The sequence below is a fragment of the Autumnicola lenta genome, from assembly GCF_031846515.1.
Classification (GTDB): domain Bacteria; phylum Bacteroidota; class Bacteroidia; order Flavobacteriales; family Flavobacteriaceae; genus Autumnicola; species Autumnicola lenta.
Genome location: NZ_JAVRHO010000002.1, coordinates 230,403 through 271,854, shown reverse-complemented (window position 1 = coordinate 271,854; position 41,452 = coordinate 230,403). Strand labels below are relative to the sequence as shown.

The 41,452-nt window shown below is 39.8% G+C and carries 35 protein-coding genes (1 of these 35 running past the window's edge); 19 read left to right on the top strand and 16 right to left on the bottom strand.

All coding sequences use genetic code 11. The features are described from left to right. Nucleotides 1-175: 175 nt before the first annotated feature. Together RM545_RS02435 and dinB are read right to left on the bottom strand one after the other, a co-directional pair. Nucleotides 176-3,157, bottom strand: coding sequence for a DNA polymerase III subunit alpha (locus RM545_RS02435; RefSeq protein WP_311493729.1), 2,982 nt, complete (start codon nucleotides 3,155-3,157; stop codon nucleotides 176-178). Nucleotides 3,158-3,171: 14 nt separating this feature from the next. Beyond that, nucleotides 3,172-4,389: a DNA polymerase IV gene (gene dinB, locus RM545_RS02430; protein WP_311493722.1), complete on the bottom strand. Its 1,218-nt coding sequence runs from the start codon at nucleotides 4,387-4,389 to the stop codon at nucleotides 3,172-3,174. Nucleotides 4,390-4,608: 219 nt separating this feature from the next. Here dinB and RM545_RS02425 point away from each other — a divergent pair, with 219 nt between their 5' ends. From RM545_RS02425 to RM545_RS02410, 4 genes are all read left to right on the top strand, one after another. Beyond that, a complete protein-coding gene (locus RM545_RS02425) occupies nucleotides 4,609-5,352 on the top strand; it encodes a ferritin-like domain-containing protein (RefSeq protein WP_311493720.1) in 744 nt (247 codons plus the stop codon). A gap of 32 nt (nucleotides 5,353-5,384) precedes the next feature. Next, nucleotides 5,385-6,227 (top strand): ferritin-like domain-containing protein, encoded by an 843-nt coding sequence (locus RM545_RS02420; RefSeq protein ID WP_311493718.1) that lies wholly within the window; start codon nucleotides 5,385-5,387, stop codon nucleotides 6,225-6,227. Nucleotides 6,228-6,427: 200 nt separating this feature from the next. Continuing rightward, the gene (locus RM545_RS02415) at nucleotides 6,428-6,961 is read left to right on the top strand and encodes an RNA polymerase sigma factor (protein ID WP_311483012.1); all 534 of its coding nucleotides are present in this window, start codon (nucleotides 6,428-6,430) and stop codon (nucleotides 6,959-6,961) included. After that, a complete protein-coding gene (locus tag RM545_RS02410; RefSeq protein WP_311493716.1) occupies nucleotides 6,958-7,749 on the top strand; it encodes an anti-sigma factor in 792 nt (263 codons plus the stop codon). The genes RM545_RS02415 and RM545_RS02410 overlap by 4 nt, the downstream gene beginning before the upstream one ends. 397 nt (nucleotides 7,750-8,146) lie before the next feature. On the opposite strand, the gene RM545_RS02405 is transcribed toward RM545_RS02410, so the two are convergent. Next, nucleotides 8,147-8,293: a transposase gene (locus tag RM545_RS02405; RefSeq protein ID WP_311493714.1), complete on the bottom strand. Its 147-nt coding sequence runs from the start codon at nucleotides 8,291-8,293 to the stop codon at nucleotides 8,147-8,149. A gap of 46 nt (nucleotides 8,294-8,339) precedes the next feature. After that, nucleotides 8,340-8,576 carry a hypothetical protein gene (locus RM545_RS02400; protein WP_311493713.1) on the bottom strand — a complete coding sequence of 79 codons (237 nt, stop codon included), beginning with the start codon at nucleotides 8,574-8,576 and terminating at the stop codon, nucleotides 8,340-8,342. A 330-nt stretch (nucleotides 8,577-8,906) separates the two neighbouring features. On the opposite strand from RM545_RS02400, the gene RM545_RS02395 reads away from it, so the two are divergent. Next, on the top strand, nucleotides 8,907-9,962 hold the full coding sequence (locus RM545_RS02395; RefSeq protein ID WP_311493711.1) for an adenylate/guanylate cyclase domain-containing protein: 1,056 nt from the start codon (nucleotides 8,907-8,909) through the stop codon (nucleotides 9,960-9,962). Between the two features lie 10 nt (nucleotides 9,963-9,972). Here the strand turns inward: RM545_RS02395 and RM545_RS02390 are convergent, their stop codons facing one another. The 10 genes from RM545_RS02390 to RM545_RS02345 form a co-directional block, all read right to left on the bottom strand. Further along, entirely contained in the window at nucleotides 9,973-10,803 is an 831-nt protein-coding gene (locus RM545_RS02390; RefSeq protein WP_311493709.1) for a phospholipase A, read from the bottom strand. A gap of 68 nt (nucleotides 10,804-10,871) precedes the next feature. Further along, nucleotides 10,872-11,228 (bottom strand): SpoIIAA family protein, encoded by a 357-nt coding sequence (locus RM545_RS02385; RefSeq protein WP_311493708.1) that lies wholly within the window; start codon nucleotides 11,226-11,228, stop codon nucleotides 10,872-10,874. A gap of 41 nt (nucleotides 11,229-11,269) precedes the next feature. Further along, nucleotides 11,270-12,022 carry a SpoIIAA family protein gene (locus RM545_RS02380; RefSeq protein ID WP_311493707.1) on the bottom strand — a complete coding sequence of 251 codons (753 nt, stop codon included), beginning with the start codon at nucleotides 12,020-12,022 and terminating at the stop codon, nucleotides 11,270-11,272. 31 nt (nucleotides 12,023-12,053) lie between these two features. Continuing rightward, nucleotides 12,054-13,055 (bottom strand): hypothetical protein, encoded by a 1,002-nt coding sequence (locus RM545_RS02375; protein WP_311493706.1) that lies wholly within the window; start codon nucleotides 13,053-13,055, stop codon nucleotides 12,054-12,056. Nucleotides 13,056-13,250: 195 nt separating this feature from the next. Next, nucleotides 13,251-14,372, bottom strand: coding sequence for a mechanosensitive ion channel family protein (locus tag RM545_RS02370; protein ID WP_311493704.1), 1,122 nt, complete (start codon nucleotides 14,370-14,372; stop codon nucleotides 13,251-13,253). 353 nt (nucleotides 14,373-14,725) lie between these two features. Continuing rightward, nucleotides 14,726-14,947, bottom strand: coding sequence for a hypothetical protein (locus RM545_RS02365; RefSeq protein ID WP_311493702.1), 222 nt, complete (start codon nucleotides 14,945-14,947; stop codon nucleotides 14,726-14,728). Between the two features lie 89 nt (nucleotides 14,948-15,036). Continuing rightward, a complete protein-coding gene (locus RM545_RS02360) occupies nucleotides 15,037-18,177 on the bottom strand; it encodes an efflux RND transporter permease subunit (protein ID WP_311493701.1) in 3,141 nt (1,046 codons plus the stop codon). Nucleotides 18,178-18,180: 3 nt separating this feature from the next. Further along, a complete protein-coding gene (locus RM545_RS02355) occupies nucleotides 18,181-19,245 on the bottom strand; it encodes an efflux RND transporter periplasmic adaptor subunit (protein WP_311493699.1) in 1,065 nt (354 codons plus the stop codon). Between the two features lie 3 nt (nucleotides 19,246-19,248). Continuing rightward, nucleotides 19,249-20,589 carry a TolC family protein gene (locus RM545_RS02350; protein WP_311493697.1) on the bottom strand — a complete coding sequence of 447 codons (1,341 nt, stop codon included), beginning with the start codon at nucleotides 20,587-20,589 and terminating at the stop codon, nucleotides 19,249-19,251. A gap of 192 nt (nucleotides 20,590-20,781) precedes the next feature. After that, nucleotides 20,782-21,246, bottom strand: coding sequence for a GbsR/MarR family transcriptional regulator (locus RM545_RS02345; RefSeq protein WP_311485496.1), 465 nt, complete (start codon nucleotides 21,244-21,246; stop codon nucleotides 20,782-20,784). 247 nt (nucleotides 21,247-21,493) lie between these two features. Between RM545_RS02345 and RM545_RS02340 the strand changes: the two genes are divergently transcribed. From RM545_RS02340 to RM545_RS02300, 9 genes are all read left to right on the top strand, one after another. Beyond that, nucleotides 21,494-23,011 carry an FAD/NAD(P)-binding protein gene (locus RM545_RS02340; RefSeq protein ID WP_311493696.1) on the top strand — a complete coding sequence of 506 codons (1,518 nt, stop codon included), beginning with the start codon at nucleotides 21,494-21,496 and terminating at the stop codon, nucleotides 23,009-23,011. After that, nucleotides 22,995-23,906, top strand: a complete 912-nt coding sequence (locus tag RM545_RS02335) for an AEC family transporter (protein ID WP_311493695.1) — start codon at nucleotides 22,995-22,997, stop codon at nucleotides 23,904-23,906. Before RM545_RS02340 ends, RM545_RS02335 begins: the two co-directional genes overlap by 17 nt. An 867-nt stretch (nucleotides 23,907-24,773) precedes the next feature. Then, complete coding sequence (locus RM545_RS02330; RefSeq protein WP_311493694.1) at nucleotides 24,774-25,292, top strand: (2Fe-2S)-binding protein; 519 nt, start codon at nucleotides 24,774-24,776, stop codon at nucleotides 25,290-25,292. Further along, nucleotides 25,289-26,278: an FAD binding domain-containing protein gene (locus RM545_RS02325; RefSeq protein ID WP_311493693.1), complete on the top strand. Its 990-nt coding sequence runs from the start codon at nucleotides 25,289-25,291 to the stop codon at nucleotides 26,276-26,278. Before RM545_RS02330 ends, RM545_RS02325 begins: the two co-directional genes overlap by 4 nt. 1 nt (nucleotide 26,279) lies before the next feature. Then, a complete protein-coding gene (locus tag RM545_RS02320; RefSeq protein WP_311493692.1) occupies nucleotides 26,280-28,520 on the top strand; it encodes a xanthine dehydrogenase family protein molybdopterin-binding subunit in 2,241 nt (746 codons plus the stop codon). Between the two features lie 11 nt (nucleotides 28,521-28,531). Beyond that, entirely contained in the window at nucleotides 28,532-28,996 is a 465-nt protein-coding gene (locus RM545_RS02315; protein WP_311493691.1) for a (2Fe-2S)-binding protein, read from the top strand. 10 nt (nucleotides 28,997-29,006) lie between these two features. Further along, complete coding sequence (locus RM545_RS02310) at nucleotides 29,007-31,190, top strand: xanthine dehydrogenase family protein molybdopterin-binding subunit (RefSeq protein WP_311493690.1); 2,184 nt, start codon at nucleotides 29,007-29,009, stop codon at nucleotides 31,188-31,190. Between the two features lie 214 nt (nucleotides 31,191-31,404). Then, entirely contained in the window at nucleotides 31,405-31,770 is a 366-nt protein-coding gene (locus tag RM545_RS02305) for a hypothetical protein (protein WP_311493689.1), read from the top strand. A gap of 306 nt (nucleotides 31,771-32,076) precedes the next feature. Then, nucleotides 32,077-33,171 (top strand): transporter substrate-binding domain-containing protein, encoded by a 1,095-nt coding sequence (locus RM545_RS02300; RefSeq protein ID WP_311493688.1) that lies wholly within the window; start codon nucleotides 32,077-32,079, stop codon nucleotides 33,169-33,171. Nucleotides 33,172-33,205: 34 nt separating this feature from the next. Here the strand turns inward: RM545_RS02300 and RM545_RS02295 are convergent, their stop codons facing one another. Beyond that, nucleotides 33,206-34,492, bottom strand: coding sequence for a UDP-N-acetylmuramoyl-tripeptide--D-alanyl-D-alanine ligase (locus tag RM545_RS02295; RefSeq protein ID WP_311493687.1), 1,287 nt, complete (start codon nucleotides 34,490-34,492; stop codon nucleotides 33,206-33,208). A gap of 63 nt (nucleotides 34,493-34,555) precedes the next feature. Then, a complete protein-coding gene (gene gldJ, locus RM545_RS02290) occupies nucleotides 34,556-36,238 on the bottom strand; it encodes a gliding motility lipoprotein GldJ (RefSeq protein WP_432264569.1) in 1,683 nt (560 codons plus the stop codon). A 428-nt stretch (nucleotides 36,239-36,666) separates the two neighbouring features. Between gldJ and porV the strand changes: the two genes are divergently transcribed. The 5 genes from porV to RM545_RS02265 form a co-directional block, all read left to right on the top strand. Continuing rightward, nucleotides 36,667-37,818 (top strand): type IX secretion system outer membrane channel protein PorV, encoded by a 1,152-nt coding sequence (gene porV / locus RM545_RS02285; RefSeq protein WP_311493685.1) that lies wholly within the window; start codon nucleotides 36,667-36,669, stop codon nucleotides 37,816-37,818. 91 nt (nucleotides 37,819-37,909) lie between these two features. Further along, nucleotides 37,910-38,392 (top strand): cytidine deaminase, encoded by a 483-nt coding sequence (cdd, locus tag RM545_RS02280; RefSeq protein WP_311493684.1) that lies wholly within the window; start codon nucleotides 37,910-37,912, stop codon nucleotides 38,390-38,392. A gap of 109 nt (nucleotides 38,393-38,501) precedes the next feature. Then, a complete protein-coding gene (gene pdhA, locus RM545_RS02275) occupies nucleotides 38,502-39,503 on the top strand; it encodes a pyruvate dehydrogenase (acetyl-transferring) E1 component subunit alpha (protein WP_311493683.1) in 1,002 nt (333 codons plus the stop codon). Nucleotides 39,504-39,506: 3 nt separating this feature from the next. Then, nucleotides 39,507-41,171 (top strand): pyruvate dehydrogenase complex dihydrolipoamide acetyltransferase, encoded by a 1,665-nt coding sequence (locus RM545_RS02270; protein WP_311493682.1) that lies wholly within the window; start codon nucleotides 39,507-39,509, stop codon nucleotides 41,169-41,171. 148 nt (nucleotides 41,172-41,319) lie between these two features. Continuing rightward, nucleotides 41,320-41,452: the beginning of a M28 family peptidase gene (locus tag RM545_RS02265; RefSeq protein WP_311493681.1), read on the top strand. It continues 854 nt past the right edge of the window; 133 of the gene's 987 nt are visible here — the first part of the coding sequence; the start codon lies at nucleotides 41,320-41,322; its stop codon lies off the right edge, out of view.

Here is a 41,452-nt window from a genome sequence, read left to right as displayed (position 1 = left end):
GAAAATCTTTTCTTCTGAAGAATCTCTTGTAAAATTGTGTGTAGCCAGTAGCTTCCTGATTTTGGTGCGCTTATCTGCAGAATGTTCATTTGCCTGTACTTTAAAAACAAGCTAATAATTTCTCCTGTTACCAAAATACACATTAATAAATTATTAGCATGGTAGAGATGCTTTTTTATGCCAGCTTAAATTTACTGGAATCGGCCAGGCGCGGATCTCCCGTAGTTTCCTGCCGGGAAATCCATTTAAGGTTTAGGGATAGGTAGCCTAATTCCTCTACTACTCGTCCATAACATAAGAAAATTCCTTTGGTGCGTATTGGATATTTTTCAGCTATTGCAGGAAACTGCACAATATCAAAAATATCGCTGTCCATATCATAAAAGGTGCTAAAGCACATAAATTTCCCGTTCACGGTTGGTGTTCTTTTCGCAGTGATAAGGTTACCGTAAATCTGTACATCCCTGCCAATAAAATTCTTCAATTCTTTTGCTTTTATGGAAGCTTGTATGGGATTTCTCAGCAATTTAAAGTGGCTGCAGAGTGGGAATCCCAGGAGTGCCATTTGGTCGTAAGCTTCCACAATTTCAGAAAAAGTGAATTGGGGCAACTCAAAATCTCTTTGCTTTGGCTTGAATAATACTGCCTGATTGGTTTTAGGCTTACTCTTATTTAGTTTAAAATGCGCTTTCCAAAGCAAATGATGTTTGTCCAGTTGAGTAAATCTAAATGCGCCAATTTTTAATAAAATGCTTAATTGATCAATAGAAATTGCTACGCGATCTATAAAATTATCCAGCGATTTGAAGGGTCCAAAAAATTGCCGGTTTTCCAGAATACGCTGTATTACTTTCATCTCCAGTTCTTTTATATTTCCTAAGCCCAGATAAATATCTTTTCCAAAGATCACATTGGGATGGTCACTCTTATTAATGCAAGGCGCATGAACAATTCCGCCACATTTTCGTATTTCCTGAATATAGGTTTCCACGTCATAAAAACCACCTCCGTTATTGAGCGCTGCCACCATAAATTCCAACGGAAAATATTTCTTTAAATAAAGACTTTGATAACTTTCCACCGCATAAGAAGCAGAGTGTCCCTTAGGGAAAGCATATCCTGCAAAGGAGGAAATTTGCTCCCATACTTCCTTGATTAATTGTTCAGGATATGCTTTTTTTCTGCAATTACTCCTGAATTTGGCTTCAATTTTCTCTATTTGTCCTTTGGAAGTTTTCTTACCGCTCATTCCCCGCCTTAATATGTCGGCTTCGTCATAAGACAGTCCTGCAAAATGATGAGCTACTTTAAGAACATCTTCCTGGTAGACCATAACTCCATAAGTTTCAGCTAAAATCTCAAAGAGAACAGGATGTGCTACTTTTCGTTGTTCCGGGTTCTGGTGACGTTGGATATACTCTTCTTTCATCCCGCCATTGGAAATTCCCGGCCTAATGATAGAGCTTGCTGCGACAAGTTCAAGATAACTATTGGTTTGTAATTTGATCATCAATCCGCGCATAGCGGGAGATTCGACATAGAAAACACCCATACAATCTCCCATTTTAAGCAAGTGATTAATTTCAGGATCTTCTTTAAAAACTTTAGTATTCTCTATATCTTCTACTATCGCACCTGGTTGATTTTGCCTGATGATTTCAATAGTATCTGTTATTTTTGAAAGTCCTCTTTGAGCCAGAATATCAAATTTGTGGATCCCGACTTCTTCACTAATGTTCATATCTATCTGGACCGTGCGGAAACCTTTGGGTGGCATAAAAGTACTGGCATAATTGTACACAGAATCGTTTAAAATCAATATCCCTCCTGAATGTACACTTGTATAATTTGGAAAACCTGCTATTAATTTACTGTACCTAAGCACTAATTTTTCCAGGTGGTCCAGCTGATGATAATCGAAATATCCGGCAGAGAGCTTGTCGAGGTTTTCTTTTGGCAGCCCCAACACTTTCCCAAGCTCTCTCACAACCGCCCGCCGCTTAAAAGTCACATAGGTTCCCATAAGAGCGGTGTTTTTATAACGATCAAAGATGTAGGCCGTCACGTCCTGCCGGTGTTTCCAGGAAAAATCTATATCAAAATCTGGTGGAGAGTTGCGATGCGCATTGATAAAACGTTCAAAATAAAGATCCAGCTCAATAGGATCCACATTAGTAATCCCAAGAATGTAAGCCACGATGGAATTGGCACCGCTGCCCCTACCTATGTACGGATAAGCTTTTTCTTTTGCATATTGAATAATATCATAATTGATTAGGAAAAAAGCAACATAGCCAAGGCTGATCACCGCTTTTAGCTCTTTTTCTACCCGCTCGTAAACTTCTTCTGAAGCCTGGGGATAACGCTTCGGCAGATTTTCATAACAGAGTTTTTTTAATTCTTCTTCATCTGCTTTTTTACTCTTCCCGAAAACCTTCAGATTTTGATTCTCCCGCGCTTCCCCAAAATTGAATTTCACTTCACAGGTTTTTGTAAGCTTTTCTGTATTCTGTAGGATGTGTGGATAATCTTGAAATTCAGTTTTAATAATTTCAGGAGAAATCATCTGCTGGGAAAAATTTCCTTCCTCACTTTTCGGCAATTTGCTTAGCAGTGTATTGTTGTCTATTGCCCGTAGCAATCGGTGGGCATTGTGATCTCTTTTGCTTCGGAAGGTGACCGTCTGCAATAGTACCAGTTTTTCTTTGTAGTGGAGGTACTTCGAAAATTTAAGTTTTCGCAGATTTTCCACTGAAACTCCTATAAATTCATTCGCTCTAAAGTTTAATTTTTTATCTGAAGCCACCTTTTCAAAAGGGTAAATAATATAACAATCGGGTAGAAGAGGTGCATCATTGTCAAAATCACTTCCGTTGTGCAGATGACTGGATAAATGCTGGTTTAATTGTTTGAAACCTTTATTATTCCTGGCTATCCCAACGTACTGCTGTTGGACACCATTCCTGAAATCGATTCCTGTCAATGGTTTAATGCCATATTCCGAAGCAATTTTGATGAATTTTAAACATGCAGAAGTATTATTAATATCAGTAACTGCCAGGTTTTTTACGTGTTGACTTTTGGCGAGTTCGCACAACTCTTCCACTGAAAAAGTGCCGTAACGAAGAGAATAATAGGTGTGGCAGTTTAAGAACATCATCTAATCAATTATTATTGCTGTCTATGGGCGTGAAGTATTGGTGGCTCACCATTAAACGGGTTTTCCATTCGGCCAACCCCATTTCCGCCTATCGTAGAAACCCGTACTACCGCATGATCGCCATACCTGTTGCGAATTTTATCCATAGCATTGTACAGGTTCAGCATTTTTTCAGAATCATCAAAAAGATTGATCTGGTAGTTCCCTCCCGTCAAATGAGTGTATTTAACACCAATCAGCCTTATCAGTAACCTGCGATTGTACAGTTGTTTAAATAATTCCTCTATTTTCGGAATCAGAATATGATCGGCACTGGTATAGGGGATTTTAGCCTGTTTTGTATAAGTCTGAAAATCGGAATAACGGATTTTTACGCTAACGCAGGAAGTCAGCTTGTTTCCCCGCCTTAGCTGGTAGGCCAGGTTCTCTGCCATTCCGGCCAGCGTTGCTTCCAGCTTTAGCATATCTGTTGTGTCTTTATTGAAAGTTCGTTCGGCAGAAATAGATTTTCGTTCGTGAAAAGGAACAATAGGAGAATCGTCTATGCCCTGAGCCCTTTTCCAGATGATTCTTCCGTTTTTCCCGAGCACACTTTCCAGCATTTCTACCGGCATGTCCTGAATGGTCCTAATGTCTCTAATCCCAAGGTTAAGTAGCTTCTGAAAGGTTTTACTTCCTATCATGGGGATTCTTCGCACCGAAAGGGGAGCCAGAAAAGATCTTTCTTCTCCGTTATTTATGCATAGCTCATCGTTTGGTTTTGCTTCGCCGGTAGCAATTTTAGAGACAACTTTATTTTGGGATAAGCCGAAGGAAATGGGAAGTCCGCTTTCTTTAATGATGGTCTGTCGCAATTCATGAGCAAATTTCCTGATTCCGAAGAATTTATCCATTCCGGAAAGATCGGCATAGAATTCATCGATACTCGCTTTTTCAAAGGAAGGAACGCTGCTTTTGATAATATCGGTAACTTCATGGGAGTGTTTGGTATAAAGACCGGAATCTCCTTTTATTACTGTAGCGTGAGGGCAGAGCTGCCGGGCTACTTTCATTGCCATTCCCGAATGAACACCAAATTTCCTGGTCTCGTAACTGGCAGCAGCCACCACTCCGCGATCTCCCATTCCGCCCACGATTAACGGCTTATTTTCCAATTCTGAATTAAGCCGGCGCTCTACAGAAACAAAAAAAGTATCAAGGTCCAGATGTATAATTGATCTGTTTTTCATAATTAGGAATAATTCCCTTGTTTAGGATTATTTCCAAAATTATAAAATATATTAAAAGAAAGCTAAGCAGAAATAGTTAAACTTATAATAGACGAGTCCTAAAGGCTGTAAGGGCTGAAAATTGCCATTTTCTTTATTTAACAAAAGCTTAACTGGAAATGAAAAACCGGGGGCGGCTCTGCTTACGTAAGTATTTATGTAATCAACAAAAATGTAATTATGAAAAAACCTATGATTAAAGTGCAGCAAGAATATTCTGCATCAAATGGAAACAACTCTTCCCGAAGAAAATTTTTAAAGATGGGAAGTTTAGCCGTAGTAGGATCAGGATTTTTGCTTTCCTGTAGTGATGACGATGATCTCATGGATCCTGTAGATCGTGGAGATGTCTTCGATTTGGGAAGCGGAGATGTGGGAATCCTTAATTATGCCTATGCCCTGGAGCAATTGGAAGCTGCGTTTTATACAAATGTATTAGACGGATCTTACTGGATGAATGCCAGTGCCGAGGAAAGATTAATCCTGGAAGACCTTTATAAACACGAGGTGATACACCGCGATTTTTTTAAAGCGGCAATCAATCAAGCTGTTGGTGGGGATACCAGTAAGGTTTTACCTGAACTGGAATTTGATTTTGCCTCAGTAGACTTTTCAGACAGGAGTTCAGTCCTTGGTACTGCAAGGGTGTTGGAGGATACTGGAGTAGCTGCTTACAACGGAGCCGGAAGTTTACTGACCACACCTGATTATCTGGTAATTGCCGGAAAAATAGTATCTGTGGAGGCCCGACATGCTGCTGCCATCAGATCCATCTTTATGGACGATCCAAAGGCTTTTGCCGGGGATGATGTAGTAGACGAAAACGGTCTGGATCTGGCCAGATCTCCTTCTCAAATCTTAACAGCAGTGGGAGATACCGGATTTGTAAAAACACAATTTACCGCAAATCAATTGCCAGGATAAACCAATTTTAAAAACTTTAAAATAAAATCATTATGAATATTATAAAATTCTTAGACGAATTCACGTCAGAAAATCTTTCAGCTAAGACTTCTTCAAGGAGAGAAGCTTTTAGCACCCTTGGTTCTTTGGGAAAGAAAGCAGCTTTAACCGCAATCCCTTTTGGATTGGCCACTTCTTCTGGAAAGGCTTTTGCCGCCCAGGATCAAAATGCAGCTATTGGTGCTTTACAGTTAGCCTTAACATTGGAATATCTGGAAGCAGAATTCTATTTAAAAGCATTAAACTCGGGAGTGCTGCCGGGAGGAAGTAAAGCAGAAGCTATCTATGAGCAGATCTCAAAACATGAATCTGCACATGTTGAATTTCTGAAATCTGGATTGGGTGAAAACTCTATAGAATCTCCGGAATTTGATTTTACGGCAGGAGGAGCATTTGATCCATTTAACAATAATGGAGCCGGACAGGAAGTGGCTTATGCGCAGCTTCTGGCCCTTGCTCAGGCTTTTGAAGATACAGGCGTGAGAGCATACAAAGGACAGGCAGGAAATCTTATGGGAACTCAATTCCTTACTCCTGCGTTGCAGATACATTCTGTAGAAGCCCGCCATGCTTCAGAAATAAGAAGACTTAGAGCAGACGTAATGGGAGAAAATCTGGATCAGAATGCTTTGGGATGGATAACCCTGGATAACAGAGGACCTGGTATGCCGGAAGCCACTCAGGCTGTGTATGACGGGGAAGAGAATGTAGTGCAGGGTGGAGTAAACCTTGTTGATGCCACAGCTTTTGGTGATGTTGCGGTATCGCAGGCCTATGATGAGCCCATGGATGGTCAAACCGCTTCTAATATTGCAGGGCTTTTTATTGTTTCATAAATCCGCAACGTAGTTCAGTGAAGTAAAATCGCCTGGAAGGAAATTTTCAGGCGATTTCTTTTTGTTCAGCATTATGTTTGTGATCGTTAAATAAAGCTGGGTGATACAAAAAATGAGTAAGTAGGTTCATTATATATCATTTTTAAGCATTTGTTCCGGTTTTGCCGATAATTGCCTAAATTGACCCATTATTTAAACGAATGCAACAAGATCTATTAATTGCTCAGCTCCAGGAAGGGAATGAGAAGGCTTTTGAACGTATCTATCAGCTATACGCCACAAGTATGTACGGTATCATTTTCAGTATTGTTCGGGATGAGAAAATTTCAGAAGAAATTCTTCAGGATGTATTTCTTAAAATATGGGATAACGCTCCATCCTACGATTCAGATCAGGGCCGGTTCTTTACCTGGATTCTGAATATAGCAAGAAATGCTTCAATTGATAAATTACGATCTAAAGAATTCAAAAATAAAAGGTCAGATCTGAAGGATTATGACTTTACGGAAATTCTGGAGACGAGCAGTAATGCTTCCGGAAAAATAGATGCCATTGGATTGCAAAAATATATAGACCTGCTGGGGCCTGTCTGTAAAAAATTAATAGATCTTCTATTTTTTAAGGGTTTTACACAGAAGGAAAGTGCCGAAGAACTTCAAATTCCCTTAGGAACAGTAAAAACTAAAAACCGGGTATGTATAGATAAATTAAGAGCTAACATTAGCAAGCGATGAATGAAAAGGAATACATATCATCAGGGATTTTAGAACTCTATGTATACGGTGCACTCTCTAAGTCTGAAAGTGCTGAAGTGACCCGTATGCTTAAGAAACATCCTGAAATGAGAGCTGAGGTGGAAGAAATTGAAGAAGCTTTAATGAATTTGTCCGAAGCTGCGGCACCTTCCAATCGGGAATTTTTGTTGGCACCTTTAAAAGAAAAAATATCACAGAGAAGCAGAAATATTCCGGTTAGAAAGAAGCGGACAAACTGGTCTGCACTTCTGGGTTGGGCGGCAAGTATTCTGTTGTTGGTAGGTCTGTTCCTTATGTTTAAAAACAACAGTGAACTAAGGGAATCCCTACAGGCCTTGGAGGCAGAAAACGCGCAGATAGAATCGGAAATCGCAGAAGCAAGAAACGATGCTGCCAAATCCCGTGAACTTCTAAATACTTTAAGGGATAGGAATATATTAAAAGTCCCGCTTGATGGACTGGACATAGCTCCGGAGGCATACGCAACTGCATATTATGATGATGAGAAAGATTTGACCCTAATCGATGCCCAAAATTTGCCCGAGCCGCCAAGAGGAATGGTGTATCAGGTCTGGTCGCTTAAAATGTCCCCCCTTGTTCCCAGCAGCCTTGGCCTTTTAGATGATTTTGTAGAAGATGAAGACAAAATCTTTGTACTGGATAACCCAAACATTTCCGAAGGTTTTGGAATTACCCTGGAGCCGGCAGGAGGAAGTGAGACTCCTACTATGGAAATGCTTTATTCATTAGGCGTAATTACCTCTTAGAAAAAAAGATGAATTGCGGGACCGCGTAAAAGATATTTGTTGATGAGCATACAGGTTATTTTGTCCGCTTAAGGTGGAAAGTAGAAATTATTCTGAAAATTTTGTCTTGACTCTTATGGCTTTATATTTCCACTGTAGAAAAAGCATCTTTTAAATCTATTTCTGAATGGATCTGGTCCAGGTGTAGCTAAACTCAGGAAAAACTTTTCCCGGTCTACAAATTTCTTCCTATTCCCTGAGAATAGATCGATAATTGGCATTTTAGAAGCATCACCTTGCGACAAAGACCTGGATCAATCAGGAGTTTGAAATACGTTTTGATCTACAACATTTTCATCTGTGAATTGGTGGAGGAAGCTTTATAAAATCGATAATTGACATTTTAGAAGCATCATCTCTACAACACAAACCTTTTAACCTGAGTTCGATTAATAATATGGAGTAAAAAAGGAATAAAGGAGAGTTGCTGCACATGGAAGCAATCTGTCACCTTTATAGCCTTAGGGAAGCATTTCCTGGCAAGAGTTTTCATGGAATTAGCCATATTCAAAGTAATTTCCTTGGCCCGTCCACGCTTTGAAGCTGGTATTTTAAGTAGTTGCGCTATGATGGGCTCTACTTAGTTCCCGAGAAAATGGCGACAATACTATTTCCTTATGGAATCCATGAGCTATGACCAGCTTAGAGGAAAACTCTTTAGGAATGGTTGGTTTCTCTTCAAAATGAAGGTGTAGCGTATCTCCCTCTGTTTGATGCCTGGTAAGATCAAAATGGGTTTTTAATAATTCCGGTAACAAAATCTTAAGTAGGTCTATATATGGATCCAATGCTTCCTGTTTAGAAAACAAAAATCAAACTATTATTTCAATCCACACACAACTTTTGAGATTGATCCCTTTTCTTTTTCTATAGGGATAAATACACCAAGACTTGTCTCATTACTAAATGTTGTAAATTTGAAAACGTGTTCCACTAAAATGCTCCGTGGGCTTTACCCGGAGAAATTTACTTCTATTAGTACAGAATTATTTACTTTTTAGTTCAACTCTTTTTTAATACCGAATGAAGTTATTTGCTAGGAATAAATATTATTGAAATAGTTTTATCCTGATTTTGAAAGGAATAAAGGTTAATTTGTGAAAATTAAATCTTATTTAATGTATCAAAAGTATTTGTTAAGAGTTCCTGTTTATATAGTTGTATGGGTTGTTGCAATTGGGGGTTTTACATTCCTGAGAGAATTTGGACAGGTGGTAATTAAAGATTATATCCCTTTCGGAATTTATCAGCAAATAGGTGTTCATTTAATTTTAGGAGTTATAGCGGGAATTATATTTGGCAGCCTTCAGTTCATTTTTGAAAAATTTATATACAAATTTGTGAGTTTAGGAGTTGCTTTATTACTGGGTACGCTGACCTATCTCATAGCTATTTTCTCGCTTTTGAGCTTTGCTATAGTAGTTTTTGCCGGTATTTTAGAAGAAGATCTTCATGTAAAACTCTATATGGAATTGCTCTTTTCAAAAGAAATGCTGCCTATTATGATGTACTGTTTTTTTATAACTTCCTTGATAAACTTTGTTTCTGAGATAGACAAAAAATTTGGTCCCGGTAACTTAAGAAAGATGCTCACTGGAAAGTTTTACTCCCCAAAGGAAGAGGAGCGAATTTTTATGTTTATGGATCTGCGATCCTCCACCAGTATTGCTGAAAAATTGGGGCATATTAAATATAGTGAACTAATCCAGGATTGTTTTAAAGCTATTTCTGTGGTTGAAATTTATAAGGCAGAAGTTTATCAGTATGTGGGAGATGAGGTGGTGCTTACCTGGAAAAAACAAGCAGGCCTGAAGGACAACCGCTGCATAAAAGCATATTTGGCCTTTCAGGAAAAAATTCTTAAGAAAAGAAAATATTACATAGAAATGTATGAAACCTTTCCTGAATTCAAGGCCGGGATGCATATTGGAAAAATAACGGTGGCTGAAGTGGGAGAGATCAAAAGGGAAATTGCCTATCATGGCAACACCATTAATACCGCTTCCAGAATTCAGGAGGAATGCAATGCTATGGGAAAAGATTTTTTAATGTCTGAAGATATTTTAAAAAATATTACGGAGACTGAGGACTTTAAATTTGAATATGAGGGTAATATTCGACTAAAGGGAAAAAATGAAGCTATAAAAATTTATAGTTTAAATCAATCCTGCTAAGGCTTATATTTTACTGCTTTAAAATATCCAGCTCATTAGTTTTTATAACGTATCCCACTCTAATCATATTAACATGTTCGGTATAGTTTACAAGGCTTTCAGAATAACCATTAAACCACTCCAGCATAAAATACTGATTAGACATTTTAAATGGGCGATAAAAAATCCTGACGCGGTAAGCCCCCTTCCAGTTCCATTCGAGTCCTTTTCTCAGCATAAGCTCTGCCATAAACCTCTTCGGAATAATATCGTACTCCAGGTTTGCTTCCGCAAGCCCTACATAATCCAATAGATCGGGATTCCCACTTTTATAGGAAAATGGCACCCATGCTTCGGCGGTTAACTTCAATTTGGGATTAAGCATCAGCGAATACTCAAGGTTTACACTATTCCAACTTCTGGAAAAAATGCTGTCCCGGCCATTAGATTCGTGTTCAAGCATTAGGGAGGCAAGGCCAACAAGCTTTTTCTTCTTATTATATACAGGTTTTCCAAAACCAATGGAAGGATTGAAATTGATCTCCTGAAAAGGACTCGAATTTTCGTAAATATTCCAAAAAGCTTTCTGGGTATAAGTGAGAAAGAGATAGGTATCCCATGGCAACGTATTGCGCGTCATAAGCTGTTTAAAACTTATCTGGTATTTGGCATCGGCAGTGCTTCTGGTAATTTCTTCATTGATAGGGATCCCGGAAATAAAGAAATTATCTTTATGAATGGAAAATGCCGGCGCATTTCCAATTAATGAATCTACAGTCGATCTTGTTATACCTTGCCCTGAGGCATCAAAAGCAACCAAACTGAACCAGAGCAGTAAACTGCTAAACAATAATTTTTTCAAAAAATTTGTATTAAAATTAAAAGCGCACTCCTAACATAAGAGTGCGCCACTAAAAAACCAACAACTAATTAAGCATTTTGCAACCAGTTAATGGCTTGTTTTTTTTCTCCGGGTTCAAAACCTTTCCATTGAAGTTCGCCCGGCATAATGCTCAACACATTATCTGCGGCTTCCCGTAGTAATTTGGTGTTTGAAACAAAAGCTATTTTCTCAAAATCGTAATTGTAATAGGATTTGAGATCTTCTTTTAGGGCCTCTGTAGTAGGCCACTCAAATTCATGGTAAATTACCAGGAGTTTTATCGACCCTTTCTCTTTTTGATGCTCCTCCAGGAGAGGCTTCATTTTATCAAAGTCTTCCTTCTTTAATTTTCCAGACATTTCCAACCCCAATATATCGGCGGGTGTTTCGATTTGTTTTATCATAATTATTAATATTAAAAGTTAAATGAATAAGAGTTTTCTGCTTACTCCTTAAGCCAGCTTAGTGCTTCATCCTCCTGCTCAAGTTTATAAGATCTAATGTCAATTTTTCTGAAAATATTATCTTCCAAGTCTGCTATTTTTGATATCCATTTTTTGTCGGTCACAATAGCGTACTTGCCTACTTTATCAAAGTAGGAGAGATCAAATTTGGAACTGGACGCCAGAACTTCAAAGTCCGGGATCTTGTCGAATTCTTTTATAACTGCCATTAAGTTAACTTTCCCGCTGGTCTCTTCTTCAATAATTTTATAGACAGCTTCAACCCCGGCTTTATCCAGTTTATTATCTACTACAAAGCGGTAGATAGGATAATCGGGAATTTTGTCTATTTGTACATTGGTAAGATATTCAGAAGCAGTGACCGTGGTCTCCTCGTCAGAATTTAACCAGGCTATAGCCTCGTCTTTTTGCTCTAACTTAAAAGCCTTCATGGGCAAGCCCGGTGTCAATGAATTTCCAATGGGAATAAGAGCTTCGATCCAATCCTTATTGCTTAACATAGCATATTTTTCTATACTTTTTATAGCCTTGGCTTTTAGCTTTAGCGTTTCGTTGAAGGCACTAAAGCTTTCAAATCCTGGAAATTCATCATATATTCCCAGAAGCTTAATTTTACTGTCTTTGGTTTCCTCTTCCAGCCGTTCTATAAAATTGTGCATTTCCCGCTCTGTAATATCTCCGGAAACTTCAAAACTGTATATGTTGTGATTTTTAATCTTTTTAAAATTAAGCATGATATTTTTATTTTATAATTGTGAAAATCAGTTACTTCTTTTTCCCTGCAAAAGGATCTATGGAAAACCCTACGTTAAAATACCCGGTTGGATCCTGTTCGTTGCTATAGATATAGTCTCCGGTAGGTTCTCCTTTTTCTGTTAGACGGTTACTTATAAAATTAGTGATACCACCCTTAAAAGTGGTGATAGTATAATCTGAAAGTCGATATTCATAAATTAAACCTGAATTTATCTCCAACTGACTATATTCGAAAACATCCGGGAAATTTGGATCATTCACATTTACATAAAAACCATTGCCGCCAAATGTGCTACCTAAAGAAAGTCTGCTGTCTTCTCCTATGTAACGACGAAACAGCAGGCGTTGGGGCAGGATGAAATCAAATTCCCAGGGTGAATTTTTGAAATTATGCTTGTAAGTAAAAGTTGGGAAAAACGGTATTTGTGTAGTAGGATCTAAAAAAGCAATAGCTCCCAGCGTTATGGTGGTACGCTCTGTTCTTTTCATTATTAAAGAAGCTCCCACGAGGCCTTTCAACCTTTCAAAGCCATTGTCGTTTCCATCAACTATTACGCTGGCATTGTAAATAACCGGCTTGCCGAAGAGCTGCGAAAAGTAGGTTCCGCTTACTGCACCCCGGAAATTATGAAAACCTACAATACCATTTTGCTCAAAAATGGTGGTGGTTGAGGTATTCTTTAGATCCTGGAACTCAAATTCGTTAAAAGCATAATTTGCTGAAGCAGTTAGTACAATTTTCTTAGTATAATAAAAAGGCAAATTCAGGGAAGCATTGAAAGTCTTTTGATTTTTAATTTCACCTTCCTGAAAATCTTCATCGAATAACTCAGATTTAAAATCCCGGGATAAGCTTTGGCCATATTCAAAATTCAGGATTCGGGTTCTGGGAAATTCAGCTTTGATCTGCTTTGTGGCTTCCTGAATGGTTCCGCTATCTTTTTCCTGGGAAAAGATCTGATTTGAAAGAAGCGTAATTGAAAAAATAAATAAGTACTGGGATTTAGTCATTTTATATTAGTTGGTTTATAAATATTGAATTTGTCTTATTTATTAAAGAACAAGATTCATTATGAAAGTGATAACCAGGAAAAGTAAGGAGGTCATTTTTTATTTTTTTTTATTGTTATATAGAGGGTTCTAAGCATTGCCAGTAGTACCAGAATAATGAGGCACAGGGTAATGAGAGAGCCAAATGTTAGAAGATCATTGTTGATTATTATCAACATGAGTTGTTATTTGATTTAGCTGATTTTTTTTAAAGACCAATGTGCGATGCGGGAACGGGATTTCCACGCCTTCGGCATCAAAACGTTTTTTAATGCTTTCATAAAGCTCACATTTCATAACAAAAGCCGAAGCGTAATCCCAGGCCCAGGCCCAGGCCCGAATAGTTACTGATGAATCTCCGAGATTAGTAACTCTAACAATTACCAGGGGCTCACCATTTCTGATATCTTGATTTGTACGTTTATCAAAAATATTGGGATGCGCCTCACACTCTTCTTTCATGATTTTTTTAGCAAGGTCTATATCACTGTCATAAGAAATTCCTATTTCTATCCATTGGCAGATTTTCTTTTCCTCCAGGTCGTAATTAGTTACCTTCTCTTTATTTATAATGGCGTTTGGGATGACGATCATCTTATTCTGGTAATTTTTTAACACGGTGTGCCGCAGCGTAATATCTGTGACTGTACCTACCAGCGTGTCTGTAATTTTAATCACATCTCCTACCCGAAAGGGTTTGAAAGAAATGATAAACACTCCTCCCACCAGGTTAGCAAGTGCTTCCTGGGAGGCTACTCCAATAACAATAGCTAAAATTCCTGCGCCCCCAATTGCGGTTTGGGCAATTCCGCGAAGGGCAGGGAAGGCTAGTGCCGCCAGTATAATTCCGAAGAAATAGACCGCAAACACACTTAAATACCTTAAAAATTTATAACTGGTGGGATCTCCCCCAGATGCGGTAGTTTTTCTAATAGCCCTTGAGAATAAGGTTTCCACGGTGCTGGCGCCAACAATAGTGAATATCAGAACAAATCCCAGGTAGAGGATAATCTCAAAATTTCTTGTGGCAACATCATATTGATCTTTTGATATAAAGATGAAACTTAATGCAGCTATACCCAGTATGATCCATAAGGTATTTAATACTCGCTTTACCAGATTTATAGTGGAAGGCTCCTCGTTGGGATATTTTTCTTTGGCTTTTTTTGCAAGCCAATTGTGTAAGAACTTTGTAAGAGCTAAAAGAATTAAAACGATGCCTATTACTGATACTGCCCATATTATGGCTTCGCGATAAGTGTTCCAGAATTCAGTCATTTTTATTTCTTTTTATAATATTTATATATGGCATAAACTGGAACAAAAATGAGTGCAAATCCACCAATTCCAATAATTAATAAGGTTTGTGCTCCTTGTAAATGAAGCAACTTAAACAAAATAGATAATAGCGCTATGGAACTAAACAAAGCACCAGATATATATACTATTTTCCTCATGCTAATTCACTTTAGTAGTTATTAATTAGTAGTTATTAAAGGTATTGCTTCTTCATTTTAATAGCACATACTCTGTCTTAAGCGCCGAAAGAATTGAATCAACTACCATTACCACAGCTCCGTTACTAAATGTTTCCCAACAGGTATTTCTAATTTTAATAATCCCAAAAGCCCTTAATTAATATTGAATTGATATCTTGGAGTACCTATCGAACTATGTAAACAGGTTAAAAATTCATTTTTAACTGAAGGATGAATTTTAAAACTTACCTTTAAATATGAATTTGCCGTTAACGCATTAATAAACAGTAATAGCCTTTCAACATCTAATTCAGAATAATTTTCAGCAATGCTTACTTCAAGTATTTGATCTTTGGTAGGATCGTAATAAAACATATTATCTTCATTTAATGTTCGCAGACCTTCCAGGGAAAACTAACCATGTTTAACCAAAAATCCTGAAAGGCCCGGAACTATTATATATTTTAATGCGATGCACTGAAATCTACGTCCAGTTCATCTATTTTTCTCGCATCTTGTTTTGCTTTTTTCTTCTCAATTTCTCCCTTCCATACATCAATAACAACATACATTACGGGTACAATAATCACGGTAAAAATGAGCGAGCTCATTAAGCCTCCCATAAGTACCAGGGCCAAACCATTTTTCCAGGCAGAACCTGCTCCTCCGGCAAAGGCGATAGGGATCATCGCAATAACCATTGCAAGGGTGGTCATTAAAATTGGTCTCAATCTTGATAATCCTGCGCGTACAACCGCTTCCACACTATCTATGCCTTCCTCTTTATATTGATTTGCCGCATCTACAATAAGAATGGCATTCTTAATTACCAGTCCTACAAGCATAATAAGTCCCAGGAAAGTAAATACTCCTAAACTTTCTTTAAACAATGCAAGAATGAGAAAAGCTCCAATAAGTGCAGTAGGTACCGAGAACATTACCACCAGGGGATAAGCATAACTCTCATAAAGAGCCACCATGATGAGGTACACTAAAATAATGGACATGAGCAGGGCAAGACCCAGACTTGCAAAAGCCTCTGTCTGGCTCTCAAGATCACCACCCATTTCATAAGTTACACCTTCGGGGAACTCCATTTGTTCAATAGCCGTTTGCACTTCCTGTGAAACTGTTCCAACAGGACGGCCTACTACCTGGGCTCCTACATTAACGCTGGTTCGTTTATTATCACGTTCCAATCTGGAAGGGCCGGTGGTTTGATTAATATCTGCAAATTGCTGAAGCTCTATAAGCTGCCCTTGAGAATTTAAAAATGTAAGCCTTCTAATATCTTCAATATTCCTTCGGTTAAATTGATCTAATTGAATATTTATATCATATTCGTTCTGATCATCGCGGAATTGATAAGTAGTATTCCCTGCAAAAGCTGTTTGCATGGTGCTCCCCACCGTACTCATGGTAAGGTTTAGAAGCGCCATTTGATCACGGTCTACTTCTATAGCCACTTCAGGATTCCCGCCTTCTACCGATAGTTCTACCTCACGGGTACTGTTTACTCCTTCAATGGTGCGCTTTACGTCATTTGCTGCCTGCATTACATTATCCACATCACTTCCGGTTACAACAACCTGAATTGGCCCGGCAGTACTACCTCCTACCATTCCAACCGCAGCTGTTTTAAAACGAACTCCGTCAATTTGTTTGGTAAGCTGAATTTTTATATTCCGGGCAAACTGCTGTGAAGTTATTGTTCGTTGGTCAGAGCTAAGCATTTTGGCGTTCAATTGCGCGATATTTGACGAATTCCCACCACCGCCGGTACCGGTACCTACGGTTGTAAAGACGGAAGTAATTAAATCGTTATCAAGTAATATTTCTTCTGCCTGCAGGGTCGCCAGATTGGTTTCCTCTATGGTAGCATCTTTGGGTAGTTCAAGTTCTACAATAAACTCTCCTGTATCGCCTTCTTTTACGAATTCGCTTCCTATAAAGCCAAATATCAACAGACTAAACGAAGCTATGACCAGGGCGAGAAGGCTAAATGCCGTAATTCTTTTTCGCACCAGCGTATATTGCAAAGCATCACGATAAAATTTGTTTACACTGGTTAAAAAATTATCAAAAGCTATAAGCGGACGGTGCCACCATACCTCTCTTCTTAAGTCTATGGTTTTTGAAAAACGGGAAGCCAGAAGTGGTGTAAGCGTAAATGAAACCACTAATGAAATGGCCGTTGCAAAAGCTACAACTATAGAAAATTGTTTTAAAAGATCCGCAATAATTCCGGTAACAAAAGTAATAGGAATAAAAACCGCGATAAGTACTAAAGTTATAGACATTACAGATAGTCCGATCTTTCTCCAACTGGCAATGGCGGCTTCCATACGGGTCTTTCCTTTATCCATCTCGCTGTGTATCACTTCAAGAACCACGATACTATCATCTACCAAAATTCCTACCACCAGGGATAATCCAAGAAGTGTCATCAAATTCAAGGTGTAGCCTAATACATTCATTGCGATAAAGGTGGCGACAATAGAAGTGGGGATCGAAACCATTACGATGATGGAGTCACGCCAGCTTCTTAAAAAGAAAAGCATAATGATCGCCACCAGTATAACGGCGAGCATCAGGTCAAAAATCACAGCATCAGCCGCTTCAAGAGTAAAGATTGAGGTATCCTGTGCAACAGCTATCTGCACGTCACGGTCGGCATATTCCTCTTCAATTTCTATGACCTCTGCCTTAACATCATCAGCAACCTGTACAGTGTTTCCATCAGATTGTTTGGTGATAGTTAAGCCTATACTGCTTATACCGTTTATTCTGGAAATGGTCTCTATTTCCTTTGTAGTATCATAAACCTCTGCAACATCTTTTATTTTTACTGTTCCACCGTTTTGTCCGGTAGTAATGTCAAGATTGGCAATGTCCTCCACACTTTGAAATTTACCGGCAAGCCGCACCGTCACCTGCTGGTTGTCATCTTTTATATTCCCTGTAGGAAAATCAAGATTTGCTGTCGCTATAGCTTGTGTTATTTGCTCAATGCCCAGGTTATAGGAACGTAATCTGTCTCTGTCTACATTTATGCGTATTTCACGTTCATTACCTCCAATAACTTCAACCCGTGCTACGCCTTCAACCCGGGACAGCCGTTCTTTTATTTCATTCTCCACCAAATCATTAAAATCTGTTGGATCCATTGTAGATGAAACCCCTAATCGCATAATTGGTAAATCGTCAAACGAGAATTGATCTACACTGGGTTGATTTACCTGGTCCGGCAGTTCGCCAACAATATTATTTACCTTACGCTGTGCATCCTGCAAAGCCTGGTCAACATCTGCATTATATTGTAATTCTACATTAACTATAGAAATACCTTCCTGGGAAATAGAAGTTATGTTTTTAACTCCTTCAAGTGCACTAACGGCATCTTCTATATCTGTAGTAACAGAATTTTCTACCTCACTGGGGGAAGCGCCCGGGTAAACCGTGCTTATAGAAATTTGTGGTGAGGTAATCTTTGGTAAAAGTTCATAACCAAGACTGGTATAACTAATGATACCAACCAAAGCTATTATTGTATATACCACCACGGCAAGCGTAGGCCTCTTTACGGATAATTCAGTAATACTCATAGTTTACTTATTTGTAATTTTCACCTTGGTCCCGTCGGTGAGATTGATGATTCCTTTAGTTACCACTTGTGTGCCCTCTTCCAGGCCACCCAGCACCACTACTTTATTATTAATAACTGCCCCTGTTTGTATTTCTCTAAGCCTTGCTACACTATCGCTAACAATAAAAACCTGTGGGGTTTGTAAACTTCCAACTATGGCGTTACGGGGAATTGTGGTTGCTGTCTCCTGGCTGCTGGCGAGTTCTTCAAAAATAACTGTAGCAAACATGCCTGCTCTTAATGACGTACCATCAGGATTTTCAACAGCTATAGTTACTTTAAACTTTTGGGATTCATCAGCCTTAACGCTTATATTCTGAACAGTACCTTCAAAGGTTTTAAGCGGAAAAACATCCGTTTTAATAGTAACTTTTTGTTCTTCTGAAATTTGTGCTAAATTGGTTTCTGAAATTTGAAGCTCCACCTTTAACCGGTCAATTTGGACAATCTGGGCTATTTCATTCCCGGGCAGTACAAAACTTGTTTCTTCTACCATTAGTGAATTTACTACACCATCTATAGGTGATTTAACCGTGGTAAAACCCAATTGTTGCTGAATTTGTGCAATATTAGAGCGGGCATTTTCTCTTTGAATGCGGGCTTCTTCTAACTGACTTTGGCTTACAGCTCCCACCTGCTCCAACCTTTCATAACGTTCTACATCTTTTTCTGCTTTAGAGAAAGCAGAACGTGCACTGGCCAGTTGTGAGTTAAGCGAAACCGCCTCAATTCTGGCGATAATTTCCCCTTTTCTGATTTTCTGCCCTTCCTCAACATTGAGGGATTGTATGCTTCCCTGGGATTCTGCTACTAAAGTTACCTCTTCCCAGCCTTTAAACTCACCGGTAGCTGTTAACGCTGTAGAAAGCGTTTCCTGTTTTACCTGTGCCACCTGTACGGGAATGGCGAATTCTTCCGGTTCTGTACTGGCCTCGATGTTCATTTCCTGTTTGTTCTGGAACAATACATAAGCAATAATTCCTACGAGGATTATGGTAACGATGATTACGATATTCTTAGTTTTCATTTTCTAGTTTGGATTTGTAATAAGTTGAGATAATTGACCGCTTGTTCTAAGTAAGTTAACTTCAGCTACTCTGCTTTGAAGCAAAGCATTCAGATAATTAGATTGTGCCTGGCGCAGAGCAAATTCTGCATCTAATAATTCCGTTAGATCGGCGACACCTTCGTTGTATGATAATTTGATCCCATCATAGTTTTCCTGGGCCAGCTCCATATTCTCATTTTGGTTTTCAATTTGAACCTGACTCAATAAAATTTGCTCTTTGGAATCCAGGTAGTTCTTCTCGATATTTTTTATCAGACTTTCTTGATCTTCCTGAAGTTTTTTAGTCTCCAGTTCTCTTTGTTGCAGCCTGTTCCTGCGTTGAAAACCATCAAAAATTGGAATGGAAGCTGAAATCCCCCAGGTACCATTGAATTGATCTACATATGGGGCTCCTGAAAATTGAAATTCATTGGTATTCCCAAGATAGTTGTAATTAAAGAATGCGCTTAATGAAGGCAGGTACTCAGCTTTTACCTGGTATTCATCAATTTCAGCTAATTCTAATTGCTGTTGAAGTTGTTGATACTGGATATTTGAAGAAAGAATCAATTCATTCATAATGGGATAAGGATCCCTTTCTTCCAGTTTTTCAGAAAGTACTAATTCTGTTTCCATCGGAAGATTCAAATAAATTTTTAATAAACGTAACTGTTCATTCCGGTTATACTTTGCATCCTCTATTTGAGTTTCCAAATTGGTAAGGTTAACTCTAAGCTGGTTAACATCCAGTTTTTTTATAATACCTTCTTCATATTTTAAATCTGAAAGATCTACCAGGCTTTTAGTACGGTTAAAGTTCTCCTGAAGCAACTCAACCTGCTTTTCGGTAATTTGAACCTGGACATAGATTTGCACCGTATTTATAATTAGATCTTCAGTAGATTGAAGGGTTTGCAAACTCCTTAGTTCTTCTAAGGCTTTAGCGGCCCTTACCGAATTAAATAGCTGGAAATTCAGCAATTCCTGTTGTACATTTACCCCGGCAGTCACAGCATAGCGGTTTCCAAAGGCCACACCAATGGTGGTACCCGGTTCCCCGCCCACGATTTCAGCAGGCAATTGTTGTTCTGCAAGGGAATAATTATCGGTAAATTGAGCCGATCCGTTTATTTGTGGAAGTGCTCTCCCTTTAACCTCCTGGATCTGTTCCTGGACTATCTGCTCATCTATCCGTGACTTGTTTAGATCTGGATTGTTCTGAATAGCATAGCGAACAGCTTCTTCCACTGACAATTGATAAGATTCCTGGGCAAAGGCATTTAGACTTAACAGACAAATAGCTGTAAGAAAAAAATATTTCATATTTCTGGTTTTAAATCGAACCTGCGGGTTCATAAAATTGCATTATAGAAAGAGGGGATTGTGAAAAATTCTTTGAATGGTTGTTTGGGGATATATGATCATAATTGCATGTTTAAAAAGTATAAGTAGTTTTTTAAGTTTTGTGCATAAGGATTAGTTCATAAATAAAAGAACTAAATAGGTTAAAAAATTTTACTTCTTTTCCCAGTTATCTATTATTTTAATGCTTTCTTCCATAAAATAATCCATAAATGCAGCAAGTTCTTCAATATTTTTATTAAAATCCGGGTTTTCATCAGAACGCTCCTTTAGAATTTCTTTCAGAAGGTTATTATAGTTTACAAGGTCTGCAATATCTTTACGAAATTTAGTTTTCCACTGTCCCAGCTTTGAGAAGAAATAACGTTTACGTTCTCCCATCTTGGTCTTATAGCCTATATGTTGCAGGGAAAGGAGATTATTTAAAGCGTTACTCACTGCACTTTTACTTAATCCCAGGGTATCACGGATTTCGTCGAAACTAAGATCGGTTTTATTAGAAACAGTAAGGAGCGCATTCACCCTGGCCGATGCAGGATTCAAACCCATGTTCTCCTGGATTACTCCATAGGCTTCAACTAATTCCTTTTGTTTCTCCGTAAGTTCTAAACGCTCCATCCTCTTCTGATTTTGAATGCAAAGATAAGAAGTTTTTTTAGTTCTGCAAATAAAGAACCAGTTTTTCTTTATACTTGATTAATCATAATAGTAACGCAAATTTTTGACTACGAGCTTTTCTGAATTGATCCCAGCGGAGAACAGCCAATTACCTGCACCTTCTATTAAATAAATCCTAATCTTTACATTTTTTATTCCCTGTTCCTTACTTTATAGTCATTGTTAACCATTAACAGATCTGTTTTAAATGAAGAACCTTACAATCATTGGAGGTGGGGCATGTGGCGCAGCCGCTTTTATAGAGTTGGTCATCGAAATTTGCAGTCTTGGTCTTCAGGAAAAATTGAGTATCACGCTTATAGAACGTCGGAAAAACTTTGGATACGGACTTGCTTTTGGTACCCGGCAAAAATCACATTTTCTTAATACCCAGGCAGAGTTGATGGGGATTTATGCAAATGAACCCGGACATTTCGCTGAGTGGATAAAAGTTAAAGATGGTAACAAAAATGAAGTTAAGGCAGAAGGAAGCCTCTCTTCAGCATATACCAGCCGGATTTTCTACGGAAATTATGTATCGGAACAACTTGAAAATTATTTTCAGAAGGCTAGAGAACACAACGTAAAAATAAAGCTGATCAATGATGAAGCTGTAGATATCGATCGGGAGAACGAAAATAAATTTAGTATAGGGCTAAAATCTTCAGAAACAATTACGGCAGATTATATCTTGTTAGCTCCGGGAACGCCAAAGACCAATAAATTTAAGGAGCTCCGTAGTACTAAATCCTATATAGATTTTCCCTGGCCTTCAAACCGAATAAAAAACAGGGTTAACAAAGATGAAACGGTGGGTATCCTGGGCAGTAGCCTTAGTGCAGTAGATACTGTAATGACGCTTGTGGATAATGGGCACACCGGAGAAATTAAAATGTTTTCTCCTTTTGGGATCTTACCTCGCGTACAACCTTCTGAAAATAATACTTTTACAAGGAAATACCTCACGCTTGGCAATATTCATAAAATGACCAGGACCAAAATGCACCACCCACGCGTTAAGGACCTTTTCAGATTATATATAAAGGATGTAGAAGCAGCCGAAGAAAAGGAACTGGATTGGAAAAAACTGGACAGAACCGCCGGTCCGGCTAAGGATTTTCTTGAATATGACATTACTGCTGCTGAAGGCGGAGGCGACCATCTTTTAAATGCCACCTATTCTCTCCGGTATGATGCCTCTGACATCTGGGGCTGGATGTCTCTTCATCAAAAGAAATTATTTAAAAAATGGCTTGGCAGCCATTGGTCGGCAAATCGTCATGCCATGCCCCTGCACAATGCGAAAAAATTGTTGTCCCTGTTTGAAAGCGGGCAATTAAAAGTAATTCCGAAGAACACGAATATAGAATTCCACCAGGAAGAGCAGGAATTCAAAATTGAAACTGCCAAAAACGGTGTGCATTATGTAAAAAAACTTATTAATGCCACAGGAACATCATCCAGCCTTAAGGGTATGGATAATGATCTTATCCACGCACTTTTGGAAAAAGACTATTTGCGATCTTATCCTGCTGGTGGCGCCGTGATTAACCCGCGTAGTATGCAGGTAATTTCAGGAAAAGCCGGTGGTAATATGTATGCAGTGGGGCATTTGGCAAACGGCTTTTTACTGGATGTGGATGCTATGTGGTTTAATGTGAGGACAATCAGCAGGTTGGTAAGTGAAATTATTTTTAAAGTAAAACAGGATGGAGATTTTTCTTAAACTATATTCCGGTTTACTGCCTTACTTGTTATGTATTCCCGTTGGATATTTTTTAAAGCGGAAAGAGCTCGTGCCAAAGGAGTATATTCATAAACCCTTGCTCTTTGTGCTTATTCCGCTCCTGCTTATAGATCACGTTTTAGAAACCGAAATGTCCAATCTCATCGTCCTGGCCACCATGTCTTTTAGCCTGGCTTTCTTTGTCACTTTTCCGGCAATATGGACTTTTAAAAAATTTGGCGGGCTGGGTAAGCCGTTGTTAATAAGTGGTTTCTCCTTTTTTAATGTACTTTTCTTCGGAATTCCTACCGTAAAAGCCATTTTTGATCAGGATGCCGTCACCACCTTAATATGTATTTACATAGGTACAGGTTTATTTGGTTATACCATAGGTTACACTATGGTGGCAAAATCGAAATTCGGAACAAAAAAGTCAATTAAAGAAGCTCTTAAAGTACCATTTATCTATGCCTTTTTGCTGGCGATTGGCCTTAAGCTGTTTAATTATGAGCTTCCGGAATTCTTTACTCCGGTTCTTGATGTACTGGGCGTAATTGTTTCGGCTGCAGGAATGACACTTTTGGGAATGAATATTACCAAGATAAATTTTAAAAACCTGGATCTTTCCTATTTCTCAAAAATACTTGGTGTTAGAACGGGCAGTGCAATATTAATAGCCGGCGTGCTCCTGGCTGCTGAATATTTTCTTTTTGATCTTCTTAATTCGCAGGAAAGAAGCGTATATTCTTTGATTCCGCTTTTTCCTATTGCTGCAACATTAACGGTTTTTGCTTCCATGTTAGGTTCTGAAGAAAAAGATTCTGCTTTAATGATAATATTATCTATTATAGTATCACTTGTTTTAGTTCCTGCGATGGCTATGTTTTTTCAGTAAAAATTTCACTACAAGTGAAATATTAAAAACTTACAATTTAACTGAAGGTCGAAAATTGCCAATTTTCACCACTCTTTAAATTTGCTCTTTCCCTCCTTCGCTCTTTTTCTCATTAACTTTTCTACTGAAGGTCGAAAATTGCCATTTCAAGAGGGTGACATGCAGAGGATCATGAGAAAAATTCAGATATTTTGGGAAATAAGTTGTGTTGTTGTCTTTTTTTTTCCTTTGCTCTTTTCCTGTTCAACTCATTTCTACTGAAGCTCGAAAATTGCCATTTTAAGAGGGTGACTTGCAGAAGATCGGGGGAAAAATTCAGGTATTTTGGGAAATAAGTTGAGGTTGTTGTCTTTTTCCCTCTTTCGCTTCTTTTCCTGTTCACCTCTACTTTCTAAAGATCGAAAATTGCCAATTTTCACATCTCTTTAAATTTGCTCATTTCCTCTTTCGCTCTTTTCCTTTGAATCATGCTGTTCCGGAAGAAAAATGCAGCTTTTGAATGTAAAAATCTTGTTTTTTCCACATCAAATTTTCATAAAAAACCTTTAAACTCTTTCAATTAAAATTATGTTCTGTAATCTTTTACTAAATTTAGTAAAGACTGTGAATTTTTTGTCTTTTAGAAGATACTCTGGAATCTTTTTCTGAAGCTGAACTTTTTGTCATTAAAAATTTGAAAATAATCATCAGGACTGCAATAGGGTATAGTGTTGAAAAAGGCAATTTTCCATTCCCTGGTTTAGCTGAAGCCTTCGGAAAACCCGAATTTTAGTTTAAAGCAACTCGCTTTGTTAGAAAATGTTCATGCTACTGCGTAAAATTCAGGATAAATGAAATAAAGATGAACACACAAACTAAACTTCATCTATGATAAAACCAAAACCCAACCAACCTGAACCGGCAGATTTTTCCGTAGAAAAAAGGGAGGTCAACCTTACCATAAATGGTGTAAAACAGGAAATTGAAGTAGAGGTGTGGACCTCTATCCTCGACCTGCTACGGGAACATTTGCACTTAACCGGGACAAAAAAAGGCTGTGACCACGGCCAGTGCGGTGCGTGTACGGTTTTACTTGATGGCACAAGGATCAATTCCTGCCTCACGCTTGCGGTAATGCACGAGGGCGCAGAAATTACCACAATAGAAGGATTGGCAAAAGGAGAAGAGCTTCATCCTGTACAGGAGGCGTTTATAGAACACGATGCTTTCCAGTGCGGATATTGCACACCGGGACAGATTTGCTCCGCAATTGGGCTTATTAACGAAGGAAAGGCTAAAAGTCTTGATGATATTCGGGACCTGATGAGTGGGAACATTTGCCGCTGTGGTGCATACAATAACATAACAAAGGTAGTGCAGGAAGCGCTGGAAAGGAGCAGAACATGAGACCATTTTCATTCACAAAAGCGGGGGATAAAGCCACGGCAATAAAAGTAATTTCAGAAGCAGAAGAAGGGAAATTTATTGCCGGTGGCACTAATCTCCTTGACCTGATGAAATTCGATATCATGCATCCCGCTCACCTGGTAGATATTACAGGTGTTGCTTTAAAGAATATAGAAGCTCTTGAAGGTGGCGGATTGCGGCTTGGTGCGCTTGCTTCCAATGCCGATACGGCTTACCATACGGAAGTGGAAAAGCGTTACCCGTTACTTTCCCAGGCGATACTGGCGGGTGCTTCCCCGCAATTAAGGAATAAGGCTACAGATGGTGGAAATTTGTTACAGCGAACGCGTTGCTATTATTTTTATGATCCTGCAACCCCCTGTAACAAGCGGGAACCGGGCACAGGTTGTTCTGCAATTAATGGGTATAATCGCTGGCATGCCATTTTTGGGGCAAGTGAGGAATGTATTGCCACACATCCTTCAGACATGTGTGTGGCGCTTGCAGCTCTGGAAGCCAAAGTGCAGGTAACGGGGCCTGATGGGGACAGGATTATTCCTTTTGAAGATTTTCACCGCCTGCCGGGAAATACCCCGGAAAAGGATTCAAATCTTTATGAAAATGAAATGATAACAGCTATAGATCTGCCTCCCAAAGGATTTTCAGAAAACTTCACTTATATAAAAAACCGCGACAGGGCATCTTATTCTTTTGCATTGGTTTCTGTTGCTGTTGGGTTGGATATAAAGGAAGGGAAAATTATGGAAGCCCGGATTGTATTAGGTGGGGTGGCCCATAAACCCTGGAGGAACAAAGAGGCCGAAGCTTTGCTGGAAAATATGAAATCTACAAAGAAAAATTTTGAAAATGTTGCCGATGCTATTGTGAGTGAAGCAAAAGCATATGAATACAACCAGTTTAAAATTGAACTTGCGCGACGTTCTATCATTCGTGCATTAATGCAGGCTGCTAAAACAGAGGAATAAGATGGCAACAAGTTTTATAGGAAAACCAAAAAATCGTGTAGACGGCAGGGACAAAGTCACAGGGGCCGCCAAATATACTGCAGAGTTTCACCGGCCGGGTCTTTTGCATGGCGTAGTGATTTCGGGAACCATAGCAAAAGGAAGAATTAAAAATATTGACACAGCCACGGCTCTGGAAATTAAAGGAGTTATTGAGGTTTTCACTCATAATAACACTCCCGGCCTCGCCTGGCTGGACCTGAGTTATAAAGATATGGATGCTCCCCCGGGGGATCCTTTCCGGCCTCTCCATAACGATAAGATTCAGTTTAACATGCAGCCTGTGGCATTGGTGGTAGCAGACTCACTGGAACTTGCGCAATACGCTGCCACGCTGGTAAAGGTGGATTATGAAGTGGAGAAACACCGTACAGAACTTGCAGATCATCTCGCAGATTCTATTGAAGGGAAAGGCTTAAGGGCAGGTTTCACACCTCCCCAATCAATCGGAAATTTTAAGGAAGCTTATGCAGATGCTGAAGTAAAGATCGAGGCAGAATATTCTCACGGGGCAGAACATCACAACCCTATGGAAATGCATGCTTCTACCGTATTTTATGAAGAAGACGGAAGCCTTACAGTTTACGACAAAACGCAGGGAGTACTTAACAGCCAGCATTACATTTCTATGGTTTTTGGCTTGTCAAAAAAGAAGGTAAGAGTGCTTTCTCCTTTTGTGGGAGGTGCCTTTGGATCGGCTTTAAGACCGCAGTATCAGCTGTTCATGGCTACGCTTGCCGCGCTGCAATTAAAACGATCTGTAAAAGTAGAGCTTACCCGGCCGCAGATGTTTTCTTTTGGTCACCGTCCAATAACCATTCAAAACCTAAAATTAGGCGCAACTACCAAAGGTAAAATTGAAGCCATTAGTCACCAGGCGTATTCCGAAACCTCCACCTTCGAGAAGTACGTTGAAAATATTGTGAACTGGTCAGCAAAATTATATGACTGCGGGAACATAGAACAAATATATAAATTGGTGCGCCTGGATGTCTACACTCCGTTGGATATGCGGGCTCCCGGTGGTGCTACAGGAATGTATGCCCTGGAAGCGGCTATGGATGAATTGGCGTATAAACTGAAAATGGATCCGTTGGAACTCAGGCTTAAAAATTATACGGAAGAGGATATGAGCGACGGAAAGCCTTTTTCCACAAAAACCCTGCGCGAGTGTTTTAAACAGGGTGCAGAAAGGTTTGGTTGGGAGAAACGAAATCCTGAACCACGTTCTATGAAAGATGGAAATCATTTTACAGGCTGGGGAATGGCTACGGGAGTATGGGATGCCATGCAGGTGCCGGCAAGGGCGAAAGCGGAATTTTCTGCAGATGGTACACTAAGGGTAGGGAGTGCCACGGCAGATATTGGAACAGGAACCTATACTATTATGACTCAGATAGCTGCGGAAACGCTGGGGCTTCCTTTGGAAAAAGTCACGGCTGAACTGGGAGATTCAGATCTGCCTTTTGCCTTTATAGAGGGAGGATCATCAACAGCAGCATCAGTAGGATCAGCTGTTCAGAAGGTCTGTAGGAAAATAGCAAAAAAACTGCTGAAAGAAGCCGGAAAAATCAAGGACTCTCCCTTTAAAGGTGCCGGTTTGGAAGATGTGGTTTTTTCAGATGAAAAGATTTCAGATAAAAATGACCCTTCTGTGAATATGACGTTTTCCGAAATTATGAAATCACGAGATCTTGAAAAAATTCAGAAAAAATATATGCTGCTTCCCAATATGATGAACCAAAGGAAGTACAATCGCAATACCCATTCTGCAGTGTTTGCAGAAGTAAAGGTAGATGAAGATCTCGGCACTATTAAAGTGACACGGATTGTGAGTGCCATTGATGGCGGTCGTATTTTAAATCTCAAAACCGCTCATAGCCAGATTCTGGGAGGTGTAGTATGGGGGATTTCCATGGCACTGCATGAAGATTCTTTTATGGATCATAATTTTGGTCGGTTTATAAATCACGATCTTTCCAAATATCATGTTTCGGTAAATGCAGACATGCCTGATGTTGATATCCTGTTCGTGGAAGAGCCTGATCATGTGGTAAGTTCTTTAGGCGCTAAAGGAATTGGTGAGATTGGAATGGTAGGAGTGGCTGCCGCCATAAGTAACGCGGTCTACCATGCCACCGGAAAAAGAATAAGAAGTTTGCCTTTGACCCTGGATAAGGCAATGACAGAAACAGCAATATAAAATAGACATGTATGAAGACTTTAATTACACTTAGAGTGAACGGAAAGGAACATGAGGTAAATGTAGATCCTCAAACGCCATTGCTCTATGTGCTTAGAAATAATCTGGGGCTCAAGGGACCTAAATTCGGTTGCGGATTATCCCAGTGCGGTGCCTGTATGGTACTGTTTGACGGAAAAGCTAATCCATCCTGCCTTATTGCAGTAGAACGTGCTGCCGAAATGGAAATAACCACCCTGGAAGGTCTTGCAGATGAAAACGGAAACCTGCACAAGGTACAGCAGGCATTTGTTGAAGAACAGGCTGCGCAGTGCGGCTATTGCCTCAACGGACTGGTCATGGCTTCTGTGGGATTATTGAATGAAAAGCCCAATCCTTCAGATAAGGAAATACAGGCTGGTTTGTACAGGAATATTTGTCGATGTGGAGTACACGCCAGAGTGATTAGAGCAGTAAAGAAAGCATCGGCTTTATAAAAACAATTTTATGAAATCTACCCGACGTGATTTTATTAAACAGCTGGGATTTGTGAGTATAGGTTTTTCTCTTTTAGGAACTGCCTGCATGAGTAATGAGACCGGCGAAAATGTGGCAGAATCTGACGATTCCAATCGTCCTGAAGATATTAATGCTTGGCTACGGGTTATGGAAGATGGCAGCATCCTCATCCTCACCGGAAAAATGGAACTTGGGCAGGGCATTAGAATAGCGGTGGCACAGGTGGCTGCAGAAGAACTTAATACAAGTCCCGATCTTGTGGAAGTGAACCTTGCAGAGACGGGGGTTACGGCCAACGAAGGCTACACTGCCGGAAGCCGATCCATAGAGACCAGTGCAATGTCTATTCGCAATGCTGCCGCCGCCGCGAGGGAAAAATTACTGAACCTTGCTTCTGAAAAATGGGGAGTTCCGCAGTCAGAACTCACATTGGAAAATGGAACGATAAGCGGTGGAAATGAGAAGATGAGCCTTTATGAAGTGCTTGAAGGCAGGCAGTTAAGGGAAGAAATAGGTCAGCCTACCGAAATTTACGGGAAAACAAGACGAAAATATGTAGGTCAACCGGTGCCGCGTAAAGATATATCTCAGATGGTTCGCGGAAACCTGGATTATGTTCAGGATCTTACTTTTCCCGGGATGGTACATGCGCGTGTAATTCGCCCTTCGGGTTATACTTCAAAGCTTGGTTCTTTAGACGATGCCTCACTTCAGAATTTCCCCGGATTTTTAAAACTGGTTCGTATTGGCAGCTTTGTTGGGGTTATAGCTGAAGAAGAATATCAGGCAATCAAACTCAGCTGGGAGGTAAATGACCTCGCACAATGGGAGTTGGGGGATGAATTACCTGCAGGTGTGCCGTTAAAAGAGCACCTTAAAACGCTTGATGCTGAGGTGGAAACAGAAGAAGAAAAAGGAGATTGGGAAAGTGCCATTAAAGAGGCGCCAATTCAGCATAAGGCTGCTTATTATAAACCTTACCTCATGCATGCGGCCAATGGACCTTCCTGTGCAGTCGCTTATTTTGAAGACGAAAAACTGCAGGTATGGAGCCATACGCAGGGAGTTTATCCGCTACGGGAAACTTTGGCGAACCTTCTGGAAATCCCGGAAGCTTCCATTCATGTAAAAGGTGTTCCCGGTTCCGGGTGTTACGGGCATAATGGTGCAGATGATGTTGCTGCGGAAGCAGCTCTGTTGGCCGTTGAATTTCCGGGGAGGCACGTGCGCCTGCAATGGATGCGGGACGAAGAACACCGATGGGAACCTTATGGTACAGCTATGATCATGGAACTTGAGGCGGGACTAAATTCCGATGGAAAAATTCAGGGTTGGAAATACGATTTCTGGTCAGATGGCCACAGCACACGTCCCAATGGAGAGCCTAAGACCTTGTTGCCTGCCCGCTTTTTAGACCGTGACCATGGAGTTCCCGGAGTGGGATTTAAGGGTGGGGCAGTCCGCAATTCAAAACCTTACTACGCTATCGACGCGCTTCAAACAACCTCGCATATTTTTCAGGGTCCGCTTCGGAAATCTGCTTTACGCGCATTGGGAGCCTTCGGAAATATTTTTGCCATAGAATGCTTTATGGATGAGCTGGCACACAAAGCAGGAAAAGATCCGGTGGAATTCAGATTGGACCATCTTGATGATGAACGAGCTATTGCCTGTCTCGATAGAATTAAAAAAATGACTTCCGAAGTAACTCCAAAGAGTAGGGAAGGTTTAGGATACGCTTTTGCACGTTATAAAAATTCGGCTTCTTATTTTGCTGTTGCAGCTCATGTGCATCTAAATGACAAAGGTATTGTAAAAGTGAAAAAAATGTGGGGAGTAATAGATTCCGGGGAAACGATTAATCCGGACGGGTTAAAAAATCAAACGGAAGGAGGAATGATCCAGGCTGCCAGCTGGGCGCTTCGGGAGGAAGTGCAATTTGATAAAGAACATGTTACCAGCAGGGACTGGCATACGTATCCTATTTTTAGGTTTGAAGAAATTCCTGAGGTAGAGGTGGAGGTGATAGACCGGGTTGAGGAAAAACCACTCGGTGCCGGGGAAGCTGCACAGGGGCCATCTGCGGCAGCAGTAGTAAATGCTGTTTTTGACGCCACCGGAGAACGTATCAGGGATTTGCCGGTGAATCCGGTTGAAAAATATCTTAGGTAAAGAATACGTATTGAGTACTGAGCAGTCGGCACGCAGCCAGACCCGGATGGGGTTTGAGGTTCCATTTCTCAAGTGGATGAAAAAAGGGAGTTTTCTCAGTTAGTTTCTGTGCCAGACAATACCTTTGATATTTTCATACTTAAAATAGAAGACGGAGGTTATGATGAAAGCTACAGTTTTAATCCTTTATTGAGGGTTTAATTCCCCGAGGTTCTTGATTTTATCTGAACTGCTGGGAGTAAATACGACGTCAAACGCTTGGTTCTATTTAGGAGAGGGGATAGGATATATTCCGTATGCTGACACAGATGAAGGCGGAACAGGTGACCCGGTACGGTCTGTGGCCAGAATCGATCTTTATAATAATACTGCTGTAAAACCTGACCTTCCGGACAACCTCTGGTTACAACAATACCAGAAATGTGTGTTGGAGGACGGGAAGTTTTATATGGCCATTTCTCCGATAGGTCAGGAAGGGAATATCTACATTTTCGATACTAAATCTACTTCATCTGATGGATTTACAGTTGGAGCCAGTCTTGAATCGGGTGCAGATGCTACTTATATAGGAGTGTATTAATTTCATTGAATTATCCAAAAAAGTAATGCCTGTTGGAAAGTGATTTCCGGCAGGCATTTTTTTGTTAGAAATTTTGAGTAGATTTTTAGTCAATACGTTCTAAGGAAAACGAACTAACACGAAAAAGGGATTTCGACAACCAGTCTTTGTAAAAGATCAACCAAAACATTGAATGGAAATAATAGGTTGTTCTCTCCCGATGCGGTTTTAGGAAATTAAAAAGTGGCTTTGTTTCGGAATTTACTAAATTGTGATTAGAGCTTAATGATTTTTATTCGTTTAACCCTGATTCTAATATCTTTTATTATGCAAAAAGCGCTAATTGTACTTGCCTTGCTGATGATCATGCTCTCTTCAGCAAAAACTTCTGCTCAAACGGACAGTCTGCAACAAGGAACAGATAATTCTTTGGTGGTGGGTGTTTTTTCGCAACCACCTTACATGATTGCCGATGGAAATGGAAATTGGGATGGTATTAGTATAAGATTATGGCGGGCTGTAGCCGATAGGATGAATGTAAAGTATGAACTTAAGGAGATCTCAAGAGATTCTGCAGTTACTGCATTGCTGAATCAAAAAGCCGATATTGTGCTTTTTGAAGATGTCACCCCCGCTGCTGAAAAGCAAATAGATTTCAGTCATATTTACCACAAGGCCGAAATGGGTGTGGCTTCTCCTCCGGGCACTGGTATCTCATCTATAGTCAAAGCTTTTTTTAGTAAACGTTTCTGGTATATAGCCGGAATGCTCTCTATATTATTACTTATAGTAGGGTCAATTATTTATTTTATAGAACGTAATAGTAACGAAGACAATTTTGGCGGGGAACGTTCCATAGCCAAAGGAATAGGTTCCGGATTCTGGTGGGCCGGTGTGACTATGACCACCATAGGATACGGAGACAAAGCGCCGGTGACTTTTTGGGGACGTGCCGTTGCCCTAATCTGGATGCTGGTTGCTATGGCAGTTACTGCCGTACTTACCGCTTCACTGGTTTCAGCAGTGATGGGAAATTCTGGTAATAAGATTGATGTGCCTGGTGATCTGCGAGATATGAAAATGGTGGCAGTGAAAGGTTCCTTTGCGGCAGATTATATGAAACAGGAAAGGATACCTTTTCAGGAAGTAAAGGAAATTTCTGTGGCCTTGAAAAAGTTGAAGAACATGGATGCCGAAGCAGTGCTCAACAGCGTGCCGGTGATGAGGTACACGATAAATAATGATTCCGATCTTTCACTGAAGGTGCAAGCGGTGAACATAGATCCTCATTATTATGCTTTTGGAATTGCCCAGGGAGATTCCCTGCGTGAGCCTCTTAATTTAGCGGTGTTACAAGTGATAAATTCCAATTTCTGGCAGCAGGAACTTGATCGCTACGTGCCGGAAAAGAAAAGGAGCTAGAAGAGGTCCTTACCCACTTCTTTTATTCATAAAACTATATAGCATCAAACATTTTTTCTAAAGCCATCCCTCTGGAACCTTTAATAAGAATATGACAATTCCTGAATTGGGTTTCCTCAAGATGCTTCTTTAAATTCTGACTGCTTTTAAATTTGATGATTGTACTTTTATTTGCTTCTGCACGATTAAAATTTTCTCCCAGAAGATAACATTCTGTAAAGTTTCCTTTTTCGAGAATATTCACAATTTCCTGATGCTCTTCATCTGAAGAATCGCCAATTTCGAGCATATCTCCTAAAATGACAATTTTCGGCTCTGTGGTTTTAATGTCCTCAAAGTTTGAAAGTGCAGCCTGCATACTTGTTGGATTGGCATTGTAGGCATCCATAAAAATTGTGTTGCTGCCTTTTTCTTTTACCTCTGAACGGTTGTTAGAGGGTCTGTATTCTGAAATGGCCTCTTTTACCTTGTCAAAGGGGACTTTAAAGTAGAGTCCGATGGTTATTGCTGCAGCAATATTTTGCGCGTTGTGTTTACCCGTGATTTTACTCTGAAACAGCGTGTTATTGTAATTAACACTGGCGTAAGATTGATTATCGGAATAAGAGAATTGTACTTTAGCATCCTCTGTAGTACCAAAAGTGAAGGTGTGGTTATAATCCAGATGGTTCCGTTGAGTAACATCATCGATGTTCAGAAAAAGGAGTCTTTTATTCCTTTTTATATTGGTGTAGAGCTCACTTTTTGCTGCAATAACTCCTTCGAGATTTCCAAATCCTTCTAAATGGGCCTTTCCAAAATTGGTGATATAACCATAATCGGGATTGGCAATTTTACTTAGAATTTCGATTTCCTTAAGATGATTGGCACCCATTTCCACAATTCCAATTTCAGTTCTTTCATCCATTGAAAGTAAGGTGAGGGGAACGCCAATGTGATTATTGAGATTGCCTCTTGTAGCAACGGTTCTAAACTTCTTGGAGAGCACGGTATTAACCAATTCCTTAGTAGTTGTTTTCCCATTGCTGCCGGTAATGGCAATTATTGGAAGATCAAGGTATTTTCGGTGAAATGCAGCCAACTCCTGTAGGGTTTTTAAAACATCCTTCACCACAATAAAATTTGTGGAGTCGGTGGCATAAATTTCCTGGTCTACCACGGCGACTTTTGCGCCTTTTTCCAAAGCTTCCAGGGCAAAAGCGTTGCCATTAAAGTTTGGGCCGCTTAATGCAAAAAAAATACAGCCTTCAGTAAGGCTCCGGGTATCGATACAAGCTCCTGAACTAATCAGAAAGCGCTGATGGATTTGTGCTACATTCATAAGCTTAAAGCTATAAAAAAAGCCCTAAAGATTAGGGCTTTATAAGTTTTTTAACCAAAAATTCTAATTTCTGGCTGTTTTATTTTCGCTTTTAGATTTGGAACCTACTCTGGACATGGCATTTCTAAAGCCAATATAATCGGTCGCCATATCCTGTGGGAAGAATCTCCTTTGTGCCGGGTCAAGCCAATAAGCACGGTCTCTCCAGGATCCTCCTTTATAGACTCTCACTTCATCACTAATTAGAGTGGTTCTTTTCGCGGTGTCATATCCACGCTCAGTGACAGCTCCGGTAGTATCATTGAGCTGTACATTATTATATGTAGGGGAATTGTACATTCTTTTAGAAGGCTCTGTTGCGTCCTGAAAAGGCTGGTAATATCTGGTAGAGCTTTTATCACCGTCCCGGAAATCTCTCTGATCACTTTCGGTGAAATTAGTTCTCATATAGGTATCCTCCTCGGTTACCGGAACCTGAGCAATTTCACCCGGTAGGTTTCTGGCTACAAGTTTTCCGTTAGCTAAAGTGTCATACACAACTTCATCTGCTCCCAGTATTTTAATGCTTCCGTCCTCATTAATTGCATTTTTGGTGTAAACATTTCCTCTGTAGTAATTAAAGTCGTTAAACTCATCATCTACAATAGGACGATAAACATCCAATACCCATTCCGCAACGTTACCGGCCATATCGTAAAGGCCAAAATCGTTGGGAGCGTAGGATTTTATTTCAGCAGTAATATCTGCTCCATCATCGCTCCAACCTGCAATACCACCGTAATCTCCATCACCTTGCTTAAAGTTAGCCAATTGATCTCCCTGTCTTTTAGGATCTCCGGATCTGGTATACTGTCCATCCCATGGATATTTTTTTCTACCTCTGTATACGTTATAGTTTCTTAAGCCAACCATACCAAGTGCCGCGTATTCCCATTCTACCTCAGTTGGTAATCTGTATTCCGGAGAAACAAGACCACTTTCTCTTCCCGGATATACTTTCTTGACAGGATTTCCTTCCTCATTGGTATCTTCCAGTCTGTCCTGAACCTCTTCACCCTGGTTCAATTCAGTGTTTCCTCCATAAACATTCGCAGGATCGTAGATGTAAGTTTCCGAATTAAAAGTTTCTCCCGGTCCGGCTTTGTATTGAGCACCTTCCGCAAGATAGCCTTCATTTATAAGTTTTAATTCATTTACCCTTTGGGTTCTCCAGTCACTAAATTCAACTGCCTGAATCCAGCTTACTCCAACTACAGGATATTCTGCATAAGCCGGGTGACGCAGGTAATTATTTACCATTGTTTCATTAAAGCCCAGGCGGTTTCTCCATACCAGGGTGTCAGGAAGTGCTCCTGCATATACATCGCTGTATCGTTCGTCTGAAGGTGGCGCAACTCTTTTGAGCCAGTCCAGGTACTCCAGGTACATTTTATTTGTTACTTCAGTTTCGTCCATATAAAAGGACTGTACGTGTTGCTGTGTTGGGCTGTTATTCCAGTCGTGCAAAGGGTCATCCTGAACCCTACCCATGGTAAAAGTTCCACCCTCTATAAAAACAAGTCCCGGTGCGGTTTCCTGCTCTTTAAAATCATTGTTATACTGAAACCCCCCTTCATCAGAATTAATATCCCAACCGGTGGCACGGGAATTATTTTTATAATCCCTCGAGTTATTACAGCTTATCAGACCTATGCCGAAGGCAAATGCAAAAAATGCTCTTATAGCAGTATCTCTTCTCATATTCATCATCTCTTAGATAGATTTTTAGGCTTTGCAATATAGTAATTAACGCTAAATCTGCAAGATTATTTCATTATTATAAAATTGTCTCGAAAACCCTTTAACTGCCTGATGTACTTGATGCTTACCTGATTCTTAACAGGTTTCGTGAAGCATCAAAACAAAGTAATTTCGGGTTTTTTACTTGCGCAAAAATAGTCCTTTTTTCTTATAGGGCAGATTTTATGCCAAAATAATAACAGGGAAGGGAAATGCTAAAGCAATATTTTTTCAATTTTAAAGTTATTAGTTAAAACCTGAAGGATTAAAATAGCAGTTTCAATGGATTGTACACGTTGTTTTCTCTCGTTTCTAAGGTTTTGCTTGTAATTTTGGTAGGAAGGTTCTTTCTTAGCAAGAATTAAAATTTATATTTGTTACAGATAATGTTCAGAATGAAAAAAATTACACTTATGCTGGTTGGAGCCAGTTTATTGTCTGGTCTTTCGTCTATTGCCCAGGAAGAACGGGACAGGGTAATTACAACTGCAGTTCCGTTTCTACAGGTTGCTGCAGATGCACGAGCTGCGGGAATGGGTGACCAGGGGGTTGCTACGTCGGTAGATGCATTTTCACAACAATGGAATCCTGCTAAATATGCATTTGCTGAAATGCAACAGGGAGTAGGTGTTTCATACACTCCTTATCTTAGTGACATTGTAAATGATATTTTCCTCGGTAATCTCAGTTATTTCTATAAACTGAATGATCGTAGTGCCTTTGCTGCAAGTCTCAGGTATTTTAGCCTTGGGTCCATCGAAACCAGAACGACTTTTGAGCAGGCGCCTCTTCTTGTAAATCCGAATGAGCTTACTTTTGATTTGTCGTATTCACTTAAATTAAGTGAGAACGTTTCTATGGCAGTGGCGGGAAGATACCTGCGATCTGATCTTGGATTACAGGACGATGAGGATCTGGGGGCGGCAAGCAGCTTTGGGGTAGATATTGCAGCATTTTATCAGAGTGATGTTATTTATATGGACAGTTTTGATGGCCGCTGGAGGCTGGGCGCAAATATTTCAAACATAGGGCCTAAAATGAAATATGATGATGCAGGACAGGAAAACTTTATACCCACAAATTTTAAAGCGGGGGCTGGTTTCGATTTTATTCTGGATCCACAAAACCGAATAGGTGCTTATGTAGAATTTAATAAATTGCTGGTGCCAACTCCGCAGGATTTTAATGATGATGGGGATATTGATGCAGAAGATGATGAGGAATACAATGAGATAGGTGCTATAGAAGGAATTTTCACTTCCTTCGGGGATGCGCCTGATGGTTTTGGAGAGGAAATAAGAGAAGTAACGTGGGCTTTGGGCGCAGAATATATGTACCAGGATGTTTTTGCTTTTAGAGCAGGATATTTTACAGAGAGTGAATCTAAAGGTTCCAGAAGGTTCCTTTCATTTGGAGCAGGTTTTGTATATGAAATAGTAGACATTGATATTTCATACCTTTTCTCAACTTCAGATGTGCCAAGCCCGCTGGAAGGAACTTTGCGCTTTGGCCTTACCTTTAATTTCGGGCAGGAGTTCGTGAATTAATTTTAAATAAAAATTTAATTTCACTAAAAGTATCTTATTTCGATTTGATACTTTTTTTGTTTGATTTAACTTGTCTTTCCAATAGATTTATATGAAATTAATAAATATTACTTCTGAACTGGAACTGTATGATGCTTTGGAAGAAATGCCTCAGGATGTATTTGATTTAATGCAGAAAGCTTTTGATGCAAGGGATAATGCTTATGCTCCGTACTCTCAGTTTAATGTGGGAGCGGCAATTCTTTTGGAAAATGGAGAAGTGGTAATTGGGAGTAACCAGGAGAATGCATCATATCCTTCCGGACTTTGTGCCGAGCGTACGGCATTTTTTTATGCAGGGGCGAAATATCCGGGAGTCAGAATGAAGAAAGTAGCGATTTCAGCAAAATCACTTAAGCATGCGGTTGCTGCGCCTGTTTCTCCCTGTGGTGCCTGCCGGCAGGTAATGGCAGAGTATGAAGTGAATCAGGAAGAAAATATTGAGCTGTATTTTATGGGTGAAACGGGTAAGGTTTTAAAGGCCAAATCGGTTAAGGATTTATTACCTTTAATATTTGACAGGAACATCTTATGATGTTTTCGTTATTTTTGCAGCAAAACTGTTTTTCATTCTTACTGAAAATAGTATTTTTGTTATCCGCTTGGCAAAATCCATGTGTCCGGCCTAAATTTTATACTTAGATATGAAGAAAATCACAAAAGCCACCTATATAAAGTGGTATGAGGATATGTTATTTTGGCGCAAATTTGAAGATAAACTTGCGCAGGTTTATATTCAACAAAAGGTTAGAGGCTTTTTACACCTTTACAACGGGCAGGAAGCTATCCTTGCAGGAGCACTTCATGCTATGGATTTGGAAAAGGACAAGATGATCACCGCTTATCGTAACCACGTTCAGCCTATTGGAATGGGAGTAGATCCTAAAAGAGTAATGGCAGAACTTTACGGTAAAAAAACCGGTACATCTATGGGGCTTGGTGGGTCGATGCATATCTTCTCTAAAGAACACAGGTTCTATGGAGGTCACGGTATTGTAGGTGGACAAATTCCGCTGGGAGCAGGACTTGCTTTTGCAGATAAGTATTTCAAGAGAGATGCAGTTACTTTAACTTTTATGGGTGATGGTGCGACGCGCCAGGGAGCACTTCATGAAACGCTTAATATGGCTGTAAAAATGGATCTTCCGGTTGTTTTTTGCGTAGAGAATAACGGATATGCTATGGGAACTTCTGTGGCGCGTACTGCAAAAGGAACAGATATCTGGAAGCTTGGTCAGGGTTATGAAATGCCTTGCGGACCTGTAGATGCCATGAATCCGGTAAAAGTTGCTGAAGCCTTAGATGAAGCAATTGCAAGAGCCAGAAAAGGAGATGGTCCAACATTTCTTGAATTAAAAACATACAGGTATCGTGGTCACTCCATGAGTGATGCTCAAAAATACCGTACCAAAGATGAGGTGGCCGAGTATCAGAAACTCGATCCTATCACTCAGGTGCTGGATGTTATAAAAGATAAAAAATATGCTTCTGAAAAGGAGATAAAAGAAATAGATAAACGCGTTAAGGATAAAGTATCAGAATGTGAGAAATTTGCTGAAGAGTCAGATTTCCCTGATAAGAATATTATGTACGACGTTGTTTACGAACAGGAAGACTACCCGTTTTTATCACATAAAGTAAACTAAATTATGGCTGAAGTAATTAATATGCCGCGATTGAGCGACACCATGGAAGAAGGTGTTGTTGCACAGTGGCTTAAGAAAAAAGGTGATAAGGTTGAAGAAGGAGATATTCTTGCCGAAATAGAGACCGATAAGGCGACTATGGAGTTCGAATCCTTCTACGAAGGAACCTTGCTTCATATTGGTATACAGGAAGGTGAAACTGCACCTGTAGATACACTGCTGGCTATAATTGGTGAAGAAGGAGAGGATATTTCTGATCTTATTAACGGCGGAGGCTCGTCTGATAAGAAAGAAGAAAAATCTTCTGATGATAAAAAGGAGGAATCTAAAGAAAACGCTTCAGATGAAGACGATTCTGAAGAAAGCGGTGATGGTGAAATTCCGGAAGGAGTAGAGATCATTACAATGCCACGCCTTAGTGATACCATGGAAGAAGGTACTGTTGCCACATGGATCAAAAAAGAAGGTGATAAAGTTGAAGAAGGAGATATTCTTGCTGAAATCGAAACCGATAAGGCAACGATGGAATTCGAATCTTTCTATGAAGGAACTTTGCTGAAAATCGGGATCCAGGAAGGTGAAACTGCAAAAGTAGACAGCCTTTTGGCAATTATTGGCCCGGAAGGAACAGATGTTTCCGGAATAAGTAAAGACGGAGGAAAAAAGAAATCTTCAGAAAAATCTGAGAAAAAAGAAGATAAAGCTGCAGAAAAGCAGAAAGAAGTAGCGGCTACAGAAGAGAAGCCGGGAACTACTTCAGAATCTAAAGACGGCGGAAGAATTTTTGCTTCTCCTTTAGCTAAGAAAATGGCTGAAGAAAAAGGAATCGACCTTTCCAAAGTTGATGGTTCCGGAGAAAACGGAAGAATTGTAAAGAAAGATATCGAGTCTTACAAACCTTCAGAAAAACCAGCTGAGCAATCTAAAGGTACTGCAGGTAGTGAAGAACAAAGAGCTTCTGTACAACCCTACGTTCCTGCCGGTGAAGAAAGCTTTGAGGAAGTGAAGAATTCTCAAATGCGTAAGGTTATTGCGAAGAGATTGGGTGAGTCTAAATTTAAGGCTCCGCATTATTACCTTACTATAGAGGTGGATATGCAAAACGCAATGGCTTCCCGCAAGCAGATCAACGAAATGCCAGATGTGAAGGTTTCCTTTAACGACATGGTAATCAAGGCAAGTGCAATGGCGCTTAGAAAACATCCGCAGGTGAACAGCCAATGGAGTGAGGATTCTATGAAAATGGCAAAACATATACATATGGGTGTGGCCGTGGCAGTAGATGAAGGCCTTGTGGTACCTGTGCTTAAATTTGCAGACCAGATGTCTATGACGCAGATCGGCGGAAATGTTAAAAATCTTGCCGGTAAAGCCAGGAATAAAAAATTACAACCTCAGGAAATGGAAGGCAGTACTTTTACTGTTTCTAACCTGGGAATGTTTGGAATCGTTGAGTTTACAAGTATTATAAATCAGCCAAACTCTGCTATTCTTTCTGTTGGTGCAATCGTGGAGAAACCGGTTGTTAAAAACGGACAAATAGTAGTTGGAAATACGATGAAACTTACTCTAGCCTGTGACCACAGAACTGTGGATGGAGCTACCGGAGCGGCGTTCCTACAAACGTTGAAAACATATATGGAGAATCCGGTGACTATGTTAGCATAGACATTGATTCTTTCAATAAGCAATATTAAAATCCCACACTCCAGTGGGATTTTTTTATCTTTAGTGCCAACAGGTATTGGGAGCCGCGGCGCTAGTGACAAGTCGATAATTGCCATTCTAGGCTCTCCTCTAAAATTTGATTAATAACATGAAAAATAACCTCTTTAAATTAACTGCAGTGCTTTTTGCTGCATTCTTCCTCGCTTGTAACTCCACTCAGGATAAAAATTCAGATGATGCTACTGCTCAGGAGACAGAAATAGCCAGTTTTGAAGCTTCAG

Bases quoted from the DNA above. Each gene is read 5' to 3' on its own strand.
- RM545_RS02435 (WP_311493729.1), bottom strand. From the start codon at position 3,157: ATGTTCTTAAACTGCCACACCTATTATTCTCTTCGTTACGGCACTTTT.
- dinB (WP_311493722.1), bottom strand. From the start codon at position 4,389: ATGAAAAACAGATCAATTATACATCTGGACCTTGATACTTTTTTTGTT.
- RM545_RS02425 (WP_311493720.1), top strand. From the start codon at position 4,609: ATGAAAAAACCTATGATTAAAGTGCAGCAAGAATATTCTGCATCAAAT.
- RM545_RS02420 (WP_311493718.1), top strand. From the start codon at position 5,385: ATGAATATTATAAAATTCTTAGACGAATTCACGTCAGAAAATCTTTCA.
- RM545_RS02415 (WP_311483012.1), top strand. From the start codon at position 6,428: ATGCAACAAGATCTATTAATTGCTCAGCTCCAGGAAGGGAATGAGAAG.
- RM545_RS02410 (WP_311493716.1), top strand. From the start codon at position 6,958: ATGAATGAAAAGGAATACATATCATCAGGGATTTTAGAACTCTATGTA.
- RM545_RS02405 (WP_311493714.1), bottom strand. From the start codon at position 8,293: ATGGCTAATTCCATGAAAACTCTTGCCAGGAAATGCTTCCCTAAGGCT.
- RM545_RS02395 (WP_311493711.1), top strand. From the start codon at position 8,907: ATGTATCAAAAGTATTTGTTAAGAGTTCCTGTTTATATAGTTGTATGG.
- RM545_RS02385 (WP_311493708.1), bottom strand. From the start codon at position 11,228: ATGATAAAACAAATCGAAACACCCGCCGATATATTGGGGTTGGAAATG.
- RM545_RS02380 (WP_311493707.1), bottom strand. From the start codon at position 12,022: ATGCTTAATTTTAAAAAGATTAAAAATCACAACATATACAGTTTTGAA.
- RM545_RS02375 (WP_311493706.1), bottom strand. From the start codon at position 13,055: ATGACTAAATCCCAGTACTTATTTATTTTTTCAATTACGCTTCTTTCA.
- RM545_RS02370 (WP_311493704.1), bottom strand. From the start codon at position 14,372: ATGACTGAATTCTGGAACACTTATCGCGAAGCCATAATATGGGCAGTA.
- RM545_RS02365 (WP_311493702.1), bottom strand. From the start codon at position 14,947: ATGTTTTATTACGATCCTACCAAAGATCAAATACTTGAAGTAAGCATT.
- RM545_RS02360 (WP_311493701.1), bottom strand. From the start codon at position 18,177: ATGAGTATTACTGAATTATCCGTAAAGAGGCCTACGCTTGCCGTGGTG.
- RM545_RS02355 (WP_311493699.1), bottom strand. From the start codon at position 19,245: ATGAAAACTAAGAATATCGTAATCATCGTTACCATAATCCTCGTAGGA.
- RM545_RS02350 (WP_311493697.1), bottom strand. From the start codon at position 20,589: ATGAAATATTTTTTTCTTACAGCTATTTGTCTGTTAAGTCTAAATGCC.
- RM545_RS02345 (WP_311485496.1), bottom strand. From the start codon at position 21,246: ATGGAGCGTTTAGAACTTACGGAGAAACAAAAGGAATTAGTTGAAGCC.
- RM545_RS02340 (WP_311493696.1), top strand. From the start codon at position 21,494: ATGAAGAACCTTACAATCATTGGAGGTGGGGCATGTGGCGCAGCCGCT.
- RM545_RS02335 (WP_311493695.1), top strand. From the start codon at position 22,995: ATGGAGATTTTTCTTAAACTATATTCCGGTTTACTGCCTTACTTGTTA.
- RM545_RS02330 (WP_311493694.1), top strand. From the start codon at position 24,774: ATGATAAAACCAAAACCCAACCAACCTGAACCGGCAGATTTTTCCGTA.
- RM545_RS02325 (WP_311493693.1), top strand. From the start codon at position 25,289: ATGAGACCATTTTCATTCACAAAAGCGGGGGATAAAGCCACGGCAATA.
- RM545_RS02320 (WP_311493692.1), top strand. From the start codon at position 26,280: ATGGCAACAAGTTTTATAGGAAAACCAAAAAATCGTGTAGACGGCAGG.
- RM545_RS02315 (WP_311493691.1), top strand. From the start codon at position 28,532: ATGAAGACTTTAATTACACTTAGAGTGAACGGAAAGGAACATGAGGTA.
- RM545_RS02310 (WP_311493690.1), top strand. From the start codon at position 29,007: ATGAAATCTACCCGACGTGATTTTATTAAACAGCTGGGATTTGTGAGT.
- RM545_RS02300 (WP_311493688.1), top strand. From the start codon at position 32,077: ATGCAAAAAGCGCTAATTGTACTTGCCTTGCTGATGATCATGCTCTCT.
- RM545_RS02295 (WP_311493687.1), bottom strand. From the start codon at position 34,492: ATGAATGTAGCACAAATCCATCAGCGCTTTCTGATTAGTTCAGGAGCT.
- gldJ (WP_432264569.1), bottom strand. From the start codon at position 36,238: ATGAATATGAGAAGAGATACTGCTATAAGAGCATTTTTTGCATTTGCC.
- porV (WP_311493685.1), top strand. From the start codon at position 36,667: ATGAAAAAAATTACACTTATGCTGGTTGGAGCCAGTTTATTGTCTGGT.
- cdd (WP_311493684.1), top strand. From the start codon at position 37,910: ATGAAATTAATAAATATTACTTCTGAACTGGAACTGTATGATGCTTTG.
- pdhA (WP_311493683.1), top strand. From the start codon at position 38,502: ATGAAGAAAATCACAAAAGCCACCTATATAAAGTGGTATGAGGATATG.
- RM545_RS02270 (WP_311493682.1), top strand. From the start codon at position 39,507: ATGGCTGAAGTAATTAATATGCCGCGATTGAGCGACACCATGGAAGAA.